The organism is Nonomuraea sediminis, assembly GCF_018531495.1.
GTDB classification, from domain to species: Bacteria; Actinomycetota; Actinomycetes; order Streptosporangiales; family Streptosporangiaceae; genus Nonomuraea; species Nonomuraea sediminis.
On the sequence record NZ_JAHDTI010000031.1, the window covers coordinates 1 to 45,102 of the forward strand.

The 45,102-nt window shown below is 69.3% G+C and carries 71 protein-coding genes; 13 read left to right on the top strand and 58 right to left on the bottom strand.

The features are described 5' to 3' along the window. Window positions 1-230: 230 nt before the first annotated feature. A complete protein-coding gene (locus tag KIK09_RS56410) occupies window positions 231-1,016 on the bottom strand; it encodes a GntR family transcriptional regulator (protein ID WP_214327823.1) in 786 nt (261 codons plus the stop codon). An 83-nt stretch (window positions 1,017-1,099) separates the two neighbouring features. On the opposite strand from KIK09_RS56410, the gene KIK09_RS56415 reads away from it, so the two are divergent. The 8 genes from KIK09_RS56415 to KIK09_RS56450 all read left to right on the top strand — a co-directional run bounded on the left by KIK09_RS56415 (window position 1,100) and on the right by KIK09_RS56450 (window position 5,694). After that, window positions 1,100-1,465: an ATP-binding protein gene (locus KIK09_RS56415; RefSeq protein WP_214327824.1), complete on the top strand. Its 366-nt coding sequence runs from the start codon at window positions 1,100-1,102 to the stop codon at window positions 1,463-1,465. Beyond that, window positions 1,462-1,725 carry a hypothetical protein gene (locus KIK09_RS56420; protein WP_214327825.1) on the top strand — a complete coding sequence of 88 codons (264 nt, stop codon included), beginning with the start codon at window positions 1,462-1,464 and terminating at the stop codon, window positions 1,723-1,725. Before KIK09_RS56415 ends, KIK09_RS56420 begins: the two co-directional genes overlap by 4 nt. A gap of 150 nt (window positions 1,726-1,875) precedes the next feature. Further along, entirely contained in the window at window positions 1,876-2,037 is a 162-nt protein-coding gene (locus tag KIK09_RS56425; RefSeq protein WP_214327826.1) for a hypothetical protein, read from the top strand. Continuing rightward, the gene (locus tag KIK09_RS56430; protein WP_214327827.1) at window positions 2,018-3,316 is read left to right on the top strand and encodes a glycosyltransferase family 2 protein; all 1,299 of its coding nucleotides are present in this window, start codon (window positions 2,018-2,020) and stop codon (window positions 3,314-3,316) included. The genes KIK09_RS56425 and KIK09_RS56430 overlap by 20 nt, the downstream gene beginning before the upstream one ends. 148 nt (window positions 3,317-3,464) lie before the next feature. Then, entirely contained in the window at window positions 3,465-4,334 is an 870-nt protein-coding gene (locus KIK09_RS56435) for a DUF2637 domain-containing protein (RefSeq protein WP_214327828.1), read from the top strand. A 128-nt stretch (window positions 4,335-4,462) separates the two neighbouring features. Continuing rightward, window positions 4,463-4,825 carry a type II toxin-antitoxin system RelE/ParE family toxin gene (locus KIK09_RS56440; protein ID WP_214327829.1) on the top strand — a complete coding sequence of 121 codons (363 nt, stop codon included), beginning with the start codon at window positions 4,463-4,465 and terminating at the stop codon, window positions 4,823-4,825. A 33-nt stretch (window positions 4,826-4,858) separates the two neighbouring features. After that, the gene (locus KIK09_RS56445; RefSeq protein WP_214327830.1) at window positions 4,859-5,260 is read left to right on the top strand and encodes a helix-turn-helix domain-containing protein; all 402 of its coding nucleotides are present in this window, start codon (window positions 4,859-4,861) and stop codon (window positions 5,258-5,260) included. After that, window positions 5,257-5,694 carry a DUF6941 family protein gene (locus KIK09_RS56450; RefSeq protein ID WP_214327831.1) on the top strand — a complete coding sequence of 146 codons (438 nt, stop codon included), beginning with the start codon at window positions 5,257-5,259 and terminating at the stop codon, window positions 5,692-5,694. The genes KIK09_RS56445 and KIK09_RS56450 overlap by 4 nt, the downstream gene beginning before the upstream one ends. 95 nt (window positions 5,695-5,789) lie before the next feature. Here KIK09_RS56450 and KIK09_RS56455 read toward each other — a convergent pair whose 3' ends face one another. The 10 genes from KIK09_RS56455 to KIK09_RS56500 all read right to left on the bottom strand — a co-directional run bounded on the left by KIK09_RS56455 (window position 5,790) and on the right by KIK09_RS56500 (window position 16,386). After that, window positions 5,790-6,065, bottom strand: coding sequence for a hypothetical protein (locus KIK09_RS56455; protein WP_214327832.1), 276 nt, complete (start codon window positions 6,063-6,065; stop codon window positions 5,790-5,792). A 119-nt stretch (window positions 6,066-6,184) separates the two neighbouring features. After that, the gene (locus KIK09_RS56460; protein WP_214327833.1) at window positions 6,185-6,964 is read right to left on the bottom strand and encodes a peptidoglycan recognition protein family protein; all 780 of its coding nucleotides are present in this window, start codon (window positions 6,962-6,964) and stop codon (window positions 6,185-6,187) included. A gap of 13 nt (window positions 6,965-6,977) precedes the next feature. Next, window positions 6,978-7,322: a hypothetical protein gene (locus tag KIK09_RS56465; protein WP_214327834.1), complete on the bottom strand. Its 345-nt coding sequence runs from the start codon at window positions 7,320-7,322 to the stop codon at window positions 6,978-6,980. 77 nt (window positions 7,323-7,399) lie between these two features. After that, a complete protein-coding gene (locus KIK09_RS56470; protein WP_214327835.1) occupies window positions 7,400-7,690 on the bottom strand; it encodes a hypothetical protein in 291 nt (96 codons plus the stop codon). Next, window positions 7,687-9,498, bottom strand: coding sequence for a hypothetical protein (locus tag KIK09_RS56475; RefSeq protein WP_214327836.1), 1,812 nt, complete (start codon window positions 9,496-9,498; stop codon window positions 7,687-7,689). The genes KIK09_RS56470 and KIK09_RS56475 overlap by 4 nt, the downstream gene beginning before the upstream one ends. A 12-nt stretch (window positions 9,499-9,510) precedes the next feature. After that, a complete protein-coding gene (locus KIK09_RS56480; protein ID WP_214327837.1) occupies window positions 9,511-11,364 on the bottom strand; it encodes a phage tail family protein in 1,854 nt (617 codons plus the stop codon). A 65-nt stretch (window positions 11,365-11,429) separates the two neighbouring features. After that, complete coding sequence (locus KIK09_RS56485; RefSeq protein WP_214327838.1) at window positions 11,430-11,873, bottom strand: hypothetical protein; 444 nt, start codon at window positions 11,871-11,873, stop codon at window positions 11,430-11,432. 1 nt (window position 11,874) lies between these two features. Next, window positions 11,875-12,408 carry a hypothetical protein gene (locus KIK09_RS56490; protein ID WP_214327839.1) on the bottom strand — a complete coding sequence of 178 codons (534 nt, stop codon included), beginning with the start codon at window positions 12,406-12,408 and terminating at the stop codon, window positions 11,875-11,877. Continuing rightward, window positions 12,408-12,668: a hypothetical protein gene (locus tag KIK09_RS56495; RefSeq protein ID WP_214327840.1), complete on the bottom strand. Its 261-nt coding sequence runs from the start codon at window positions 12,666-12,668 to the stop codon at window positions 12,408-12,410. Before KIK09_RS56495 ends, KIK09_RS56490 begins: the two co-directional genes overlap by 1 nt. A gap of 10 nt (window positions 12,669-12,678) precedes the next feature. Further along, a complete protein-coding gene (locus KIK09_RS56500; RefSeq protein WP_214327841.1) occupies window positions 12,679-16,386 on the bottom strand; it encodes an Mce/MlaD family protein in 3,708 nt (1,235 codons plus the stop codon). Between the two features lie 369 nt (window positions 16,387-16,755). Between KIK09_RS56500 and KIK09_RS56505 the strand changes: the two genes are divergently transcribed. Next, window positions 16,756-16,965, top strand: a complete 210-nt coding sequence (locus KIK09_RS56505) for a hypothetical protein (protein ID WP_214327842.1) — start codon at window positions 16,756-16,758, stop codon at window positions 16,963-16,965. A 2-nt stretch (window positions 16,966-16,967) separates the two neighbouring features. Here the strand turns inward: KIK09_RS56505 and KIK09_RS56510 are convergent, their stop codons facing one another. The 21 genes from KIK09_RS56510 to KIK09_RS56610 all read right to left on the bottom strand — a co-directional run bounded on the left by KIK09_RS56510 (window position 16,968) and on the right by KIK09_RS56610 (window position 31,793). Then, window positions 16,968-17,225 (bottom strand): hypothetical protein, encoded by a 258-nt coding sequence (locus KIK09_RS56510; RefSeq protein ID WP_214327843.1) that lies wholly within the window; start codon window positions 17,223-17,225, stop codon window positions 16,968-16,970. Window positions 17,226-17,317: 92 nt separating this feature from the next. Beyond that, entirely contained in the window at window positions 17,318-17,860 is a 543-nt protein-coding gene (locus tag KIK09_RS56515) for a hypothetical protein (RefSeq protein ID WP_214327844.1), read from the bottom strand. Continuing rightward, window positions 17,860-18,345 carry a phage tail tube protein gene (locus tag KIK09_RS56520; protein ID WP_214327845.1) on the bottom strand — a complete coding sequence of 162 codons (486 nt, stop codon included), beginning with the start codon at window positions 18,343-18,345 and terminating at the stop codon, window positions 17,860-17,862. Before KIK09_RS56520 ends, KIK09_RS56515 begins: the two co-directional genes overlap by 1 nt. A gap of 2 nt (window positions 18,346-18,347) precedes the next feature. Next, the gene (locus tag KIK09_RS56525) at window positions 18,348-18,530 is read right to left on the bottom strand and encodes a hypothetical protein (protein WP_214327846.1); all 183 of its coding nucleotides are present in this window, start codon (window positions 18,528-18,530) and stop codon (window positions 18,348-18,350) included. After that, window positions 18,530-18,859, bottom strand: a complete 330-nt coding sequence (locus KIK09_RS56530; protein WP_214327847.1) for a hypothetical protein — start codon at window positions 18,857-18,859, stop codon at window positions 18,530-18,532. The genes KIK09_RS56525 and KIK09_RS56530 overlap by 1 nt, the downstream gene beginning before the upstream one ends. Window positions 18,860-18,890: 31 nt before the next feature. Next, window positions 18,891-19,271 (bottom strand): hypothetical protein, encoded by a 381-nt coding sequence (locus tag KIK09_RS56535; RefSeq protein ID WP_214327848.1) that lies wholly within the window; start codon window positions 19,269-19,271, stop codon window positions 18,891-18,893. A 29-nt stretch (window positions 19,272-19,300) separates the two neighbouring features. Beyond that, the gene (locus KIK09_RS56540) at window positions 19,301-19,690 is read right to left on the bottom strand and encodes a hypothetical protein (RefSeq protein WP_214327849.1); all 390 of its coding nucleotides are present in this window, start codon (window positions 19,688-19,690) and stop codon (window positions 19,301-19,303) included. Beyond that, a complete protein-coding gene (locus KIK09_RS56545) occupies window positions 19,683-20,096 on the bottom strand; it encodes a DUF6093 family protein (RefSeq protein ID WP_214327850.1) in 414 nt (137 codons plus the stop codon). The genes KIK09_RS56540 and KIK09_RS56545 overlap by 8 nt, the downstream gene beginning before the upstream one ends. Beyond that, complete coding sequence (locus KIK09_RS56550) at window positions 20,093-20,476, bottom strand: Gp19/Gp15/Gp42 family protein (protein WP_214327851.1); 384 nt, start codon at window positions 20,474-20,476, stop codon at window positions 20,093-20,095. Before KIK09_RS56550 ends, KIK09_RS56545 begins: the two co-directional genes overlap by 4 nt. 3 nt (window positions 20,477-20,479) lie before the next feature. Then, window positions 20,480-20,710 carry a hypothetical protein gene (locus KIK09_RS56555; protein ID WP_214327852.1) on the bottom strand — a complete coding sequence of 77 codons (231 nt, stop codon included), beginning with the start codon at window positions 20,708-20,710 and terminating at the stop codon, window positions 20,480-20,482. A 13-nt stretch (window positions 20,711-20,723) separates the two neighbouring features. Beyond that, window positions 20,724-21,680, bottom strand: a complete 957-nt coding sequence (locus KIK09_RS56560) for an SU10 major capsid protein (protein WP_214327853.1) — start codon at window positions 21,678-21,680, stop codon at window positions 20,724-20,726. A 45-nt stretch (window positions 21,681-21,725) separates the two neighbouring features. Then, complete coding sequence (locus KIK09_RS56565) at window positions 21,726-22,340, bottom strand: hypothetical protein (RefSeq protein WP_214327854.1); 615 nt, start codon at window positions 22,338-22,340, stop codon at window positions 21,726-21,728. Window positions 22,341-22,439: 99 nt separating this feature from the next. Further along, on the bottom strand, window positions 22,440-22,640 hold the full coding sequence (locus tag KIK09_RS56570; protein WP_214327855.1) for a hypothetical protein: 201 nt from the start codon (window positions 22,638-22,640) through the stop codon (window positions 22,440-22,442). Then, the gene (locus tag KIK09_RS56575) at window positions 22,637-24,340 is read right to left on the bottom strand and encodes a VG15 protein (protein ID WP_214327856.1); all 1,704 of its coding nucleotides are present in this window, start codon (window positions 24,338-24,340) and stop codon (window positions 22,637-22,639) included. Before KIK09_RS56575 ends, KIK09_RS56570 begins: the two co-directional genes overlap by 4 nt. Then, window positions 24,318-25,781 (bottom strand): phage portal protein, encoded by a 1,464-nt coding sequence (locus KIK09_RS56580; RefSeq protein WP_214327857.1) that lies wholly within the window; start codon window positions 25,779-25,781, stop codon window positions 24,318-24,320. Before KIK09_RS56580 ends, KIK09_RS56575 begins: the two co-directional genes overlap by 23 nt. A 10-nt stretch (window positions 25,782-25,791) precedes the next feature. Next, window positions 25,792-27,534, bottom strand: coding sequence for a terminase large subunit (locus KIK09_RS56585; RefSeq protein ID WP_214327858.1), 1,743 nt, complete (start codon window positions 27,532-27,534; stop codon window positions 25,792-25,794). Next, window positions 27,512-28,009 (bottom strand): phage terminase small subunit P27 family, encoded by a 498-nt coding sequence (locus KIK09_RS56590; protein ID WP_214327859.1) that lies wholly within the window; start codon window positions 28,007-28,009, stop codon window positions 27,512-27,514. The genes KIK09_RS56585 and KIK09_RS56590 overlap by 23 nt, the downstream gene beginning before the upstream one ends. Window positions 28,010-28,487: 478 nt before the next feature. Then, window positions 28,488-28,913, bottom strand: a complete 426-nt coding sequence (locus tag KIK09_RS56595; protein ID WP_214327860.1) for a hypothetical protein — start codon at window positions 28,911-28,913, stop codon at window positions 28,488-28,490. A 391-nt stretch (window positions 28,914-29,304) separates the two neighbouring features. Further along, entirely contained in the window at window positions 29,305-30,969 is a 1,665-nt protein-coding gene (locus KIK09_RS56600; RefSeq protein ID WP_214327861.1) for a hypothetical protein, read from the bottom strand. Then, window positions 30,966-31,310, bottom strand: a complete 345-nt coding sequence (locus KIK09_RS56605) for a hypothetical protein (RefSeq protein ID WP_214327862.1) — start codon at window positions 31,308-31,310, stop codon at window positions 30,966-30,968. Before KIK09_RS56605 ends, KIK09_RS56600 begins: the two co-directional genes overlap by 4 nt. Window positions 31,311-31,571: 261 nt before the next feature. Beyond that, complete coding sequence (locus KIK09_RS56610) at window positions 31,572-31,793, bottom strand: hypothetical protein (RefSeq protein WP_214327863.1); 222 nt, start codon at window positions 31,791-31,793, stop codon at window positions 31,572-31,574. A 111-nt stretch (window positions 31,794-31,904) separates the two neighbouring features. Here KIK09_RS56610 and KIK09_RS56615 point away from each other — a divergent pair, with 111 nt between their 5' ends. After that, window positions 31,905-32,168, top strand: a complete 264-nt coding sequence (locus tag KIK09_RS56615; protein ID WP_214327864.1) for a hypothetical protein — start codon at window positions 31,905-31,907, stop codon at window positions 32,166-32,168. On the opposite strand, the gene KIK09_RS56620 is transcribed toward KIK09_RS56615, so the two are convergent. The 26 genes from KIK09_RS56620 to KIK09_RS56740 all read right to left on the bottom strand — a co-directional run bounded on the left by KIK09_RS56620 (window position 32,165) and on the right by KIK09_RS56740 (window position 42,192). Next, window positions 32,165-32,401 carry a hypothetical protein gene (locus tag KIK09_RS56620; RefSeq protein ID WP_214327865.1) on the bottom strand — a complete coding sequence of 79 codons (237 nt, stop codon included), beginning with the start codon at window positions 32,399-32,401 and terminating at the stop codon, window positions 32,165-32,167. The two genes, KIK09_RS56615 and KIK09_RS56620, sit on opposite strands and share 4 nt — an antisense overlap. Beyond that, the gene (locus KIK09_RS56625; RefSeq protein WP_214327866.1) at window positions 32,398-33,033 is read right to left on the bottom strand and encodes a hypothetical protein; all 636 of its coding nucleotides are present in this window, start codon (window positions 33,031-33,033) and stop codon (window positions 32,398-32,400) included. Before KIK09_RS56625 ends, KIK09_RS56620 begins: the two co-directional genes overlap by 4 nt. 30 nt (window positions 33,034-33,063) lie before the next feature. Beyond that, a complete protein-coding gene (locus KIK09_RS58885; protein ID WP_308164881.1) occupies window positions 33,064-33,279 on the bottom strand; it encodes a helix-turn-helix domain-containing protein in 216 nt (71 codons plus the stop codon). Next, window positions 33,276-33,545, bottom strand: coding sequence for a hypothetical protein (locus tag KIK09_RS58890; protein WP_250575452.1), 270 nt, complete (start codon window positions 33,543-33,545; stop codon window positions 33,276-33,278). The genes KIK09_RS58885 and KIK09_RS58890 overlap by 4 nt, the downstream gene beginning before the upstream one ends. 207 nt (window positions 33,546-33,752) lie before the next feature. Further along, window positions 33,753-34,088 (bottom strand): hypothetical protein, encoded by a 336-nt coding sequence (locus tag KIK09_RS56635; RefSeq protein WP_214327868.1) that lies wholly within the window; start codon window positions 34,086-34,088, stop codon window positions 33,753-33,755. 17 nt (window positions 34,089-34,105) lie between these two features. Then, complete coding sequence (locus KIK09_RS56640) at window positions 34,106-34,423, bottom strand: hypothetical protein (RefSeq protein WP_214327869.1); 318 nt, start codon at window positions 34,421-34,423, stop codon at window positions 34,106-34,108. 10 nt (window positions 34,424-34,433) lie between these two features. Continuing rightward, complete coding sequence (locus KIK09_RS56645; protein WP_214327870.1) at window positions 34,434-34,877, bottom strand: hypothetical protein; 444 nt, start codon at window positions 34,875-34,877, stop codon at window positions 34,434-34,436. After that, window positions 34,874-35,803, bottom strand: coding sequence for a hypothetical protein (locus KIK09_RS56650; RefSeq protein WP_214327871.1), 930 nt, complete (start codon window positions 35,801-35,803; stop codon window positions 34,874-34,876). The genes KIK09_RS56645 and KIK09_RS56650 overlap by 4 nt, the downstream gene beginning before the upstream one ends. Continuing rightward, complete coding sequence (locus KIK09_RS56655; RefSeq protein ID WP_214327872.1) at window positions 35,778-36,059, bottom strand: hypothetical protein; 282 nt, start codon at window positions 36,057-36,059, stop codon at window positions 35,778-35,780. The genes KIK09_RS56650 and KIK09_RS56655 overlap by 26 nt, the downstream gene beginning before the upstream one ends. After that, entirely contained in the window at window positions 36,056-36,220 is a 165-nt protein-coding gene (locus tag KIK09_RS56660) for a hypothetical protein (protein ID WP_214327873.1), read from the bottom strand. Before KIK09_RS56660 ends, KIK09_RS56655 begins: the two co-directional genes overlap by 4 nt. Window position 36,221: 1 nt before the next feature. Further along, window positions 36,222-36,701 carry a hypothetical protein gene (locus KIK09_RS56665; protein ID WP_214327874.1) on the bottom strand — a complete coding sequence of 160 codons (480 nt, stop codon included), beginning with the start codon at window positions 36,699-36,701 and terminating at the stop codon, window positions 36,222-36,224. A 281-nt stretch (window positions 36,702-36,982) separates the two neighbouring features. Next, window positions 36,983-37,366: a hypothetical protein gene (locus KIK09_RS56670; RefSeq protein WP_214327875.1), complete on the bottom strand. Its 384-nt coding sequence runs from the start codon at window positions 37,364-37,366 to the stop codon at window positions 36,983-36,985. Continuing rightward, entirely contained in the window at window positions 37,353-37,682 is a 330-nt protein-coding gene (locus KIK09_RS56675) for a hypothetical protein (RefSeq protein ID WP_214327876.1), read from the bottom strand. Before KIK09_RS56675 ends, KIK09_RS56670 begins: the two co-directional genes overlap by 14 nt. After that, window positions 37,679-38,086, bottom strand: coding sequence for a hypothetical protein (locus KIK09_RS56680; protein ID WP_214327877.1), 408 nt, complete (start codon window positions 38,084-38,086; stop codon window positions 37,679-37,681). The genes KIK09_RS56675 and KIK09_RS56680 overlap by 4 nt, the downstream gene beginning before the upstream one ends. Further along, on the bottom strand, window positions 38,083-38,454 hold the full coding sequence (locus tag KIK09_RS56685) for a hypothetical protein (RefSeq protein WP_214327878.1): 372 nt from the start codon (window positions 38,452-38,454) through the stop codon (window positions 38,083-38,085). Before KIK09_RS56685 ends, KIK09_RS56680 begins: the two co-directional genes overlap by 4 nt. Beyond that, entirely contained in the window at window positions 38,451-38,777 is a 327-nt protein-coding gene (locus KIK09_RS56690) for a hypothetical protein (RefSeq protein ID WP_214327879.1), read from the bottom strand. The genes KIK09_RS56685 and KIK09_RS56690 overlap by 4 nt, the downstream gene beginning before the upstream one ends. Then, window positions 38,774-39,376: a hypothetical protein gene (locus KIK09_RS56695; protein ID WP_214327880.1), complete on the bottom strand. Its 603-nt coding sequence runs from the start codon at window positions 39,374-39,376 to the stop codon at window positions 38,774-38,776. The genes KIK09_RS56690 and KIK09_RS56695 overlap by 4 nt, the downstream gene beginning before the upstream one ends. Further along, window positions 39,373-39,693, bottom strand: a complete 321-nt coding sequence (locus tag KIK09_RS56700; protein ID WP_214327881.1) for a phage integrase central domain-containing protein — start codon at window positions 39,691-39,693, stop codon at window positions 39,373-39,375. The genes KIK09_RS56695 and KIK09_RS56700 overlap by 4 nt, the downstream gene beginning before the upstream one ends. Further along, window positions 39,690-40,049, bottom strand: a complete 360-nt coding sequence (locus tag KIK09_RS56705) for a hypothetical protein (protein WP_214327882.1) — start codon at window positions 40,047-40,049, stop codon at window positions 39,690-39,692. Before KIK09_RS56705 ends, KIK09_RS56700 begins: the two co-directional genes overlap by 4 nt. Then, the gene (locus KIK09_RS56710) at window positions 40,046-40,255 is read right to left on the bottom strand and encodes a hypothetical protein (RefSeq protein ID WP_214327883.1); all 210 of its coding nucleotides are present in this window, start codon (window positions 40,253-40,255) and stop codon (window positions 40,046-40,048) included. The genes KIK09_RS56705 and KIK09_RS56710 overlap by 4 nt, the downstream gene beginning before the upstream one ends. Further along, on the bottom strand, window positions 40,252-40,878 hold the full coding sequence (locus tag KIK09_RS56715) for a hypothetical protein (protein ID WP_214327884.1): 627 nt from the start codon (window positions 40,876-40,878) through the stop codon (window positions 40,252-40,254). Before KIK09_RS56715 ends, KIK09_RS56710 begins: the two co-directional genes overlap by 4 nt. After that, window positions 40,875-41,018: a hypothetical protein gene (locus tag KIK09_RS56720; RefSeq protein ID WP_214327885.1), complete on the bottom strand. Its 144-nt coding sequence runs from the start codon at window positions 41,016-41,018 to the stop codon at window positions 40,875-40,877. The genes KIK09_RS56715 and KIK09_RS56720 overlap by 4 nt, the downstream gene beginning before the upstream one ends. Next, window positions 41,015-41,254 (bottom strand): hypothetical protein, encoded by a 240-nt coding sequence (locus tag KIK09_RS56725; protein WP_214327886.1) that lies wholly within the window; start codon window positions 41,252-41,254, stop codon window positions 41,015-41,017. Before KIK09_RS56725 ends, KIK09_RS56720 begins: the two co-directional genes overlap by 4 nt. A 7-nt stretch (window positions 41,255-41,261) precedes the next feature. Then, entirely contained in the window at window positions 41,262-41,579 is a 318-nt protein-coding gene (locus tag KIK09_RS56730; protein WP_214327887.1) for a hypothetical protein, read from the bottom strand. A gap of 17 nt (window positions 41,580-41,596) precedes the next feature. Beyond that, a complete protein-coding gene (locus tag KIK09_RS56735) occupies window positions 41,597-41,950 on the bottom strand; it encodes a hypothetical protein (protein WP_214327888.1) in 354 nt (117 codons plus the stop codon). Beyond that, on the bottom strand, window positions 41,947-42,192 hold the full coding sequence (locus KIK09_RS56740; protein WP_214327889.1) for a helix-turn-helix domain-containing protein: 246 nt from the start codon (window positions 42,190-42,192) through the stop codon (window positions 41,947-41,949). Before KIK09_RS56740 ends, KIK09_RS56735 begins: the two co-directional genes overlap by 4 nt. A 154-nt stretch (window positions 42,193-42,346) precedes the next feature. Between KIK09_RS56740 and KIK09_RS56745 the strand changes: the two genes are divergently transcribed. From KIK09_RS56745 to KIK09_RS56755, 3 genes are all read left to right on the top strand, one after another. Further along, window positions 42,347-42,814 carry a helix-turn-helix domain-containing protein gene (locus KIK09_RS56745; protein WP_214327890.1) on the top strand — a complete coding sequence of 156 codons (468 nt, stop codon included), beginning with the start codon at window positions 42,347-42,349 and terminating at the stop codon, window positions 42,812-42,814. A gap of 198 nt (window positions 42,815-43,012) precedes the next feature. After that, window positions 43,013-43,438, top strand: a complete 426-nt coding sequence (locus KIK09_RS56750) for a hypothetical protein (RefSeq protein ID WP_214327891.1) — start codon at window positions 43,013-43,015, stop codon at window positions 43,436-43,438. A 4-nt stretch (window positions 43,439-43,442) separates the two neighbouring features. Then, a complete protein-coding gene (locus KIK09_RS56755) occupies window positions 43,443-45,035 on the top strand; it encodes a site-specific integrase (RefSeq protein WP_214327892.1) in 1,593 nt (530 codons plus the stop codon). Window positions 45,036-45,102 lie beyond the last annotated feature (67 nt).

The window sequence follows — 45,102 nt, forward strand, 5'->3', positions numbered from 1 at the left end:
GGCCTCTGAGCTGGTGGGCGATACTGGGATCGAACCAGTGACCTCTTCGGTGTGAACCCGGTCAGATCACTTTGCCGACCTGGGCGATCAAGGATTGCCCAGGTCAGCCGCTCTCCCTCGCTCCGCCTCGCACCCGTTCGGTACGCCTCGATACCCCTCGATCAAGATCGTCTTTCCCAAACCTTTCCCAAGCACGCGCTTGGGTGAGCGCTTCGCGGTTACCGAAGCGGTCAGTCAGCCGGCGGCGGCTCGTCCCAGATCGACGTGCCATAGACGACCTGGTACTGATCAGTGGGGATCAGGATGTGTGCGGTCTCGACCGGCTGGGTGTCGGCGTAGTAGGTCCTGGTGATCGTCAGAAGGATGGCGCCGGCGGCGATGTCGAGCTGCCGGGCCTCGCCAGCTGTTGCAGGACGCGCCGAGACGGCTTCGGCCGCGTGTGTGACGTTGATGCCGATCTGCCGCATCCGCTCGACCACACCCTGGCCCGCGTGCGGGCCGTCCTCGGGCAGAACGATCGGCGTTCCGCGCGTGATGGCCAGCGGCTCCCAGGCTGTCGAGAGCATGACCGGCTCACCGTCGCCGCGGAAGACGTAGTCAGTGCGCACGACGTCCGGTTCATCACCAGACGGCTCGTCCAGGCCCAGGCGCTCGCGCACCTCCGCCGGGGCCTGGGCCGTACGGCTGTCGTAGTCCCACGAACCGATGCGGCCCTGCGTGGCCATCTCGCCGGCGAACGGGCTACCGCCGCGGGCGTTACGGTTCCAGCTCCGCACCAGCTGGCGCACCTGGGCGCGCTTGCGGACATAGGTACCAGACCCGGACTTGGCGACGGCCAGGCCGTCGGACACGAGCGTGCGGATGACGGCCTGGGCCGTGTTGGCCGAGACGCCGTAGTCCCGGGTCAGCTGCGGGATGGACGGCAGCTTGTCGCCCTCGCGCAGCTCGCCCTTGGCGATCCGTGCGGCGAGTTCGTCGGCGATCCGCAGGTATCGGGGCCGTTCCTCCTGATTCACGCGGATAGCTTGACAGGCTTATGAGTTAGCTTCAAGCTTGCTCATGCGAACGTTAAGCTTACTCATTAGCTGAGGCGGTCCCCATGTTTCAGCAGTCGCTGCCCGGCGTGGCACAGGCTGTGGCCGACGCCCGCGCGTGGATTCGCACGATTGTCACCACCAACCACCCCCACGTCCCTGCCGATCTCGCCGTGCAGGTGACCGGCGACCTGGTCAAGAACGCGGTGCGCCACACCCCGCAGGACGGACGCATCGAGATCAGCGTGATCCCCGCTCAGCGTGGGGGCTTGCGACTGGAGGTGCGTGACCCCGATCTTCCTGCCACCGGCGCCTACGAAGCGCCCGGCTGGGCCGAGGTCAGCCGCGTGGTGCGCGACTTCGGCGCGAGCTCGACCGCCGACGGGCACGTTGCGTGGGTGGAGATCCCCGAGAGCGCGGGCGCGCAGTGACCGCCCTCGACAAGCCTCCTGCCGATCCCATTCGCTGTCGGTTCTGCAAGCACACGATCGTCCGGAGGTCCAACCACGAGTACTGGACCACCCCGCTCGGGGAGCCGCCGGCGCCGGGGGTTGCGCTGCCGATCGAGTGCCCGGAGCAGCACCTATACGGCACCACGTTCGGCTTCCACGAGCCCGAGACCGACTCCTGGCTGGAGAAACTGCGGCGCGGCATCCCCGGCTACGGCCGGTCGCAGAAAAACACCCCATAGGCAGCTCGGCCGTCGCGCAGCTGGGCGCTCGCGGTGGCCGAGCGTGGCGGCCTCCTCGCCGGGAGGGCTGGCGAGGAGGCCGCAGTAAACCCGGCCGCAGGAGCTCCTGCGGCCGGGCGCGTGAACCCACTCAACAAGGAGACACCCCTCATGTACGAGGACTCGTTACCGTTCACCGGCGCCGCCCTGACGGTGGGCGGGATCACCATCGGCGTGCCGATCGTGGTCAGCATCGCGGTGGGCGCGATCCTGATCGGGATCGGGCTGTACCGCCTGGCGACGAGGGGCAGGCGTGCACAGACGCGGGACTAGGTCCGCGCAGGTGGTCCTCGCGGGCGCGACCGCGCTGCTGGTGGCGCTCGCGTGGATCATCACGTACCGGCTGTCGATCGGGCCGGTGCAAGTCGACTGGACATTCGGCCTGCACAGCCTGCCCACCGTGATGCTGATCGTGGTCCTGGCCGCGGCGACCTGGCCCCGCTCGTTCGAGCACCTGCCCGTCGCACACGGGCGCGTCGCGGTCATCGTCCCCTGCTACCAGGAGTCGGCCGAGGCCGTCCTCCGCACGATCGACTCACTTCTGGCGGGCACGGTCGTCCCTGACCGCATCTACATCGTCGACGACGGGTCGACGCAGCGCCTGGACGTCACTCGTATGCCGCCCAGGATCCGCTACGACCGGCGCATCAAGTTCTTCCGCCAGCAGAACGGCGGCAAGAGGGAGGCGCAGGCCCGCGCCCTGTACGAGCTGCGCTGGCATCGTGACCGCGGGCAGCCGCTGGCCGAGTACGTCGTGACCGTGGACAGCGACTGCGAGCTCGAGCCGCGGGCGCTCGCCGAGCTGCTGCGCGCCATGTCCGACCAACGGGTGATGGCGGCCACCGGGCTGCCGCTCACACGCAACCGGACCACCAGCTGGTTGACGCGGCTGATCGACCTGGAGATCTCCTCGATCTGCCTGACCTATCGCAGCGCCCGCTCCCGCATGGGCAGCCTCACCACGTGCTCGGGCGCGTTGGCCGTCTACCGGGCCGACGTGGTGCTCGACAACCTCGACGACTACCTCGACGGTGGCGCGGCCGCCGGCGACGATCGCCGCCTGACGCACTACGCGCTCCTGCGCGGCCAGGTCGTCAGCGTGCCCGAGGCGATCGTCTACACCGACATGCCCACCAGCCTGCGCGAGCTGTACCGGCAGCGCGTCCGCTGGTCCTCCTCGCACTGGAACTACTCCATGTGGGAAATCGCGCACCTGCCCACCGGGCCGATGCTCTGGTCGGCCTACACGCTGATCATCTCAATCGTCATCCCGATCGGCCTGCTCTGGGTGATCGTCATCGGCCCGATCCTCGGCCAGGGGTTCGGCTGGCAAGCCCTCGGCTACTGGCTGGTCCTGTCCTGGGTCTCCAGCATGGGCTACGCCGTACGCAGGCCGCGTCTGGCGGCTGCCACCCGGTGGACAACGTGGCTGCTCGGCGTTCCCGGGCTGATGCTCCTGCAGATCATCTGCATCCGGCCTGCGATGCTGGCCGCCCTGCGCGAGGTCCGGTCGACCTCCTGGCATACCCGCGAACTCGATTCCCTCGCCTGACGCGCCTCCCACACCGCGCGTCCGCCGCGCTGTACTCTCCCCGATTTCAGTCATCGGGCTGCCCGCACAACAAAGGGGCCCTTCCGGCTCAGCCAACGCCAGAAGGACCCCAGGCTGCCCGATCCCCCTTCCCCAGAGGATCGAACACATGTCCGACTCTACGAGCGCGGCCGCGGCCGCGCCAACCCGCCGCACTGTCGGCGCAGACCCGATCGAGCGCGGCGGCCTGGCCGTCGTCGTGGCCGCCGCGGTGGTGCTGTCCTTCAGCGCCCTGCAGGGCCTCGGCGAGCAGGCCGGCTTCGGCGCCTGGCGGCTGCCCCTGCTCGGCTGGGACCTCCGCCTCTCGCTGCTCCTGCCGCTGTGCATCGACGCCTATGGCGCGGTCGCGGCCCGGATCGCCACCAACCGCGCTTACTCGGCCGAGACGCGGCGGCACGCGTTCGTTCACAGCGCGATCGCGATCGGTGCCGGCGTGATCGGTAACGCCGCTTATCACTTGATCGAGGGCCATGTGCTGAACCTCGACGACGTCATCGTGGGCCTGGTCCTCGTCGTCAGCGTGGTGCCGCCGGTCGCCCTCGGCGCGCTCGTGCACCTGATGTCGGAGTGCGCCCGCGACCGCCAGGCGGCCGAAGAGGTCCGTGAACCCGATGACGTACCCGGGCAGGTACGTGAACCTGATGACGTACCCGTCGCCGCCGGCGACAAGGTGCACGCCGCCACCGATGCACCGGCCGAGCACGAGCCCGCATCCAGTGACCAGCCTGCTGCACCTGCCGATTACCAGCCACAACACGCCGCTCAGATCTCGCCCGCGCCCAAGTCGCACCCAGAACCCACTGGCGTCGAATTGCACGTACCCGCGCCCAGTCCGCTGCACCTGCGCGCGGTGCAGACGTTCGCGCCCGGCGGCCGTCTCGAGAAGGTGCCACCACTGCGCGAGATCAAGAGCGCACTCGGGGTCGGCCAGCCGAAGGCCTCCGAGGTACAGAGGTACCTGGAGCTGATCGCCAGCTGACCCAGCCGTACCCCACATACTCGCCGGGTTTGATCGCGGCGCCTCACCCATACAGGACCCGCATCAGCCGCCACAGCGGTAGATTCGGACCTCCTCGAATGGCCTGGATCCCCGGAGTGGAGCGTGGTGTGAAGGAGAAGCCTGACGCCACCTGGCAGTTCTATGTGACCGCGTCCGGGAATAACGTCGTCAGCGAAGAGATCAACGACGTCTTGGGAGACGGGCCTCCGAAGAAGGAGCTTGGCGCTCTACTGACTCGGATCCAGTTCAATAGGGCCCTCGCTCGAGACACGGGCCCGTTGGGGCGAGGTCTGTTCGAGGCGCGGTTGACCTACATCGGGAACGAGTATCGCCTCTACTTCGCATACGGACCGAGCGGGGAGCACGTCCTGTTGGGCCTGGCCTTTCACAAGAAAGGTAGTCAGGGAGCTCAAGATCGGGTCATAGATGTAGCCCGGGATCGCCTGGCCGACTGGTTGAGGAGAATATAAGGTGAACCCGATACGAGGAGGTCGAGGACTGTGATGGACCCTCACGTCGCAGAACTGCTGGGGATCGATCTCGACGATCCACAGGTTCAGCGCGAGAACGACGCGATCGAGCGCGATATGCGGCTCATCGAGACTCTCGTCACGGTTCGCAAGCAACGCCACCTCACTCAGGCAGAGGTGGCGGAGCGCATGGGCCGTAGCCAGCCCGCAGTCTCCGACTTCGAACGGCTAGGCGGCGACCCGCATCTCTCGACCATCCGCCGCTACGCGCTGGCCGTCGGCGTTGAGGTCATCCACACTGTCTCTGCTCCCGGAGGAGCCTCGAGCACGACCTCTACGCCCGCACGGATAGAGGTTGAAGGCTTCGGCCTGCCTGGCGAGCAACTGACCACGTACGGAACAGCCAACGTGGAGATGAAACGAGCACTGCCGTGATCGAAGGCTTCCTCCTGCTGGCCGATGCGGCGAGCACTGACCAGCCGTCCGGCAAGGTCAACTTGCTGGGCGCGGGATGGTCTCTGACCGGGCCCGTCGTACCGCCAGGAGCCATCGCCGGGTTCCTTCGCATCCCTTGGGATGAGGCCAAGGAACAGCTCAAGTTCACACTCCGCCTCGTGGACAACGACCGGGAAGACGTCCGGATCCCTGTCGACGAAGGAGAGATGCGTGCGATCAGCTTTAATGGCAACCTGGCGCTTCAGGAAGCCCAGCAGGACGGCTCATCCGATGAGGACGTCCCGATGAACCTCTGCTTTGCGATCTCCCTGCCGCCCTTGCCACTTACTCCCGGACATACCTATGAATGGATCTTGGAAGTAGGAGCTGCAGAGGTCGCCTCGGTGCGATTCGCGGTGCGGCCCGAGGCGTAGCCCATCCACACGGTTGTCTGCACGCAGGCAATACCTCACACAAAAGCAGCCCCCGCCCCTCCCGGAGGAGGAGCGGGGGCTGTGTGCTGCAGGGACTACCGCTGGACGTAGCCCTGTACAACGAGAGGCCGACCGTGGTCGTCGTGGGGGTCGGCCACCGGCGTGACCTTGCGCTGGGAGGTGAACCAGGCCCACGCGAAGTAGGCGCTGTCGAGGAGCTGCTCGACGCCGTTCTCGGTGAGTTCCCACTCTTTGGGGATCCAGCCGAGCGCGACGGCAAGGCGGGTGACGCCCATGAGGACCAGGGCGACCGCGCCGCGTACGAGCAGGGGGTAGCGGATGGTGAATGGGGTCTTGGGAACGGGATGCATGTGCCCCTCCTTCAGGGACGCGCCCCTCAAACCGGGGCGAAAAACAAGAACCGGGTCAGCGTCTTTGCAAGTCCGGGCCCGGCTGGTGCGCAGCAGGTATAGGCTCACCAGCGGGTCGATCATGTGATCGGCGCGGTCCAGGCCGAGCGCCAGGTGCGCTCGTCGACCACGCCCGTCTCCGGGAGGCCCTTCTCCTTCTGGTAGGCCCGGCAGACGTCTTCGTCGGCGCCGCTGTACCAGCCGTCGACGACCAGGTCCCAGCCGCGTTTCCGCATCTGCCGCTGCCAGGCGCGCACGTCGTCGCCCTTGGTGGTGGGGGGCCAGGACAGCGGCCGCTTCCAGGCGGGCGCGTCGACGTCGTCGCTGCCGCCGCCATCGCCGCCGAGCTCGTCGCGCACCAGCTGCAGCAGCACGTCCCACGGGAACGCGTTGCCGGGGTCGGTGTGGTCCGACCGGCGGTAGACGGCGCTGATGTCCGCATGACTCGTGATGCCGCGGCCGCCGGCGCGCAGCTCGGCCCGCGTCAGCTTCCGGACGGGGATCTTGTAGGCGCGCGACCAGGCGGCGACCTGGTGGGCGGCCCGGCCGAGCATCGCCTTGCCGTACGCGTCCAGCCACTCCTCCCGGGTCTGGCGGGCATAACCGGCCATCTCCAGCTGCAATCCGTCGGCGTTGCCACCGGGCGCAGCCCAAGCGGTGTCCTGATCACGCACGCACCTGACGATCGAGTTGCTGTCGACGCAGGCGTGCGCCGAGGCCTCGCGGCCGGTGGTGGCGAACATGCGGGCGCAGGCCTCAGCGGTGTCCGGCTTCTCCGGCATCTCCATGTCGTGGATGACGATCAATCGGATCGGCGCGATCCGGCCGTGGTGGTACCAGCGGGCCTGCACCAGCCTCATGGGTTTCCTCTCCTCAGGTACGGAGCAGCGTGATCAGCGCGATGGCCACGCCGGCCACGGTGACGATGACGCTGACGATCGCGATGATGTGGCGGGTGCGCTCGGCCAACTGGCTGCGCGTCACCTGGTCGCGCTCGACCGCGTCGAGCCGGGCCTCGACCGCCGCGGCACGCTGCTCGTTGGCCCCCCGGTCGGCGTCGAGCCGCTTGGCGAGTTCGTCGACCCGCCAGTCGGCGTGGTCAGCGCGCTGCAGGAGCAGAGCGATCTGCCCCTTGATCTCGGCCAGCCCGACTGCGGTGATCTCGCTGAGCTTGGCGAGGGCCAGGGCGAGATCGGTGGGCGGCAGCTGATCGGTCATCTACTCCCCCGTCTGGCCGACTCCGGCCACGGTGAACTTTCAGTCAGGTGTCCCTCGCGCCGTACGTCTCCTCACGGTCAGGGGCCGTTCATCTGGCCGCTGATCTTGAGCTCGTCCGTGATCGTGTTGATCTTGGCCGCCAAGTCGCGGAAGTTGTCGTTCAAGGTCGACTGAGAGAAGCTGCCGCCGACGTCGATGATCGCGTTGTCCGTGCTGCCCACCGTCATGGTCAACCGACTGACCGACGATGCTTTAGGGAACGTGATCTGCAGGCGCTTCTTGACGCGGGCCTCGGTCTCCAGCTTCTGGAGCCTGCGCTCGAAATCCCGGAGGATCCGCTCCAGGTTGGCCCCGTACTGGTCGGTCATGGCACCTCCACAGATTCGAGGGTGAGCACGGCTTCTTCACGGCCGCGGCCGCGGCCGGTCGGCCGGATTTCGATGCCGATGATGCGGCCGGTGATGTCGAGGCCGGCGCCGCCGTCGATGCGCTCGTGCCACACATCGGTGACCATCAAGCGGCACGTATCCCCGAGGCTGTTCAGCGACAGCGTGGTCTTCTTCGCCAGGAAGACCGTGACCGACCTGATCCACAAGCCGCCGCCGGCCATCTCGGCGTAGTACTCGGCGAGGGTGTCCAGCTCGGCCTGGACGAGGGACTGGGTGGGGTGGTCGACGACGTGGTCGATGCGTGGCCAGCCGGCGGCGCGGTGTGGGGTGGTGACCGGCGCCGAGTAGATCGGCAGCCGATCTGTGGTGGCCTCGCCTTGCGGTGTGCCGCCGCGTACCTCCCAGTCGGTGCCGCCGCGTAGCGCGTCGACGTCGACGCCGTATTCGGCGATGTCGCCGCCATGCGGGCTGCTGGAGAAGACGTGCACGATACCCGTGTCGATCTTCGGTGAGCCCCACACCCACGTTGACCGGATTCCGGTTTCGTCGACGGTGTCGGCGACGTAGTACTCGGCCTGCCCTCTCAGGGCTTCCTGCGCGCGCCGCCCGTAGGTGGTGTTGTCCTCCTTGGTGACGGCCAAGGTGTTGGAGATGCCGGCAACTCCGCTCTGGAACTGCACGCCGATGTTGGCGCCGTCGAGGGCCTGGCCGTGCTGCAGCAGCGCGCGCACGTTGGCGATCAGGTCGGAGGTGTAGGTGAGCGCCACACGGATCCGCAGCGAGAACCAGAACGAGTCCAGCTTGGAGGCGCGCAGCTCGATGCTGATCTTGCCATCGCGGCCGCGTGCGACGCGGTGGCCGGTCAGCCAGTACCGGCCGGCCAGCTTGCCGTCGCGCCAGACTCGGATCTGGACGCGGCCTGACCCGGTACTCAGGTCGCTCTTGGCCTTGGGGATGACCCGGCGGACCGCGCGAGCCACTCTCTGGTTCGGAATCGGGATGGATCCGGTGAGCGGGCCGGGCTCGTTGAGCCTCGCACCGTAGGTCCAGTCGCGCAGGTACAGATCGTCGATGTAGGCGCCGGTGAGCATGTCGTGCGCGGTCACCCGATACAGAGCGCGGCCCTTAACTGCGTAGGCGGGCACCGGCGGCGGTGGCGGCACGTAGTCGCCGGGCGGAACCACGATGGTCCAGGCCTGCCAGACGTCGACGAGCGGCGCGGTCGGGGTCACCCTCCTGCTCGGCAGGGTCGCGCTGGACAGGGTGGTCTGGGCGCCGAGGTAGGCGCCGATGTTGCCGAACACATGGTCCTCGGCGGGGTAGCCGAGCGGTCCCCAGTCGGTGCCAAAGAAGCCCTCGGCGTCGCCCACGACATAGCGGGCCTCGATTGCCGCGACCGTGCCAGCAGCCGCCGGGCACAGGGCGCCCTCGGTAGGCGAAGTGAAAATCCCGCTGGCAGTGGCGAGCACGACGCCTGCGAGGGTTGCGCCGCGCCCGTGTAGGAGGGCTACGACGCCCTGGCCGTCGAGCTCGACGGCGTAGCTGCCCGGGATCGAGGTGCCGACTTGCTGGGCGAACACGCGCGTGAACAGGCTGTTCTGGTCCTCGCGCTCAGCCAGGACCGACCATGACCCGCCGCCGCTGACCTCGATGTCGAGCGAGACGCGGGAGGTGACGATCGCGATGATGACGTCGCCGGGCGCCAGGTTGGGCGGGGCGTCGAACAGGTCGAACGGCCCGTTCACCGCGGTGACGATCGCGTTGCGCGGCTGCGCGGTTCCCGGCATGCCACCTCCCTGTCAGCTGACGGCGTGGCGCCAGAACACGTCCATCCCGGCCGTGCCGCCGCTGGCGCAGGTGAACTCCAGCTGGTTGGCGCCGGGCCCGAACACGAAGTCCCGGATCGAGGTGGAGCCCTCGATGAGGTCGTTGACGTGGTCGGTGTCACCGATCGAGGCGGTGCCCTCCTTGACGTCGATCACCAGCGTCTGCCCGGTGGCCAGCGGGGTGGAGAAGGCGATCACCAGGTCCAGCGTCACGTTGTCGATCTGCGGGCCAGTGCATGGGCCCGCGATGCGGATCTCGCCCGGAGTGGCGTCGTTGCCGTTGTTCAGGATCTCCGTGGGCGAGTTCTTGGCGATGGTCAGCGAGGACCGGACCGGGTTGTAGCGGCGCGGGTCGGAGGCGATCCACTGCAGGCCGCCCCGGAGGAAACCGAGGTGGACGGCGGTGCGGTCGATCGAGCCTGGTTTCCGGTCGCCGAGGAACGCCCGCACTAGCCAGGGCTGGGTGTCTCCGAAGTCCCAGACCACCAGCCAGCCCTCGTCCTCGGTCTGGTGCGGGCCGGTCGCCATCACCAGGTCGTGCACGATCTGGCCGACCATCTCCGGGCGGGCCTGCATCAGCGTGCTCCAGTTGATGACGCGCTCGGCGTAGTACGGCTGGCCGGGATACGAGCCGCTGCTGTCGGGTCTATCCACGTTGCCGCTGACGAACGGCGCACTGTCGATCCAGCCCTGCAGTTCCTGCCAGGAGTACGGCGTGCCATTTCCCAGCAAGAAGCCGTTCCACTCGATCTGCCCAGGCTGGAAGATCGCGTCACCAGGCAGCACCGGGACCGTCACCGACGGCGCGATCACGTCGGCCAGCACGCTGATCGTCGTGAGTCCGGCGTGCGCGTCCGCCGTGAGGGTTGGCGCGTACATCTGCACGATGGCGTCGATGCTGCTGAGGGCGGCGTGCGAGGTGGCCACCAGTTGCGGCGCGGGCATGCTGGTCGTCTCGGTGACGGTCCCGGGCGTGACGACCGTGGTGGTCTGCGTCGTCACAGAAGGATCCGGTACTCCGGTCGTGACCGGCACCGTGGTGGGGTGCGCGGTCGACCCGGCCGACACGCTCGGCGCCGGCACCGCGGTCGATTCAGTGACGGTGGCCGGGGTCGGCGAGGCCGACACCTGAACGGTGGGCGTGGGGACGGCGGTGACCTCGGCCACCGTGGTTGTGGTGATCGGCGCGTCCAGGCTGGCGGGTTTGATCTCCAGCGCCACCCAATCCCAGTCGGCTGCCGAGGTCCCCGGAGCGTCCGCGTTGAAGGTGACCGCCGTGCCTGCGGTCGGCGTGTTGGCGGACTTGCGGACTGCGATGCCGCTCACGGTGGTGACGCCGGTGCTCGTGGACCAGCCGAAGCCGGTGTCGCTCGACGTGGGCACGCCGAGTCCGGCGCCCTCCAGCGCGGCCATGAAGCCGCGGCTGTTGTCGACCGTGCTGGTGTAGCCGGTGACGTTCAGGGTGTTGTTGGTGCTGCTACCGCTTCCGCTCGCCCCGATGGGCGAGCTGGCGTGCTGGCCGGTGACCGCGTCGACCTTGACGGATACGGCACGGCCGAACGAACCGGTGAGGTTGTCGACGGTGACCGTCATCGATCCGGAGCCAGTGACCGGCGCAGTCCAGATCTCGACCTGGCCGAGCTCGACGCGCTTCGTCCAGGTCAGGCCGCCGCCGGACACGGCAGGCTCCGTGTCCGAGTAGGCCATCACCATGGCCACGAGCAGCCCACCGGCGGGCCGCGTGAAGCTGCCGGTGGTAACAGAGCTGACCGTTGTGCCGCCGCTGGTGGCGATGGCCGGGGATCCGGCGTCGATCGCGATCGCCACGTCTCACCTCCTGGGCATGGAAAAGCCGCCCCGAGGGCGGCGAGACGACGACGATGAACGGGCTGCTACGGGGTGAGGTCGAAGGTCACCAAGCCGTTGCTGTGCGGCGTGACGAGCAGCGTTCCGTCGCTCGTGTTGTAGGCGGTGACCAGGTCGATGCCGAACATGAGCGGGTCGTTCGTCGGCGTGGTCACGGACGGCGCATGGAAGTCGATCCACCGGACTCCGGACAGGGTCGAGCTCGCCCACTGGAACGCGTTGCTGCTGTACTTCGAGACGCCGGCGCCCGGCCGGGAGAAGGCCGTACCGGTGACGACCACTCCGGCGGCCGTGTAGCCCGTCCCCACGATTTCGTTCGTGCTCGAGTACGCGGTGTTGGCGTTGAAGTCGGCGGCCGAGGCCCTCGTCGCGTTGTAGAGCGCCGCCTTGTGCGTCTCCGCATCCCAATTCAGGGCAAGCACGGCCTCGAGCATGTCTTCGAAGCTCGGCAGGTACACACCAGATGCCATGTCAGATGACCGCCTTCCCGGTCTGCGGCTTGACCGTCAAGGAGGGCGCGGTGACGTCCGCGCTGCCAGGCGGCAGATCCGGCGGCACTGGGTCGCCGACCACGAAGGCGCCGAGCGCCTCCAGCTCGCGGCGCACCACGACGGCCGTGGCGTTGGCTTCCTCCAGCTCCTTGCGTGCGAGCTTCAGCGCGGCCTCGACCTGGGCGCGCGCCTCCCGGTCCTCGACGGCACCGTTGTCGCCGTGCTTGACGAGCATCGGCTTAGCCAAGATCCCCTCGAGCTTGGGGATCGTGACGGTCTGGAGCTTGACGATCTCGGCCTCCCGGCGCAGCCACTCCCGCGTCTCGTTCAGCCGGTTCGCGGTCTCCACCTTTACCTGCTTGGCAGCCCGGATGGCCTCAGGATCCCCGCTGGCCCTGGCCCCTTCGTATGCCTGCTTTGCCTGCAAATGGGCGTCCTCGATTGGTTCGAGGTCCTCGACCAGGGCGAGCTCGGCCCGCAGCGCGGCCGACCTCCGCATGACTCGTCCCGCCATTACCTGTACTCCTTGCTGATCGTGACCCCGGTCCACGGGTTGACGTTGAGGTGGGGCAGGATGACGCGGGCGTCCTGCCCCGACCAGCGCATTCGCAGCTGGTTGCCGTGCTGGTCCTTGATGACCTTGATCCAGTGGCCGGTCACCACGTCCCGGTACTCGCGCACCACCGGTTTCACCTGGTGCGACCAGCCGCGCGGCCGAGCCTGCACTGACCGGAGCTTCCGCAGGTCGGCCTCGCTGTACCCCTGCACACCCACGCGCGCCTCCCTAAACGGGCCCCTGGGCCATGACGTTGAACCCCACGGACTTGCCGATCTTGTCGATGTCGGGCTCCTCCCGGACGACCGACCCGGACATGTCGACGTTGACGGTCACCCCGCTGCTGGCTGGCGGCTGGTAGCTGCTGCCTCCAGCCGGTGTGGCCGTCGACTGCGTCGCAGGGGCTCGCGCCGCCACGGCCACCACCTTCGGGGCCGACATCCGAGCCGAGTTGTATGACCCGGTCGCCGGCTGCGACACCGCCACATAGCTGCCGCTGCTGCCGCCGAGCGGCGCCACCCGATCCCCCGACACCACCAGAGGCTTGACCACGTCCTTCGACGGAGCCGGGACGTTCCGCTCCCCCTGGGAGCCGCGGCCGGTCCCTCGAGGAGAGGGGACGCTGCGTTCTCCCTGCGAGCTGCGCCCCAAGTTGTGCGGGGCGGGCACGTTCTGACCGGCGGCCCCGCGCCCCGACCCCCGCGGGGCTGGGACGCTCCGTTCCCCCTGGGAGCCACGTCCAGTCCCGTGCGGGCTCGGCACGTTCCGCTCCCCTTGGGAGCTGCGGCCCGTCCCCTTCGACTTCGACGAGCTCGACGAGCTCTTGCTGGCGGAGGACTTGGCGGAGCTGATCGCCGAGGCGAGCGACTCCACCGCCGCCGTCAGGCTGTCGATGGCCCCGGACAGCCCGTCCACCGAGGAACCGACCGTGTCCGACAGGCCCGCCACGGAGTCGTCGAGCGCCTGGGTGCCGTCGCCCCACGCGGTGACCACCTGCTGGCCGACATTGCCGACATCGACCACCGCCGACGTGAGGGTGCCTGCCGAGCCGAGCGTGGCGGACAGCACGTTCGACGCCGACCGGATATCGCCGGTGATCACGATCCGGGACTGGTTGACCGCGTCGGTCAGGGCGGCCGTCTTCTGCTCGGCCCGCTTGCTGTAGACCTCGAGATTGAAGTCTGCCGCGACCTGAGACAGCAGGTTGATGGCGCGGGAGCGGTACTGGCTGGCGTACGGGATGTAGGCCTCTTTGCCTGCCTCGCCGAAGATGGTGGCCGAGGCAGGGATGAGCGTCGGCTGGTCACGGACCATCGGTGGCGGCGGCACGTTCGACGAGCCGCCGCGGATGCCCCCTGTGGCCATCAGCTCGTACCCGGCGGTCGTCTGGATGCCGCCGGCGGCCTTCACCTTGTTGGCGATCGCCTTCTTGCCAGAGACGGTGTTGTAGATCGAGTTGACGAAGACGTTGACCGTCTTGCCGTTCAGCTCGTTGATCTTGCGCTGGTACTCGCGGATCAGATCGAGAGCTTCCTTGCCGCCCGGCGTCTTGACGTCGGTCTTGACGTTGCCGGGGATGAGCCCGAGCGCCGTGGCGAGGTTGCTCGCCTGCGTCTTGGAGAATCCCATCTTCTCGGCCAGGCCGATGAACGCGCTTCGCTGGGCGCCGACCTTCGCCGTGACCTCTGCCAGCGGGGTACCTTGCTCGATGAGCGCCTGGCGGTACTGGTTTGCCGACTGGGCCAGACCGATCAACGCCTCGCGGTTGGCGCGGCCCTTCTCGGTGTTAGTCGAGGTGGCCTGCCCGTTCTCCTTGATCGACTTGGCGGCGTCGTCGAGCGACCTCTTGTAGTTGATCTCCGCCGACATGGCGTTCGTCGTCAGCCCGACCAACTGCCCGATCGCGCCGCGCAGGGTGTCGACGTTGCCGGCGGCCGTCGCGGCCGACGTGCCCATCTCCTTGATCGAGCCTGTAGTCGGCGCGGTGGCGGCCTGAGCGGCCTGCACGGCGGACGAGTAGCCGGGCAGCAGCGCCCGCAGCTGGTCGACCTTCCCTCCGGACAGGCCGGCCTGCTTCGCGAGCTCGTTGAACAGGCTGGCTGCCTGCTGGCCGTTCCCCGACGACACCATCTGGGTCAGGGTCTTGTCGAAGTTCTCCAGCCGCTGCCGGCCCGTGTCGATCGAGTAGAAGCTCTGCACGCTGGACGTGATGCTGTTGCTCAGCTGGGCGAACGGGTTGTCGCTGTTCAGACGGCGCACTGTGTCGCCCAGGGTTTCGAACTGGCCGACCACTGGCGCGAACCATGCCGCGCTGGAGGCAACGTCGCCCTTCAGGGTGTTGATGTTGCTGCCGAACCTGGTGAGCATTTCCGGCGCCGAGGCGCCACGCTGTGCCAGGTCGTTCATCTGCTTGGCCAGTTGGCCGATGTCCACGTTCAGCCCGGCCAGCTCGTCGCCGAAGGAGTTGACCGCGATCGCAGCTCCGGCCATCAGCGCGGCCACGCCACCGCTCGAGGACAGCGTGCCGGCCAGGCCGCCCAGCTTGCCCTTGGCGGTGTCGGCCGCGCCGCCCAACCCGCCGAGCTTGCCGGTGAGGTCGGTCCAGAAGGAGGCGACCTTCAGCCCGGCCTGGGCGCCCTTGACGGCGAGGATGGCCAGCGCGATCAGCCGGATGTGTTCCGGATCCATGCCCGCGACGAGCTTTGCCAGCAGGCTCAGCCCAGACATGCTGCCGACGCCGAGCGGGATGACCGCTTCGCCGATGTTGCCCAGCGCCTTGGCCAGGTTCTTCACCAGCTCCCACGCCTCGGGAGCGTTCTCCTTGACGTAGGCGAGGAACTGCTGAAACTCGGGCGAGTTCTTCAGGTTCTGCCCCCAGCGGGCGAAGGCCTCGCTGGCGTGCTCGATGGGGTTGACGACGTTCGGCGTGAACGGCAGGAAGGCGTCGATGACCCCGGCAACGCCCGTTCCGACCTTGAGCAGGCTGTTGCCGAACCCAGTCACGGCCTGCGGTGCCGCCACGCCCAAGTTCTGCAGGAACTGCGTCCAGAACGGCCCGTTCAACGCCCTCTCGGCGTTCTTCTCCAGGCCGACGAACGCGCTCGCCGTACCGGTCACCAGCGGCGAGATCTTCGGCAGCGCCTGCCCCATCAGCCCGAGCCCGCCGCCCAACGCCTGCGTGACTGACGGATTCACCGACCGCTGCCAGTCCAGGTAGACATTCGAGAAGGACTGCCACTGCTCGGCGAGGCGGTATTCCTCCGGGCTCAGTTTGGAGAAGTCCGCCGAGTCGACGGCCTTCTTCACCCGCTCGAAGGTGGGCACTGCGGCGGCCTTGAACGCCAGCGCACCCGCCGCGGCCGACGCGAAGGCGCCCTCCAACGCGCCGCCGGCGGCCACCAGCCCGGCCGCCGCGGGCGCGGCCACGCTGAGCGCTTGCGTGGCGGCCACGACCTTGCCGATGTTGATCAGCGCCGACTTGGTGTCGGCATCGATCTTGATCTTGACGTCACGGCCGTCCAGTCGTCGCGCCTCGGCGCCGACGGCGGCCAGGTCCTCCAGGGCCTGGCGGATGCCAGCGCGCACCTCGAAGCTGGCGCCGTCTTCCAGTGCCCGCAGCTCGCCCTGTAGGCGCTTCATCTCGGCCAGCGCCGTCGTGGCGTCGATGTCGACGCCGATCTTCTTGGCCGCCAGCGCCTCCATCTCGCGGCGGACCTGCGCCATCTTCACTTCGGCGGCCGAGGAGTTCGCATTGATCTCGATCGTGGGTAGCCGCTTGGTGGCCTCCTCGAGCTTCTTGCGGAAGCCCTGCGCGAACCCGGCCGTCTCGACGAACTTGCGGTTCAGCTTGGTCAGGGTCGACTCGGCCTCGCGGCCGCCGGCCTTGAACTGGTCGACGGCCAGCTTCAGCCGGGTGGTGACGGTGCGATCGGCCACAGCACATCACCTCCCGGGTGCAAACGGCTCGACTCGAAGACGGATCCACGGCATTCCGTGTCACGCTGCCAACCGCAGCCCAAGCCGCCGCGTCCTACGCGTGCATCTCCTACATCTCAGGAGTCACACATGACCCACTACGGGCCGCCTCAGGGCCAGCCAGATCCCCAGCAGCAGCAGCCGTTACCCGGGTATCCGCCGCAGCCTCCGGGCCAGCCCTACCCGCCCCAATCCGGCCCGCAGTGGCAAGGGCAGCCGTACCCGCCCCAGCCTCACCCGCAGTGGCAGGGCCAGCCGTACGGGTATCAGCCGCCTGCTGCCCCTCCGGCGTGGGCGACCAGGCACAACTGGGTAGGCATCACTGGCCTGGTGATTGGGATCGTCGCCTTCGTGGCCGCCGCGTTCTGGCCTACTCCCGCTCCCGGGTTCTGGCTGGCGCTCCTCGCCATCATCTTCTCGGGGGTGGGACTGACCAAGGCGCGGATCGGCACGGCATCCAACCGGAGCCTTGCTGGCGTCGGGATGGCGCTGGGGCTGCTGGCGCTCATGGCCGCGATCTACGCCGCGTTCGCGCACTAGCGTCACCGGACCTTGGCTACTCGTAGCACCCAGTCGGACGGGTCCTCGAGCGTCCGGGCCTTCGCCGTACGCGGCGCGCACCCATGGCATCTGAGCGGCTCCAACGCGACATACGCGCCCTCATTGTCGGGGTCGGTTGTCTCCTCGAGGGGCAGCCCGCACCCGGGGCAGACGCCTTCCTGCTCTTCCTGGGCGGCGCACGCCCAGTCCCGGTCGTCCTCCAGCCACTCGGGCTCGTGGACCGTGATCGCCCGCACCATCCTGCCCGCGTCGTTGTACTCGAAGGTCGTAATGCTGCGAGGCTCACGACCAAGGAGTTTCGACCGGGGTACCTGGTAGGCGCGGGCGAGCTTCAGCTCCCGCTGGTGCTGGACAGAATCACGGAGGCGGCCGCGGAGAAAGGGACCTCGCCGCTACCCCCGTTCAGCTCCAGGATCGCGTTCCACAGCAGCGACCACTGACCCTGCGTGATCCGGTCCACGACCCGGCCGGCCTTCTCCTCGGTGAGTGAGGGCTTGACGGCACAGGCAGCCAACGCCGCCACGGGGAAGCTGTCGCGGTTGAAGTCCGCCGGGGCGTCCTGCTTACGCGCCGGATGCTCCTTGACCAGGTCCGACCAGGCCTTGCGCGGCAGAGCCCGCAGCAGGAACACGCGGACGTGCTGCTGCATCTCGACCTGCAGGGCCTGGATCTCCTTGGCGATCCGCTGCGCCTCGGTTTCCTTCGAGGCCAGCGAATCGTCGGCGGGCTGGCTGCGTGCGACGTCGAGCTGCCGTTCCAGGTCCTCGAAACGTGCCTGCAGGTCACCGCGGCCGCAGATGGGAACCTCAGTCTCGGGCAGCTTCAGCCCGTCGAGGAACTCGTCGACGTCCTCCACGTACTGCTGCTCGGCCATCAGGCGACCACCGCGTCGATGTCGGCGTCGGTGTGGTTGAACAGCTTGGACTTGAATTTCTGGACCTCGTTGCGGGCGGTCTGCTGCTTCTGCCGGATGCCGGTCTCCACCGGGTAGACCTCGGCCTCGTCGCCCGCCACCCAGGGAAGTGCGTTGTCCTTGTTGCGGCGCACCGCGCAGTAGACGTCCTGCCCGGGGGCGAGCGTGTTGTATCCGACGTCCGGGGTCGGTGGCTTCTTCCGCTTCCCCATGATTTCGATCTTGTAGCTGGGAGTGCCGGCGCGTTCGGTGTCGCTCTTGCTGGCCAGGCTGGTGTTGTCCACCGATGCCTGATCGGGCTCGATGCCGAGCCCGTCCTTCATGATGTAGTCCTGGATGTCGATGCCCGCGTTGAGCTCGGAGGCGGGCGGGTTGGAGACGGACGAGAGGGTCGCGCAGATCGTGACCTTGATCATTCCGTCGCCGAGGAGGTCAGTCCCAGCCATACCTACTGTTCCTTTCCGGTGGTCGGGCTCTTGGCGGCCCGCTTGCTGGTATCAGGCTGCTCGACGGCCGGGGGCGCGTCGTCGATGCGCTCGAACGCGCCTGCGTGGTGAGGGAAGGCCTCCTCGGCCATCTCGGTGACCTCGCCGGTCTTCTTGTTGCGGACGTTGATCATGGGGACGGGCATCAGCCGATCACCGCCCAGGTGAGGGTCGCGCCCGGGGTGGCCGACCAGGACAGGGAGATGAGGTTGCTGTCCTGCGGGTCCCGGAAGGTCGGCAGGAGCAGCAGCTCGTACATGCCGACCGGGATCGTCCACACCTTGTTCGGCTTGGCCACCGCGTACTCGGTGGTTCCGGGCGGGGTCACGGTCAGAGTGACCGGGCCCGCGGTGGTGTTGGAGACGATCATCCGGGTTTCGCGGGTGACGCCGGAGACCTTGTCGGCGGCGGCCGCCTGATACATCGTCAGCGCGCTGCCGGCGACGGTCGCGACCTGGGGTGCGCGAGTGGCCACGAGGGCTCTCCTCTCAAACAGGGGTGATGGGTCAGGCAGGGTCGCAGCGGGCCAGGTACTGGGCCGTCACGAACCACACGGGGACGCTGGTGTCGTCACGGCCGACGGGCTGTGAGCCGTCCTGCAGGATCGGCCGCACCCTGCGGTCGGGAAGGCTGGCGTCCATGGTGCGCAGCAGCGTGGCGGCCTTCCCGGCGACGAGCAGAGCCTGCTCAGGGCTGGCGGCGACCGTGGTGGCCTGAAAAAGCACATCGGTCGCCACGTCGTCGTTCAGTGCCCGGTCGGCGTCGGATTCGTCGCCGAGCGGGAAGTACAGCGCGACGTACGGCGGGGTCGCATCGGCGGGGGCGCCACCGATCCCAACACCGACGTTGGCGGGCAGGCCGTCGTCGAGCAGCTCCCGAACGCGCATCGCGAGCGGGTATACCTCGAGCGGGACGTTCACAGCAGCGACCGCATGAACTCGTCGACGGCCTTGTTGAAGTCGGGCGCGATGGCCACGGTGGCGCGGGCGCCGTCCAAGTGCGGCGGCTGGTGGGCGGACCCGTATTCGAAGCCGCGTCCCATGCTGCCCTGCTTGAGTGCGCGATTCGGGCCGACCTCCCATTCGGCGGCATCCGTCCTGGGGATCTGCTCGGCGGTGATCGACCTGTGGTAGTGCTTGCCGTGGCGGCCGGCCGAGCGTTTGGCGTTGTCGCGCCACTGGTCGCGCAGCTTCAGGGCGTGCTCCTTGACCAGGGGGTAGGCGCCCTCGGCGGCGCGCTGCACGCCGTCTTCGATGTACGCGGCCAGGGCCAGGAGCTCGCTGGCGTCCAGCATGTCGTCAGCCACCGCTACCTCCCGACCGGTCCTCGACGATCAGCCGCCGTGTCACCGCGGTGGCCGAGTAGACAACGTCGACCACCTCGAGCGGCCTGCCGATCAGCCAGCTGTCCGCAGACGCAGTCACGATGGCCCGGTAGCCGGGGGTGGCCTCGATAGGGGTGGCGGCCGAGTACGGCAGCTTCACCGTGTACCGGTGCAGCACCACCTCGGCCTCACCCCACTGGGTGTCGTGGCCGCCGGTCAGCGGCTTGGCCTTACACGGCCCCTCGTACACCGTCTCCCACACGTCGACCTCGGCCGTGGTGTCCGGGTCGAGCACGGTGCCAGTGCGGTGCTCGACCCGGCACGTCTCATCCATGACGGCATCCACGATCAGCTCCCGGGGGCTGGCGAGCGCGTCCTGGATGCTCATGACGTCTCCGGGTAGAGCGGGGCGATGCTGAACGCGCGTCCGGCGGCCGCGGGGCCAGCGACCGCCGCGACCAGGTCGTCGTACTCGGAGTCGGTCAGCTCGAGCTCACCCGAGGCCTGAGCCTCATCCCGCTGGAAGTCGTAGTCGTCCCCGTAGGCCTCCCGGAACTTGCCCTCCGGGTTGCGCACCACCCTGGCCACCATCGCGTAGCAGACGCTGACCGCGATGGCGGGGACCGGACTGGCGGTGAGCAGCTGCGGCACTCGGCCGCTCATGATGGCGCTCGCGTCCTCCAGCAGCGCGCTCACCCGAGGCTCCTGCTCCAACGCCAGCGTCCGCTCAAACCGGGTGCGGAACTGCTCGAGCGTCGCGAACGCCATCAGCTACTGCTCCTTGGCCGCGGTACGGCTCTTGCGCGCCGGCGCGGCAGCTGGAGCCTGGGGTTCCGGTTCGTTGTCCTCCTCGGGCACCTCGACGATGTCGGGGTCGTTGCGCAGCCGCTCGGCCGCCTCTTCGTCGCTGGTGGTGAAGTAGCCGTCGACGAAGCGCGCCCACTCCTTCTCGCCGTCATGCATGACCAGCTGCGGGTAGCGCTCGCACTGGAATCTCGCCATCGTGGTGTTCTCCTTAGAGCAGGTCCTTGAGCAGGCCGTGTGCCTGCTCGGCGCCGTACTTGAGGCCCACCTCTCCGTACAGCTGGTACTTCTCGCTCGCGGCGGTCTTGGCGACCGGCTCGACGAACAGGCGCCCCTTGCCCGGGATCGGCAGCCAGACCGGCGCGCACTGGTCGAGGTCGACGAGCGCGATCTGGTCGGCGGGCATCCACCGGTCGAGCATCACGCCGTAGGTGCCGAAGTCGGTGACGATCGTGTCCACGGCGACGCCGGCGATGTTGCGCGACATGGGGGCCTGGTTATAGGAGCCCGACTCGGCGTACACCTTGGTCAGGGCCAGCTTCTGCTTGGAGCCGACGACGAACACCATCCGGTCCTGGGCGCCCAGGCCGCCCGCATCGAACACGGTCTGGCACAGGGAGTCGACCAGCGCCTTGGTCAGAGCCCGGCCGGTGCCGCCGTTGGCCAGCACGTTGGTGGCGATCGCATTCAGCAGGCCGCGAGTCTTGCGCGCGGTCGCGTTGGTGCCGGGCTTGGCGTAGACGCCGGACAGGAACGACTTCTCGATGTCGACGGCCATGGCCTTGAGCTCCTGCTCGACCTGCCAGTTCAGCTCGTCGACCACCGGGTTCCGTTCGGCGTTGTTGGAGCCGGACTTGAGCTGGGTGGCCGCCATCTTGGTGTAGGACACCTCGATCGCGGAGTGGTGGATCTCCACCACGTTCGTGACGTTCGCCCGCACCCGGCCGACGCCGCCCGGGGTGGAGTTGCCCTCCACGACCGTGTTGCCGGCGCTGGTGGCGCGCAGGTCGTAGTACTCCCACTCGAACTCAGTGGACTCGGCGTCCATGCCACCGGTCAGTCCGCCGATCGCGGACAGAAACGGCGTCTCGCTCGGGGAGATGCCGTAGAGCTGGCCGGTGTAGTTCGGCAGGTTGAACGTGGTGCCCTGCCCTGAAATGCCCGCCATGGGACATGCCTCCTCATCGTGATGGGGCGGGCAGGGCCCGCCGCGCTACTTGCTGCCGAACAGCTGCTGGTTCTTCAGCGCGATCGCCGTACGAACGTCGCCCGCCTTCTCCGCCTCGGCGATCCGAGACGCGAGGTCCGGGGTTCCGCCAGGCTTCGCGCCCTGCGTCGGGTCCGGCTTGGGGCCGTTGCGCTTGCCCAGGTGGGGCTTGCGCTTGAGCAGGTCCGCAAGATCGGCCTTGATCTTGTCGGTGTCGACGTCACCGGCGTCGCCCACGTACGCCGTGGTGTCGAGGAACGCCGCGGCGTCGGACGGGTCGGCGAACTGGTCGGCGGCCGCGGCTCGGATCTCGGCTTTGACGGCTCGGTCGATGAGCGCCGTGGCGCGCTGCTCGGCGGTCTCCGCCCTCGAGGTGGCCTTGTCCAGGTCGGACTTGTTGGCGTCCTCGAAGTTCTTGACCTTCTTCTCCAGGTCGCGGGCCCGCTTCTCGGCCTCTTGGCGGGCCTTGCGCTCCTTGTCAAGCGCCGCCTTGCCGGCCCCGCCGAGCTGGTCGGCTCCGGTGGATGTGTCCGTCGCGGACGTCTCCTGGCCGCCCTGGCCCTTGTCGACGTCCCCACCTTCAGCGGTGGTGGTGTCGTTGGTGGTGGTGTCGTCAGCCATCGCGGCTGCCTTCCGTGCGCGCCGTGGCGTCGCGCCGCGGCGGGTGTGACCGTGGCGATCGCCGCGGTGGTCAAGAGGGCCCGTCAGGGGCGACTGGTGTCAGGCGCCGCGGCCGCTGTGGTCGGCGTCCGTTGTCGGCGGCCGGATCGCGAGGTAGGCGCGGACCCACACGAGGGTCAGGGCCCGCCCGATGTCGTCGGTACGGCCGGCGTATGGGCAGCTGGTCATCGGCCAGGCCCGGCGCGCGGCGAAGCGCGCGTGGGTGACGGCCGCGCGGGTCTGCGCCTCGGTGAGCGTCATATGCCCGCGCCTCCGATCTCGCGTGTCGTGCGTGCCGCCCGCCGATCGCTGTCCCGTCCGAGGACCTGGGCGCGGAACTCGACCAGGGTCATTCTCGGATGATCGTTCCACCAGCGTCGCAGTTCCTCGGACGCGTACGCGGTGGCCCTGCTGGTCGGTCCCGAGAACAGCGAGATCGGATCGATGCCCGCGGCCTGGCCAGCCTTGTTGAGCATGTACCCGTTCGTGGCGTTCTCGGCCTGCAGCCACTGGGTGTATGTCCAGTCTCGATACAGCCGCGCAACGGTCTGATCGAGGGACTCACCGTCGCGCCTGTCGGCCTCGAGGGCAGCCCGCCGCTCCTCGCGGCGTAGCTGCTCGGGGTCGACCTGGTACACCTCGGCGTAGGCGTCGATGTACTCCCAGCCCTGAGCTACGAGCTCGTCGACGCGACGGTCTTCGTCGCTGATCTCCAGGTCATCCCAGGCACCCCAGCTCTCGCCGGCCACGGCCGCCGGGACATCCTCAATCACGGGCGGCGCCTCGACGGCCTGGTCGCGGCGCGCCATCTCCGCGGCCGCGCGTTCGATCTCCGCCTCGTCGCCGTGCTCGAGCGCCTGGTTGAACCTCTCGGCCAGGCTCTCGTCGCTGAGCGCCTGCAGCTGCTCGTGGGTGAGCTGCTCGAGCGGCCGCGAGGGCGTCTCCTGCTCGGCGCCGGGCTCGCCCTCCTGCCGGACCCGCTCATCGATGGGGCGGCTAGGAACGGTCTGGCTGCGCTGCGCCGGGTCGTCGAGCAGGTAGCCGAACTGCCGTAGGAGTCGGATAGCTTCTTCCCGGTCTCCGCCGGCGTCGGCGAGCAACTGCTCCGGCATCGGGCGGATCGCCGTCCGGCGTCGTGACGTGGACTGCATGCGCCGTCCGGCCACGCCGCGGCGGGTCGTCCCTTCGGAAGTGACCAGCCTGCCGCTCGCTGTCGACATGCCTCGGCGTGCGTTGACGATCTGGCCAGGGTCGGCGCCGAGCCGGATCGCCTCGGCGCCGGCCTCGGTGAAGGCCCGCTGCTGCTGCTCGGTGGTCATACTGTCGAACAGCTCGCGCGGCGAGGCCGGCGACTCATCGCCTTCCCGTTGCGGGACCATCGTGCAGTCGCAGCGCTCGTGCCGCTGGAACCCGGTCGACCACGAGTACGTGCGCCCGGCGAGGATGATGCACCGCCCGCACGCCGGCAACGACACGTGCCGCACGTAGGTGACCCATGTACGGCTGCCGGTGATGCCCACCTGGTCGGCGACGCGGGAGGCGTCGGAGATCTGCGTGTCCACGATCCGGGTCAGCGAGGCCAGCCCGGACTGCAGCGCGCTTTCGTCGTCGGCGCCGCGGGCCAGCCAGCCCGCGGTCTGCAGGGCGGGCTGCATCAGCAGGCTGGCCAGCGCCCTCCCATCGGAGGCGATGCCAGCGAGCGCGGCCGGGTTCACTGCCGCGGTGGGCTGCGGCACGCCTTGCTCGGCCGCCAGCTGGCGCAGGTACGGCGTGGTCAGCCTGGCGACCGTTAGCTGGCCGATGCTCAGCAGCCGTACGACCTGGTCCAGCAGCTCGGTCCACTGTCCGATCACCGTACTGGCCTCGAGGCCGCTCCACATCGCCTGCGCGCGCTCGGCGACATCGGCTGCGAGCTCCTGCTGCGCGCGGTAGTGGTCATCAACCAGCTGCTGCAGCGCCACCGGTCACTCCCGCCAGCTGCCCGTCGGCGGCCGCCGGCTGGTTCCCGCCGTTGTGGGCCTGTGCGTCGGGCCCGGGCTTCGGCCCGACCACGGCCGCGAGGTCGCCGGCCATCGCGCGCTCCAGCGCGCGGGCGGCGGAGGCCTTCCGCTTGCGCATCCGGTCGCGCTGGGTGGAGGTGTAGCCGAGGTCCTCCCACGCCTGCTCGTCGTCGATGATGCGCGCCTGGACCTTCTTCACCACGGCGTCGGCCTTCGCGGCTTCGGTAGGTGTGCTGGCGTCGCGCCAGATGGTCTCCAGCGATCTCGACTTCGGGTTCCACTCGCCGTCACGGATCCGCTCGGCCAGGCGCATGACGCGTTCCCACGAGCCGCCGAACGGCCGCTGGTGGCGTTCGGCTCGCTTCACCAGCCGCGCCTCGGAGCTGCGGATCCCATCGGCCGACGCCGGGTTCTCGGTGCTGTACCCGAGGTAGTGCGGCGGCAGCCCGGAGATGGACGCCACCAGGCGGGCCAGCGCGTTCAAGGTGTTGTGGAAGTTCGACAGGTCGCTCTCGGGGAACTGGCCGGCCTGGATCTCGCCAGGGCTGAGCTCGTTCGCCCACAAGCGCCCCATCAGCTGCGACCAGGTGCTCGCTGGCTTGCCGTCAGAGCCGATGAAGTCTTCCTTCTTCGCGCCGAAAACCCACCGGCGCGGGATCGCGTGATACTCGGCCGCGATCATCATGTCCGTTGCCACCTTGCACGCGGCATCGGACAGAGGGATCACGTCGGCCAGCTCGGACACGCCGAGCGGCTCCAGGAGGCGCGGCCGGTTGACGATCGGAACGACCGCGACCATGCCGAGGTTGTGGTCATCGCGGTCGATGACGTTCCATTCGCCGTCGAAGTGGTACTGAATCGTCGAGTTGGGGATCAGCAGGGTTGCGTACTGCTCGCGCACCTGTCCTTCCAGGGCGGCCTCGGTGTCGTACCACCAGCGCAGCGCGGCCCTCACTCGGCGGGTGGCCGGGTCGATGTCGGCGTGCATCTGCAGCGGCGACTCCACCGTGATCAGTGGGAACTCTTTGTCGTCCTTGTTGGTGCCGACCGTGACGAACGAGCGGCGCATCGCCATCGCGTCGACGTGACCTATCTGGCTCTGCTCGTCGAGGTCGTTGGCCTGCCACATCTCCCACAGGCCGCCGTCGGCCTCCTCGTCGGAGCTGCGGCGGAACCCCTCGACGTCGAGCCTCTCTTCCACAGCGTCCACGATCAGCCGCGGCCAGTTGATGACCACCTTCTGGATCCGGTCGCCCAGCTCGAGCAGCAGCTCGGGATGCATGTAGGCGAGCGGCTGCGTGCCCTCGTAGTAGTCGTTCAGCGCCTGCAGCACGGGGAGTTCGCCCTCGTGCCGCCGCTTCAGCCTGGCCAGCCACTCCAGGGGCTCGAGGTTCAGCGCCATATCCAACCCCCTATCCGGCGACGATCATGCGGCCGCTCTTCTTCTTCGGCCGCCGGAGGTAGCCGTCGAGCCCGAACGCCATGGCCGCGATGCCGTCGATGCGGGCCTGCGACTTCAAGCGCTCGGGCTTGATCAGCTTGTGGTTGTCCTGGCCGTCGTCCTTGACCTCGACGACCTGGGCGTTCCAGCGGGCGACCGGGTGGCCGCCGTGCCGTACGCGCCCTGCCCCGATCTGGTCACCGCTCTTACCGAGTAGGCGCTGCAGCTCCTTGATCGAGGGGCTCTGCCCGACGAACGTCTGCGCGATCGGCACCACGTCGACGCCGCGCAGCGCCGAGTCGAGGTTCTGCACCAGCTGGCCGGCGAACATCCGGTCGTAGCCCAACCGCTGCATGTCGACGTGCCGGCAGTCGGCGAGCACGTCGGCCTCCACCGCGGCGTAGTCGATGACGTCGCCCTCGGTCGCCTTCACGAAGCCCTCACGGATCCACCGTGAGAGCGGGACCTGCAGCTGCCGCTCGAGGTCCTCGACCCGGTCACTGGGCACCCAGAACCGCCAGAACATGTCCAGCTCGATGCCGGGCTGCTCGGACTCGACTCCGACCCACCAGGCGCTCAGGTCGCTCACGGCCGACAGGTCCAGCCCGCCCCACGCCCGCCGGCCGCGGGCGGCCGTCCAGTCGCACATGCCAGCGGTGGCATCCCACACCGTCAGGTTGATCAGCCGGGACCGGTCGCGCATGCGCCGGTTGAGGTGCAACCGGCAGAAGGTGGCGAAGTACGACGGCGTGACGCGCGCCTTGTTCGCCTCTTTGCGCAGGTAGCGCAACGTCGGTGACGTCCCGAGCCCTGGGTTGGCCTTGCGCCAGGTCGACTCGGCGAACGGGTCGTCGTTCTCACCGGCAGCCCAGATGACGGCATAGAACGTCGGATCGTCGACAACGCCGGAAGCGACCTTCTCGGCGTAGCTGTGCTTCTCGTCGTAGATGCTGCCTTCGGTGGCCTCGTCCGCGGTCGTGATGAAGATGATCAGCGGCTGGTCACGGGCGCCAGTCCCGGTCTCGATCGCGTCGACCAGGTCACGCTTCTTGTGGACGTGCAGCTCGTCGACCACGCCGCCGCTCACGTTGAGCCCGTGAGCGGTTTCAGCGATCTTGCTGAGGGCCCGCAGAACGCCGCCCGTGCGCGGCACCCGGATGACCTCGGCCAGCGCCTCCACCCGGGCCCGGGCCGCCTTCGCGGTCAGCAGCATCCGCTTGGCGTCCTCGAACACGCGGCCCGCCTGCTCGAGGCTGCCGGCGGCCGCGTACACCTCGGGGCCGGCCTCGCCATCAGCCAGCAGCAGCACGTTGGCGATGCCGCTGCTGATCGTCGACTTGCCGTTCTTTCGCGGGACCTCGACCAGCGCGGCCCGGATCACCCGGACGACGCGCTCGCACTCCTCGTCCCACATGACCCACCCGAAGATGGGAGCGATGATCCACACAACCTGCCACGGGTCCAGGCCCTGCCCGAGCACGAACCGCTGCCCGGCCCACCGGCCCTTGGTGTGGCTGAACGCGGACAGCGCCTTGAGCGCCTTCCGGGCCCGCGCGACGTCGTAGTACGCGCCAGGCTCGCGATCAGCCTGGAAGGCCACGACGAGCGGCCGCCGATCGGCCGCCTCCTGGATCTGCTCCGGGGTGAGGCCGAGCTCGATCAGCGCCTCGTACGGGACGGGCAGGTCGAGGTCAGTCGAAGGGGTCGTCGTCATCTCCATCGTCCCCCGGCGGTGTGATCCCCGCCCGGGCCGAGGGACTCAGTCCGAGCTCCCTGACGTACACCTTCAGCTGCGCCCGGTACTGGCTCGCGATCGTGGTCGCGCCGTTCTTCTGCCAGCCCCGCTCGCCGTACATGAGCATCCCGTCGCGGCTGATGGTGCGCTCGCACTGGTCCAGGCGGGCGACGCACCGGCAGTAGTCCAGCAGCACCGTGGCGTCGACGTCGCCCAGGCCGGCGGTCTTCGTGAGCACCGGCACGATGCGCCGCCACTCGCGTCGGGCGATGTTCCGGGCCCGGATGTTCTCTCCGCGGACCACTCGATTCCGGCTCGCGGGGAAGACCTCGCTCCAGTCCGGCTCGGCCAGGTCCCCGGGAGGAACCGCGACGCCCTGCTTGATCGGGCGCTTACCCGGGTTGCCCTCCCGCACGACCTGCAGCGCCGGCCTCTTGCGGTGCGGATCCGCCATCGCCCACCTCACCCTCGGGCTGCGGCCCATAGTCGGCCACGTACTGCGGATGCCCGGTCAGGACATGGCAATCGCACAGGAATCCACCCTCGTACCGCGCGTAGGAGCAGCGGGGATCGTGTTCCGCCGCCGGCGTGCCGCGGGCGATCGCCCACGCGGTCGGGAAGTCCACGTCGTGCTCCTTCCGCTGGTCGGCACTACCGCGCCGCCCGCGCAAAGTCGTTTAGCTGCGGCGCCAGCCGAAAGCCTCCCCCGCGGTCTCCGAATAGTTGATCAAGGGGTGGCCCCCCACCCCTCTGACCTGCGAAAACACCGATAGGGCTGTGACCTGGGGAAACGTCATTCGCCAAGCTCGCGCCCATCGAGCGAGTGGTGCACGATCAGCCATCCCATCGACCCATCCTCATGCGGCACCGGCTCGACGCGTGGACCACAGACACAGTCCGGCTCGCTCGTGCTCGTGTCATGTGCGATGCCATCACGTACGGGGTGGACGTGCACTGTAGTCACGGTGTCCGCCTTGCTCCTGCACGAGGCTGTGGCCTGGGGCGAGAACAGGTAGGTCGGCGAGTGTCTGTTCCCACGTCTCGAAGCGCAGGCCTCGGTCGTCGATGTAGATGATCGCGGGCAGCTTGCGCTGGGTGACGAGCACGTGTCCTCGGTAGTTCCAGAACTCGTGGATCTGGCCCTCGGTCTCGGGTAAGGCGGAGATGCCGTACTCGCTGAGCCACTCTGACACGGGGAGCGGGGAGCGGGACGTGTGGATGTACACCGAGTAGGAGCGCATGAGAGTGCGCAGGCCAGCGATCGCACCGGGCACGGGCTCGTCGTAGATGGTGCCGTCCGCCCAGCCACGGGAGTAGGCGTGGATGACGCCGTCGAAGTCGACCGCTACGGTCGCCATCTGTTCCTCCTGGGTGTCATCGGGCGTTCCATCCTCCGGGTTGGCGACGGGCGGTTTCCTGGCCATGGCAGCTGTCGCAGAGGCCTCGGCCTCGGCGAGGGTCGTTGGGATTGAGTCCTCGGGCTTCGAGCTGTCTGCGCGACTGGGGGTAGTGGTCGGCCACAGTGCTGGGCGCGGTGCGGCACAGCACGCAGATCGGGTCTCGCGCGAGGACTTGCTGACGGAAGGTGGTGCGGTGCTGGGTGCCGTATCCGCGCTGGGTTGCGCTGCCTCGGTATTGCTCCGCTTGGGCGCGGTGTTCGGCGCACGGGCCGCCGCTGGTGAGCTGGTCGCAGCCTGGGCGTGGGCACGGCAGCCGCTGTCGATTTGGCATGAGTACTCAGTCCAGCTGCTAGCTAATTGCGCCCCAGAAGCAGTTCGGAGTCGTGACGTTCGAGCCGGGCGTGATGGAGCTCGGCATCGACGTCAAGGAGGTGCCGTTCGTGGCCCAGCGCAGGCCGGCCGCGGACAGGTTGAGATTGGCCAACGCATTGATCATGGTGATGCTGCTCATCCTGGCCAGCGTGGGCGGGGTGCCCGCGTTGACGATGATGGCCAGCCAGTACAGCCCGGCTGTCAAGCCGAAAGCTCCGAGCGTGGCCTGAAGCGGCCCCGAACTCGTGGTGGCGGAACCGATGTCGGCGGCGCTGCCCTGCAGCGTGCCGCTGCTGTTGTAGAGGCCCATCCAGTTCTGCGAGGCGGTAGGCGAGACGGCCGCTCCGGTGATGGCGATGATCCCCTTGCGGGTGCCGGACGCGATCGTGCGGCGCACCATCATGCCGATGAGATACAGCGTGCCCGCGGTGGGCGCGACCGTGGCGGTGGGAATGACGTCGTCTGCCCAGGCGACTAGGCCGTGATCCTCAGGCAGCCACCACCCAGATCCGAACGAGAGTGTCCGGTCGATGCTGAGGTCTCCGCCGCCGGTGAGCCCGGTTCCGGCCAGGACCTGGCGTGAGGTCTGTACGGCGCCGACGATGCGGGAGTCGTTGCCCTGCGCCGCGGTGCCGCTGGTCGAGCCGTAGGAAACGGCGAGGGTCCTGTCTGTGGTCAGGTCGCCGCCGCCTGTCAAGCCGGCGCCCGCGATCACCTGGCGGCTCGTCGGCGGGACAGCCAGGTTCGTGCGCGCGGTTGCCGCGCTCGCGACATCGCTCAGGTTCGACGCGGCCTGGAGGGCGCCGGTGATCCGCGAGTCGTTGCCTGCGGCCACGGTCGAGCTCGCCGTGCCCACGGGCAGGCGGGCATACGCCACGGTGCCGGACGTGATGTCGGCGCCGGCGTGCGCGTGGCCGAGCGGCGAGTAGGCGGCGTTGCCCTCGCTGCCGGTCAGGTACTGCGGGTGCGGGTCGCTGGCAACCTCATGGGCGGTGACAGCGGCGGCCGCCGTACCGGCTGGGTCGTAGACGCCGGTGTGCGCGTGGCCCGTTGCGGCCGCGCCGATGGCCGCTGGGGTGACGGGATCTGACCCGCCTGAGGCGTGGCTGGAGGCGTGCGTGAGAGGGGTTCGCGCGTCCGACAGGCGGGCGTCGTTGCCGGCGGCCACTGTGGAGCTTGTGGTGCCGACCGGGAGCCGCGGATAGGCGATGGTGCCTGAGACGATGTCTGCTGCGGCGTGGGCGTGGCTGAGCGGCGAGTAGGCCGCGTTGCCCTCGCTGCCGGTCAGGTACTGCGGGTGGGGGTCGCTGGCAGCCTCATGGGCGGTGACAGCGGCGGCCGCCGTACCGGCTGGGTCGTAGACGCCGGTGTGCGCGTGGCCCGTTGCGGACGCGCCGATCGCTGCAGGCGTCGGCAGGGCGGGGGTGCCGTGGGTGTGGTCGCCGCGGCTGTAGGCGATCGCCGCTCCGGCCGAGGGGGCCTGGCCGTGGCTGGTCTCGGCCACGACGGTGGCCGACGGGGTGCCTCCGCCTTCCTGGACCACGACGTTGAGCTGCGTGTACCCGACCGTGACCACGTCGGGGTCGCGTTCGGCGACGGCGACCAGGTCGCGGATCTCGACGATGTCCGGGCCGCTGCTCACTGCGTCACCTCCGGCGAGAGCCTGGCCAAGCCCTCCAGGAGGCGGGTGACCTGGCTGGAGCCGTCGGTGAGCTCCAGGTCGTAGCGGCCGAGCGTCCACGTCCACGAGCTGGTGGTCGCCGCGGTGGCCAGCAGTCGGATCGTGCCGGCCGCGCCGCCGAGCGCGATGGACCCGTTGGCGCTGTCGAGGGTGGCGTAGAGCGTCCCGCCTGCGCGGTCGCGGATCTGCATCTTCGCGGTCCAGCCGGTGATGTCGTACGGGACGCCGGCGGCGTTCTTCCAGGTGATCAACCGGTCGAGGGTCGCGCCCTGGTCGATCTTCAGATGATAGGTGCCCGCCATGCAGATCACCCCCTCGTCGAGGTTGCCGCGCAGCGGCGTTGCCGGCGTCTGGTGGCATGGAGAGGGCGGCAGAGTCAGCCCCTCTACCGCCCCTGGATTCCCCTCCGGATGCCCGGTGCTCGTACCCGGGGCCAGACCTAGACGACCCCGGTGACATGGGTCTGGGCATAGGTCTGCTACCGCAGAATTAGGCCAGATAAATCGCCTGGCGTCAACCAGGGTTACCGTGGTCCGGGCCCGTTGCCGGGCCCGGGGGTGGTGCTATCTGCGGGGGTCGTTGCATCCGTTGTTCTGCACTGCGAACTCGAGGCCGTCCTCGGTGATCTCCTTGGCGTCCCAGAGGTCGAGGAGGAGGTCGTTCTTGCCCTCCTGCCGGGCCAGGTCTTGCAGGTGCTGGACGAGGTCGTCGACGGTGTCGATGTCGCCGCGCTGAGCGGCCTTAATGATCTGGTCGGTGAGCTTGATGCGCTGGTTGTCGGTCACGGCGGCCTCCCTCGTTGTTGTGTAGCTACACGATAATAAGGAGTCTTGTAGCTACGCAATACCTGTGCGAAACTTTTTGTGTAGCTACAGGATTTCTAGGGAGAACCCAAGGTGAGCGAACCCCAAGACGGCCAGTCGGCCGGCACCACCACGCCCAGGCAGGTCCGCATCGCCAAGGGCCACTGGGAGGCCTACAAGCGCGTCTGCGACGCACGCGGCATCAAGCGCGCCGAGGACCTCAACGCCTACATCCGGCAGACCATCGCCGAGCACGGTGACGAGCAGGCACAGCGCCTGGCCGCCGCGGCGGACGACGAGCTGGTCGAGCGGCGGGCGCGCATGAGCCCCGGCCGGCCGCCGAAGCACGAGAGCTAGCCGGCCTGGGCTGGGCGCGTCCCGAGGATGCCGTGCAGGAGGCCGCGCCGTACGGCGATCACCGCGGCGTGCGCGCGCAGCACGGCGGCCTGGTCGTACTCGGGGACCGGGCGGCCGCGGCCCCGTCGTCGGCCGACGACGGGCACCTGGAAGAGCAGGACGAGCGCGCGCACCTCGTCCTCGGCGAGTGTCGGGTCGAGCTGCTCGGCAGCCTCGACGATGGTCCAGTTCATGCCCAGTCCCTGCGCTTCGTGATGCGGCCGTCGGCCCAGCTGATCATGCCGTCCCCCGTGACGTCGGATCGGTCCAGATGTCCGCGCGGCCGGCGGCCGTCGCGGTCCTCACACTCCCCATTGATGCACCAGATCTTGCCGTCGCCGGGCAGGACACGCAGGCTCCAAGTACCGCAATAGGGGCAGAGGGGCGGGAGCTCGCCGGGTGGTGTGGGCACCCTGCGCGGTCGTTCCTCGAGGCCGACGTCGCCGACCTGGCGGGCCTGCCGTACCCAGCGGGCGACGATGTGCGCGGCCTGGCGGGCGTGCTCGTCGGGTACGGCATGCACGAGGTCGGTGATGGCGTGCAGCGCGGCGACGGTGTTGGCGTCGCTGCCGCCGCGGCGGCGGCCCGGGCGGCCGGTGACCTCCAGGCGGAGCGAGGCCTCGAGGCGCCGCGCCTCCTCGCTGATGGTGTACAGCGTGGGCCCGGCCTCGGCGTGCCAGGGCGCCGGCGACCCGATGGCCTTGCGGTGCGAGGTCGTGCCTGCGGTCGGATCGCCCATCGGCTCGGGGAGCAGGTCGTACAGCTTCTCCAGGAGCGGCATGAGCTCGTCGACCAGGACCGCTACCTCAAGTGCTGCGGCCGTCACGGCCCTCCTCGATCAACTTGCTACTCAATCTCAGCGGCCGTCGACGGCTTCGATCGTGTTGCCTGCCAGGTAGGCCTCCACACTGGAGGCCGGGACACGGAAACCTCGGCCGATGCGGACGGCGCCGACGAATTCGCCGCCATGCACCATCCGGTAGACGGTCATTCTGGACGTGCGGAAGCGGCGGGCGATCTCGGCCACGGTGAGGAAGGCCTCCTCGGTGGCCGCGGCGGGTGCGGTGGTCACGTGTGCTCCTGGTGCGGGATCGGGATGGTGGTCTGGCCTGGGATATCGCCGGGTGGCCGTACGGGGATGGTCATGGTGACGTGGAGGCGGCGCTGCTCGCGCGCCCGGCGCCGGTAGCAGCGGCCGCCGAGGAGCCGCCCGAACCGCTGGTGCAGGCTGGTACTGGCCCAGACGCGGCGTCCGCAGTCGGCGCATCGCGGGAGCCAGCGCCGCGGCGGGAGTGCGGGCGGGTCCCAGATGCCGAGCTGCACGGCGCCCGCGGTCATGGGTCTGCCCGGAGGGTGGCAGCGGTGTCGGGGACGTAGTCGGCAGGGCGGCCGGTGTGGCGGATGCAGACGCGTTCCCAGCCGGTGGTGTTGAACCAGCGCCAGCCGATCGAGGGGTGCGTGCCGAAGACGCACAAGCGGGTGGGGCGGGGCTTAGGCGGCAGTGGGCGTTCCGGCTTCCCTCGCCGGGGTACGGACATGGTGGGTTCAGCCACGGCTCATCACCTGGTCGAGGTCGGCGATGAGCTGCCCGTACAGGTCGGCGCGGGCGGAGGCCAGGCCGGCGGAGGGCCCGTCGGCGGTCTCCCGGGTGTAGATCTCGGCCCGCTGTCGGTCGGCCCAGGTCTGGCGGAGCGCGGTAAGGCGGTCGAGGAGCTCGGCGCGGCCCTCGGCCTTGAGGTCCTCGGTCATCCGGCGTTGAGCGGCTTGGACGAGCTCGGCGAAGTAGTGCCGGTCCGTCTCGGTCGTGAGGTTGCCTTGCACGCGCATGGGGCCGACGCCGGGGACGTCGACGATCTGGCAGGGCGTGTGGTCGGTGGTCATGGTTGGTCTCTCGAAGGTCAGCGCCATACGCGGCGCGGTGGTGCGTGGCGGGTACGGCGGCGGCCGCCGATGCCCGGCAGCGGTGGCTGATGGTTGGTGCAGGTGGCGACGTGGGGCCGGTAGGTGGATTCCCAGGGGTCTGGGGGGCGGGCGTCGGCGCCGTCGAGGCTGCGCGAGCGCCAGCGGCCGGGCCCGTCCCGGTAGACGGCCTGGTTACCCCGCTCGTCCGGCGTGGGGTCGATGGCCATGGGGCGGCCGTGCTCGGTCGTGGTCCAGAGCACGGCGGCGCCGCAGCCTGCGGGGCAGGGGTCGAGGTCGTGTTGGGTCGGGATCACCGGGGCCTCCCTATCCCGTTGGCGGGTTGTTCAACGGTGTTGAATTTCCTCCATCATGATCGCGCTCCAGCGAGTCCGGCGGTACGGCATTTGCGCCGATCAGCCGCAGTCGGGGCGCCTCGGCCAAGGCCTCGCTCACCCGCAGGAGCACGGCCGGGTCCGGCCGGTCCTTGGAGTGCGCGGCCTGCAGCAGCTTGCGTGCGTCGTCCTGGCGCAGCACCACGTACCCAGCGGCGCCGAGCACCCGGTGCAGATCCGCGGCCGCGGCCAGGGCGTAGTCGACCTGACCGGGCTCGATGTGCCGGTCAGGGGCGACGACATCGGCCAGGGCCAGGGCGACCTCGTCGGCGTCGTCAGCGTCGTCGACGGGGACCGGGCCGAGGCGCTCGGCCCGGCAGTCCGGGCACAGCCTCGGGTCGGCGCTGCTGTGTGGGCAGGGCGGCCGGGCGGTCATGACGCGCGCCGCTCGGCGTAGAGGGCGTGGGCTCGGACGACGAGCTGGCTGCGGGGGGTGTGCTCGCCGAGCTCGCGCCGCGCCGCGGCGATCCAGGGCTGGCCGAACTCGGGCAACCGCGAGAGCTCGGCGGCCGCCGCGGCGTAGGCCTCGGCCGGGTCGAGCGCGCGCAGCGTCGACAGCGTGAGGATCTTGGGCGGCGGATCGATCTCGGCCGAAGGCTCACGGCGCTGGCCCGGTACCCCTTCCACCTCAGCGCCGTACGGCGGGAAGTTGTGTGCTGGTAGGTGATTGGTAGGTGCATGTGTAGGTGGCACGGTGCTGCACCGGGTGTTTCCAGGGGCAGCACCGGGTGTTTCCGGGGGCAGCACCGGGTGTTCTTCGCCGGGCGGCGCCGCATTGGGGGCTACCGGGGACTCCTGCGGCGGGTTATCCACAGGCTCATCAGCCGGTGCAGCACCGGGTGATCCGTCCTCGGAGGTGGCCGCTCGCTTGGTCCGCGGTGTACGGACGGGCGGCGGCTCGACGCCTTCGGGCACGATGAGCTCATGCTCGTCGGGGTCGAGCATGGCCACGCGCTCGGCGAGGTCCTCGGGGATGTCCAGCTGGTACTCGTCGGACTTGCCGCCGGCGCGGCCGGCCTTGGAGCCTTCGAAGACGCGCCGGAACAGGCCCAGCTCGCGCAGCCGGGTCAGGCAGCGCCGTACGGTCTCGGGGTCCAGGCGGCACACTCGGGCCAGGCGATTGAGGCCGGGCCGGATGCGGCTGCCGTCGGGGTTGCCGTACGTGCACGCCATCATGGCGACGTGCTGGACGATGTTGCTGCCGATCCGCTTCTTGCCCGTCCCGAAGCCGAGCTCGGCGCGGCGCAGGATGCGCACCCATTCCCAGAAGATCAGTTCACCCGCTTGTGTCGCCGCTGTCATCGTCGTTACCTCCTTGCTTGGTGTCGTGGGTGGTCGGGGACGGTGCGGTATGTCGGTGCAGCCAGGCCTGCGCCGACCGGTAGGTGGGCTCGCTGGCCACGCCCTGCGAGATCTGCCACAGGCGCCTGATGGTGAGGTCGAGCTGGACGGCCAGCTGCCAGCGCAGCAGCCCGGCGGCCTTGCGCCGGGCCTCGAGCTCGGCGTGGAGCTCGAGGACCTGGCGGCGCGTCGGCCGCGGGGGCGTGGGCGTGCTCATGTGGTCAGCGCGGTGAAGAAGGCCAGCCCGACCAGCACGCCGGACACACCGGCGGCAGCCACGGCCGTGACCGGCCGGCCCCGCTCCCACAGCAGGGACCCGGTGCCGGCGGCCGCGCCGGCGAGCAGCATCAGGAAGATGACCGTGATGGCGGCCGCCATGTCACTCTGCCTGCGGGCTGGCGGGACGCTCGGTGGACAGCAGTTCCTGATGGAAGTGGGCGAGCTGGCCCAGACCGCCTTCCTGGGTGGCGATCGCCACGCACACGGCGTAGGCGGGATAGGCGCGCGCGAGAGCGCGGCGCTGCTCGGGGTCGGCCTGGTCCATCAGGCTGATGAGGGTGACCAGCCAGTCGTTGGGCTCGTCGGCCGGGTTGTTGTAGTCGTACTCCAGGACGTAGCGGACGTGGCCGGCCACCTGGGCGCTCACGAGCGAGAGGCGCGCCTCCTGGTCCTGCAGGCGGGTGACGAGGTCGTGGGCGGCCGCGTTTGGGAGCACGAGAATGCCCGCCATGAAGGTGCCGGCGAAGACCTCGACGAGTTCGGTGGCGTGAACGATGCCGGTCGTCGACGGCACGATCCTGGCGTGCAGCGCGGGCGCGGCCGCGGAAGGGGCGTCGGCGGCGGGGGTATATGTGGTCATGATCACTGGTTTCTGGTGCGGGGTGACGTTCCCGAGGGGGGCGTGATCACCGGGTTGTGGGATGAATTGGGATGGATGCGCTCGCCGTACGGCGGGCGCGGCAGGGAGGGCCTGCCGCGTCTGGGTCCCCGTCGGCCGGGGAAGTGGCCGACGGGGGCGGAGCGGTTAGGTCCACGAGCTCCAGCTGAGCGACTGGGCGGCGTCGTGCCAGCTGGCTTTCCAGCGGGCCGCCAGGCGCTGCCAGAGGCTCTCGTGGCCGTGTCGGGGGCGGTGGTGGCCTGCTAGGCGCGGGCCACCGGTGAGTGAGGGTCCGGCACCGCCTCCTCGGCGGTCTCCGGCGCGAGCGGGGCGGCGCTGAGCCCCACGACGGGCGCGACCGGCTGGTGCCGCGTGATGTAGGGGCGGACGATCGACACCTCGTCGGGCGGCGGCTGCTGGCTCGGGTGGGAGCGCTCGGCCTCCCGGCGAGCGATGTCCTCCAGCCGGGTCAGCTGGTGCGAGGCGGCGTTGATCAGGGCGAGCAGCGCACCGCGGTCGTCGAACCAGACGCTCGTGCCGCCGCCGAGAACCAGCTCGGCGCGCGCCCGATACCCGGGCACCTGCTGCACGCGGCCGGCCTCGGGCCAGCCGAGCGCGGTGGTGATCGTCTCTTCAAGGACGCTCATGTTCGATCTCTTTCGTGGGGATGGTGGCGATCAGGGTGATGCGGCAGCCGTGCACAAGCCCGGCGGCCACCAGTCGGCCGGGCGTGGACGGGAGGAGATCGAGCGCGAGTGCGCGCTGCCACTCGGCGAAGTGCAGCTCGATGCTGTAGGCGTCGACGTCGACCACGTAGCCGGTCAGGCCGCATCCGCGTGGGGCCAGGGACCAGCGCAGCGTGTCCAGCCCTCGGTGCGTTGCCAGGACCTTGTACAGCGCATTGACGGCGGCCCGCTGCAGGTGCGTGGTGTCGGGCTCGGCCGGGCGGCTGGGCCGCGTCACAGGTCACCCGCCTGGCCGTCGGGAACCTGCAGCACGATCCGGTAGCCGGGGCAACGCGGCGGATGCTCCAGCGTGCCGTCGGCGGTCCGGTAGGTGACCGACCACATCAGCGGCCCGGGCAGCGCCTCGATCACGCGGACTGGCGTGCCAGCCGCCCAGCGCGGGTGCCGTACGACCATGTCCGGCTTCAGGAGCCGCACCGGGATGGCCGCGCGGGCGAAGGCTTCGACCGCGGGCCGGTAGTAGACGCGGGCCAACCCCTCCTGCCGGAACTCGAGCAGCCCGAGTTCAGCCCAGCGGACGATGTTCCGGTAGTCGACGTCCCACAGGCGCGCCAGGTAGGAGCTGCCCATCCGGGTCGGCAGCCCGCGGGCGGGCAGCTGCAGCGGGAACTCCACCATCACGTTCCCTCCTCGGGGAGCGGAAGGTAGGCGACGCTGGCCGAGCGGTCGTATGGCGCGGCCTTGTACCAGACCGAGAACCGGTCGCGGCCGCGCTCGTCGACCAGGTACGAGCCGCGTGCGTCTTCGGCGGCCCGCCACCTCCACCCGTTCGGCAGGGTCGCGTACCGGAACAGTGGGTCGTCGGCGACCTGGTCGCCGAGCTCGAATCCGAGACCGGCGAGCAGCTGCTCGTCGCAGCCCACTAGCCGGGTCGGGATGACGTCGGAGGCGAGCAGCTGCAGCTGCCCGGCCCGCTCGATCTCCTCGATGCCGACGGCGAGCACGAGCAGCTGGTGTTCGGGGCGGCGGTAGTCGATCGGCGCGCTCACCGGGCCTCACCACTCGGCGGCTCCTCGAGGAAGACCGATACACGAGCGGTGGTGCTGCCTTGAGCGCACCCCGAGCTGCCGTACATGCCGCCGACGGGCGGGTCAGGCTTCCACGTTGGAGGTGGGAGGCTGAGCGCGGCCGCCCACCGGCGGACCGCATCGACCTCCTGCTCGTCCGTGAGCCCGCGGCCCGGATGTGCCAGCAGCGCGGGCTCCTCCGGATGGTCGCTCAGCTCCCAATCCATCACGGGCAGCTCGCGGGTCAGCAACAGGTCCGCCAGGATCGCCGCGGCGATCGCCTGCCGATGGCGGATCGAGATCATCCGGCCTCACCGCCCGGGGCGGGCTCGCCGTCGACCGCGACGTGCTCGAGCACCCAGCGCACCGCGGCGCCGCGGCTGGCCACCTGGTCGGTGGTGTGCGCCGGGCTCAGGCCGTACCTCCCGGTCCGGTAGCCGGCGCCCGCCCACCAGCGGCCCTTCAGCTGCCGGCCGTCCTTGCGGCCCTGGCCGATGATGCCGAGCACGTCGCCGGGCTCGGCCGGCGGCGCGCTGCTGGCAGTGACCACGAAGTAATCCGGGCCCTCGTCGGCCCAACTGAAGGAGACGAGCGGCGGCCCGGCGTGCAGCCACACGCCGCCGGTCTTGATCGGCGGCGTGCCGTACCCGATGCGCTCGACGGGCCCACCCTCGTAGGTACATCCCGAGCGGCGGTCGCCGCCGTCGTCGCGATCCGGCGCCAGGTCGACTGTCCACTGGTGGAAGATGCCGCAGCCCTTGGGCCGCGGGCACACCAGGCGGATCGTCAGATTCGACCGGCCGCCGAGGTCCTCGCGTGTGCGCTCCAGGACCTGCCAGCCCGCCGCGGTGCACTCCTTGGCGTGCTGGACGGTGCGGAAGTCGAGGTAGTCGGGCGCGATCACCGGCCACCCCCGGCGGTCGGCTTGCCGCGGTCGACGCCCGCGGCATGCAGGATGAGGATCAGCAAGTGGGACGCCGCGCGGGCGGTGTGCTGCGACCGGCCGGAGCGGAGGATGGACTCCTCCCAGGGCAGGATCTCGGCCGCCCTGATCGAGCCGAGGGGTCGCTCACCGAAGGCGGGCAGCAGGTAGCGCTGCAGGATCTCGCGCTGCATGGTCTCCGTGACCGGCTCCCAGTCGCGGGCCTCGAACCATGCGACCGCCCAGTCCGTGAACGGGGTCGCCGGGTCGGGGCGCGACGGCTTGCGGTTGCTGGTCATCGCGCCTCACGCTCCGTGATCCGGTGGAGCTCGGCGCGGCAAAGTGCGCACCATCTGCCGTGGCTGGTGGTCATGCCGCACCGATCGCAGGCCGTCACCGGGCCGGTGTTGGCCTGGATGGTGTCGGCCTCCAGCGAGGCGATGCAGCCTGCGCACAGGCCGTCGGGCAGCGGCTGGCCGGGCATGAGCTCGATGGGCGCCGGCGGCACGACTGCGAGTTCGGCACAGCCTGTAGGCGCGAGCGTGCCCGGCAGCGGCGGCGCCTTCAGGAAGGCGGGCACTGGGAACAGGTGCCGGACGCTCGGGTCGGCCGTCGCGTATGGGCTCGGCGGGTTCGGCGCCACGCGGGTCGTCATCGCACACGCTCCGGCAGACCGTGCTCGGCCAGCGCCTGGTCGACGCGGACGCCCGCCGAGCGCGGGCCCGGCGTGACGGCGTCGACGTACAGGAACGCGCGGTCGCCGATCTCCAGCCAGGTGGTCACGTCGGCGCGCACGTCGGGGTCGAGGTCGCGCGTCCAGTCGAAGGACTGGTCGGGCAGCGTGCTGAAGATCTCGGTCATCCCGCACCCCCGCCGTGGACGACCTTGCCGTCGCGGACGAGCGTGAGCGCGTGCGGCCCGGCCTCCATCCACGCCTCCATCAGCGGGTCGTCGACCATGCCGGGCGCGAAGCAGCCGGGGGCGGCCATGCCGGCCGAGTGGTGCAGCGGCCGCAGCACCAGGCCGCCCTCCTCGGCGGAGTCCTCAACCACGTACGTCTCGCCGCCGAGGGCCTCGTACTGGACGTGCACGATGTCGCCGGCGCGGGCGGGGTACCAGGGCGCCTCAGTCAGCTCGCCGTACCCGGCCGTCAACGCGTGCAGCTCGCCCATCAGGTCTCGGCGACGCTTCGCCTCCTCGGCCTGCGCGAGCGGGCTCGCCGCGGCGGGCGGCGTGCCGTATAGCGCCTTGCCGATGGGGTAGTGCCGCGACTCTCGGCGGATGTGCTCGGCGACGGGGGTGCCGGCCGCGGCAGGGCTGGTACGCGCCAGCTGCGTGTCGAGCTGATCGAGCGCGCGATACAGCTGACTCAACTTGTCCTTGGCGTAGGACCAGTTCCCGTCCTCGATTGCGCCGAGCATGCGGCCCGTGAAGTCGATCGCGGCGACGGTCGCCTCGGCGATGTACGTCTCGCGGGGGTTCACCGGTGGGCCTCGCTCATCCGGGCCCAGGCGGCCTCGATCTCCATCGCGCAGGGGACGCTGTCGCAGCTGGCGGGCGTGCAGGCGCCCGGCTGCTCGGCGCTCGACGCCTGGTCGAGCAGGTAGATAGGGTGGTTGATCAACGGAGTTGGTTCCTTCGCTGTGGGTCTCCCGGCTTTGCTGGGAGACCTTCGTTTTTGTCGGTGGCGGCCTGTACGGTGTCGGGCTCGTCGAGCGGAACCGTCAGGTAGGCGCGCACGCTGCCGAGGCCGCGGTTGCTGGTCCTGATGCTCCGTACGGTGGTGCCGGGATAGGTCCTCTTGAGAGAGGTGATCCCGATGCGGACCTCCGCCGGGCTGCCGATCAGGCGGACTTCCATGCCGGGCCTAGAACGGCCGGTCGGGCACGCCGAGGCTGGGCAGCGGCTCGTGCTCGATGTCGGTCGGGTCGAGCATCTCGGGCACCCACGCGGGCGGCTCGCCGGCCACGCCGAGCCCGTCGGCCAGGCAGGCCCACAGGGCCCAGGCCTCGTCGTAGGGCAGGATCAGCACGGCCGGGCTCGGCTGCGCGACGGTGATGGTGACCGGCTCGCCGGCGGCCGCCAGGCCCACGACGACGGCGACGCCGTCCGGCGTGGACAAGCGGTAGTAGCGCACACGCGAATCGATGGGGCGCTGGGGAGCGTCCTGCGTGGGCATGGTCATCGGGAACTCCTGGGGGCTTATCCGAATGCGTCGGCGCGGTATCTGCGGCCGGGCTTGGCGACGAGCGTCACGACGGTGCTCTTCTGCTCGGCGTGGCCAGAGCGGGCTGTGCCTCGGTGAGAGTCATGTGGCCGTGATGAGCCGCCCTCGCCGCGGCTCGAGGAGGGTGACTTCTCGGCGTTCGTGGCCAGATACGCGACCGCATCGCGGATCTGTTCGTCGGTCCAGAAGACGAGGCGCCCGTTCCTGGTGTGCTGGACCGACCGCTCGCGGGCCAGCCTGGAGAACGTGCGGCCGGAGATGCCAGCCCGCTTCCCCGCCTGGGCGCTGGTGTACAGCCGGTATTCAGGCACGTCGGGCGCGGCGGTCATTTCGCGATCAGCTCCCTGGCCATCAGGTCTTCGGGGTCGCACCCCAACGCCTTGGCCAGGCGTACGAGCACCGCAGGCGAGGCGGACTTCTGTCCGAGTTCGACCTGTGTCATGTGCGTCGTGCTGATCTGGGCTTTTTCGGCCAATGCCACCTTGCTTAACCCGGCTGCTATGCGGCGCCCGCGAAGAGCGTTCGGATCCTGGTTCAGCGCCCGCTCACCGGGCGCGCGAGGTGTGCTCATATGCCAGAGGATGCCAGAGGAAGCCAGAGAATATCAAGTTACATCTTTGGCGTAAGTAGCATTGCTCTGGCTCAACTTGCATTCTGATGGGCGTGACCAGGAGTCTTTTCCTGTATTCCTCTGGATTCCGCTGCACCGGAAGGGACGAGAGGCCATGGCTGCAGAGACACCGGGACCGACACCTGAAGGCGTGCTCATCAGGCGCACTCGCGAGAGCTTGAGGCCTCGACTTCCGGTAGCGGAAGCCGCTAAACGGGCAGGCATCACTGCCGATACGTGGGGGCACGTCGAACGCGGCTACCGCACACCACAGAAGGGTCAGCAGGTTCCGGTTGTTGCCACACCATCAACGCTGGCCCACATGGCGCATGCTGTAGGCCTGAAGCCGGACGATCTTGCACGACTTGGAGCCCTCGGGCGGACCAACGCCCTCGAGGCTGCGGAGATCCTTCGCGAGATGTACGGCCCCGAACGCGAGGTCATGAGCGTCCCGGTCGATCGCGGCACCATGTTGCTCACCGTCCCGCCAGCCCTTTCGGACGAGGATCGCGAGCAGGTTCGCCGACAGGCAGAAGACCTCGCCACATATCTAGATCGCCTTCGTCAAGAGAGGGACACGTGAGTCGAACCTGTCCGCAAGGAAACATTCACGTCACTTAAGACGTATTTACTCCCAATTTGCCCAGATAGCACAGATCACACCACTGTGACATAAGGGGTCGGAGATGTAACACTCCGGATTTCAGGCGTTTTCAGTCACGTCCGTAATCGACGTATGGCGCCTGCCCAGCACCAGCACAGGCCCCCGGAGGGCTCTCTCATGCTCGTCACGTACCACGCCGTCAACCGCTCCCAACTTCCCTTAGGTCAGCCAGCCGCGGTGAGACTCAGCGACGACCACACCGAAGTGGTGGTCGACCAGGAACAGATCAATCACCGCCTCCTCGTCCCCCTCGCCGGCGTGAGCAACGCCATCGTCGCCAACCTGAAGCCCAGGAACGATCCATCCCCCACCCTCTGGGGAAGAGTTCATATCGTGCGGCACGACCAGGCCGCGCCCGACCACATCGTGCCGACGATCACGCCGGGTGGCATATTCGTCCCGATCCCCGAGTACCTGATCACGGCCGATCTCGCGACCACCGTGGAACTGCTTGGCACTGAGACCATGCGGTTCTACGAGCCCCCAACAACGGTCATTGGACTAGAACTCCCTGATCAGCCACACCTCTGGACTGGAGCGTGATGCGATGCCCTGGCCCGAATTCCGCAGCGGCCATTGGACCGTCAAGTACCGCAAGCCCGACGGCAAGATCAAGCGCCTGACGTTCGACGAGAAGGGCGAGCACTTCGCCGATGAGGAGGCTGCGTACAACGCTGGCCTCTACCAGGAGGAGCTGATCCGCCGCGGCAAGTGGGTCGACCCCGACGCCCCCAAGATCACCTTCGCCGAGTGGGCGCCGACCTGGTACTCCGGGCAGGACCTGGAGCCGTCGACCATGGCGAAGATCCGATCCGTGATCGAGGGGCACCTGCTCCCCCGGTGGGGCACCCGCGAGCTGGTGTCCATTGCGGCCGAGGAGATGGCTCCCTGGGAGCGTGACATCGTGCGCGCCGGGTACGCGCCCCGCACCGCGCGCGACGCCCGCTCGCAGCTGATCACGATCCTCAACGATGCCGTTCCGCTGCACCTGGCTTTCAACCCGGCGCTACGCCGGAGAGGCAAGGGCCGCAAGGGTCTGAAACGGGTCGCGCGGCACCAGGCGAAGGCGCGCATCTGGGCGAGCCCGCTCCAGGTGATCCTGGTCGCCGAGCGCGCCGCGATCCTGGCGGGCAACCCGGATGTGTTCCTCATGCTCGTGACGAAGGCCTTCACGGGGCTGCGGTGGAGCGAGGTCCTGGCGCTCACGCCCGACAGCCTCCTGCGTCGGGAGCGCCAGCTGGACATCCAGTGGAAGCTCTACGAGCTGTCCGGGTTCTACTGGGGGATCCCGAAGGACGGGAGCATTCGCCAGCTCGACATCCCGGCCTGGCTCTGGGCCCTCCTCGAGGAGCAGGCCGAGCGCGCGCGGCCGTGCAGCTGCAGTAAGCGGTCCGAGGACCTGCCCCATGTCGACGGGATCGAGCATGTCGAGTGGTGCGTCAGCAGTGGCAAGCGCCGCCTTCTGTTCCTGACCCCCGAGGGCGCGCACTACCAGCGCGGCAACTTCGGCACGCGCATCATGCGGCCGGCGGCGGACGGCATGTACCCGGGCAAGAGCGGGGCACGGGCCCGGCCGCCGCGGCCGGTAACCGTTCAGGTCGGCGGCGGCACATGGGGAGAGGAGGACATCCCGTTCCCGGGGCAGCCGCTGCAGCCGCCCTGGCCGTACGCCGCGGTGCCGCGGGAGATGGACTGGGAGGAGTGGCCAGAGCCGCCCGAGGAGTTCGTGATTCCCCGCCAGCGCGGGCAGTGGTTCTACGACGCCGACGATCTCCGTACGCGCCAGATCGCGTCGTGGGCGCCCGTCATGTTCGGACTCACCCCGCACGGGCTCCGGTACAGCCTCCAGACGTGGATGGATGACGGCGGGATCAAGAAGGCGCTCAAGGTCGACCGGATGGGGCACGAGGACCTTTCCATGTCCGGCTTGTACGGGCAGATCACCGACCAGATGGTGACCGACCTGCTGACTCTCCTGACCGGCTTATGGGACAGCGGGGTCGCTGAGCGGTTCAAGATCCACCCGCGATCCCCGGTGCCGATCTTGGATGCGGCGATGGCCCCGTGGCGCGAGGGTAACGTCGAGATGATCTCTGTTTCCCAAATCGTTCCCAAACATGCGAGAGGCCGCCTCGCCTAACCGGCGAAACGGCCTCTGAGCTGGTGGGCGATACTGGGATCGAACCAGTGACCTCTTCGGTGTGAAC

What these genes read in the sequence shown, in the direction of transcription:
- KIK09_RS56415 (WP_214327824.1), top strand. Translation starts at nt 1,100, where the DNA reads ATGTTTCAGCAGTCGCTGCCCGGCGTGGCACAGGCTGTGGCCGACGCC.
- KIK09_RS56425 (WP_214327826.1), top strand. Translation starts at nt 1,876, where the DNA reads ATGTACGAGGACTCGTTACCGTTCACCGGCGCCGCCCTGACGGTGGGC.
- KIK09_RS56435 (WP_214327828.1), top strand. Translation starts at nt 3,465, where the DNA reads ATGTCCGACTCTACGAGCGCGGCCGCGGCCGCGCCAACCCGCCGCACT.
- KIK09_RS56445 (WP_214327830.1), top strand. Translation starts at nt 4,859, where the DNA reads ATGGACCCTCACGTCGCAGAACTGCTGGGGATCGATCTCGACGATCCA.
- KIK09_RS56455 (WP_214327832.1), bottom strand. Translation starts at nt 6,065, where the DNA reads ATGCATCCCGTTCCCAAGACCCCATTCACCATCCGCTACCCCCTGCTC.
- KIK09_RS56460 (WP_214327833.1), bottom strand. Translation starts at nt 6,964, where the DNA reads ATGAGGCTGGTGCAGGCCCGCTGGTACCACCACGGCCGGATCGCGCCG.
- KIK09_RS56465 (WP_214327834.1), bottom strand. Translation starts at nt 7,322, where the DNA reads ATGACCGATCAGCTGCCGCCCACCGATCTCGCCCTGGCCCTCGCCAAG.
- KIK09_RS56470 (WP_214327835.1), bottom strand. Translation starts at nt 7,690, where the DNA reads ATGACCGACCAGTACGGGGCCAACCTGGAGCGGATCCTCCGGGATTTC.
- KIK09_RS56475 (WP_214327836.1), bottom strand. Translation starts at nt 9,498, where the DNA reads ATGCCGGGAACCGCGCAGCCGCGCAACGCGATCGTCACCGCGGTGAAC.
- KIK09_RS56485 (WP_214327838.1), bottom strand. Translation starts at nt 11,873, where the DNA reads ATGGCATCTGGTGTGTACCTGCCGAGCTTCGAAGACATGCTCGAGGCC.
- KIK09_RS56490 (WP_214327839.1), bottom strand. Translation starts at nt 12,408, where the DNA reads ATGGCGGGACGAGTCATGCGGAGGTCGGCCGCGCTGCGGGCCGAGCTC.
- KIK09_RS56510 (WP_214327843.1), bottom strand. Translation starts at nt 17,225, where the DNA reads ATGGTGCGGGCGATCACGGTCCACGAGCCCGAGTGGCTGGAGGACGAC.
- KIK09_RS56515 (WP_214327844.1), bottom strand. Translation starts at nt 17,860, where the DNA reads ATGGCCGAGCAGCAGTACGTGGAGGACGTCGACGAGTTCCTCGACGGG.
- KIK09_RS56520 (WP_214327845.1), bottom strand. Translation starts at nt 18,345, where the DNA reads ATGGCTGGGACTGACCTCCTCGGCGACGGAATGATCAAGGTCACGATC.
- KIK09_RS56525 (WP_214327846.1), bottom strand. Translation starts at nt 18,530, where the DNA reads ATGCCCGTCCCCATGATCAACGTCCGCAACAAGAAGACCGGCGAGGTC.
- KIK09_RS56535 (WP_214327848.1), bottom strand. Translation starts at nt 19,271, where the DNA reads ATGCGCGTTCGGGAGCTGCTCGACGACGGCCTGCCCGCCAACGTCGGT.
- KIK09_RS56545 (WP_214327850.1), bottom strand. Translation starts at nt 20,096, where the DNA reads ATGAGCATCCAGGACGCGCTCGCCAGCCCCCGGGAGCTGATCGTGGAT.
- KIK09_RS56550 (WP_214327851.1), bottom strand. Translation starts at nt 20,476, where the DNA reads ATGGCGTTCGCGACGCTCGAGCAGTTCCGCACCCGGTTTGAGCGGACG.
- KIK09_RS56555 (WP_214327852.1), bottom strand. Translation starts at nt 20,710, where the DNA reads ATGGCGAGATTCCAGTGCGAGCGCTACCCGCAGCTGGTCATGCATGAC.
- KIK09_RS56560 (WP_214327853.1), bottom strand. Translation starts at nt 21,680, where the DNA reads ATGGCGGGCATTTCAGGGCAGGGCACCACGTTCAACCTGCCGAACTAC.
- KIK09_RS56565 (WP_214327854.1), bottom strand. Translation starts at nt 22,340, where the DNA reads ATGGCTGACGACACCACCACCAACGACACCACCACCGCTGAAGGTGGG.
- KIK09_RS56570 (WP_214327855.1), bottom strand. Translation starts at nt 22,640, where the DNA reads ATGACGCTCACCGAGGCGCAGACCCGCGCGGCCGTCACCCACGCGCGC.
- KIK09_RS56580 (WP_214327857.1), bottom strand. Translation starts at nt 25,781, where the DNA reads ATGGCGCTGAACCTCGAGCCCCTGGAGTGGCTGGCCAGGCTGAAGCGG.
- KIK09_RS56585 (WP_214327858.1), bottom strand. Translation starts at nt 27,534, where the DNA reads ATGACGACGACCCCTTCGACTGACCTCGACCTGCCCGTCCCGTACGAG.
- KIK09_RS56590 (WP_214327859.1), bottom strand. Translation starts at nt 28,009, where the DNA reads ATGGCGGATCCGCACCGCAAGAGGCCGGCGCTGCAGGTCGTGCGGGAG.
- KIK09_RS56595 (WP_214327860.1), bottom strand. Translation starts at nt 28,913, where the DNA reads ATGGCGACCGTAGCGGTCGACTTCGACGGCGTCATCCACGCCTACTCC.
- KIK09_RS56605 (WP_214327862.1), bottom strand. Translation starts at nt 31,310, where the DNA reads ATGGCGGGCACCTATCATCTGAAGATCGACCAGGGCGCGACCCTCGAC.
- KIK09_RS56620 (WP_214327865.1), bottom strand. Translation starts at nt 32,401, where the DNA reads ATGAACTGGACCATCGTCGAGGCTGCCGAGCAGCTCGACCCGACACTC.
- KIK09_RS58890 (WP_250575452.1), bottom strand. Translation starts at nt 33,545, where the DNA reads ATGACCGCGGGCGCCGTGCAGCTCGGCATCTGGGACCCGCCCGCACTC.
- KIK09_RS56635 (WP_214327868.1), bottom strand. Translation starts at nt 34,088, where the DNA reads ATGACCACCGACCACACGCCCTGCCAGATCGTCGACGTCCCCGGCGTC.
- KIK09_RS56645 (WP_214327870.1), bottom strand. Translation starts at nt 34,877, where the DNA reads ATGACCGCCCGGCCGCCCTGCCCACACAGCAGCGCCGACCCGAGGCTG.
- KIK09_RS56650 (WP_214327871.1), bottom strand. Translation starts at nt 35,803, where the DNA reads ATGACAGCGGCGACACAAGCGGGTGAACTGATCTTCTGGGAATGGGTG.
- KIK09_RS56655 (WP_214327872.1), bottom strand. Translation starts at nt 36,059, where the DNA reads ATGAGCACGCCCACGCCCCCGCGGCCGACGCGCCGCCAGGTCCTCGAG.
- KIK09_RS56660 (WP_214327873.1), bottom strand. Translation starts at nt 36,220, where the DNA reads ATGGCGGCCGCCATCACGGTCATCTTCCTGATGCTGCTCGCCGGCGCG.
- KIK09_RS56665 (WP_214327874.1), bottom strand. Translation starts at nt 36,701, where the DNA reads ATGACCACATATACCCCCGCCGCCGACGCCCCTTCCGCGGCCGCGCCC.
- KIK09_RS56670 (WP_214327875.1), bottom strand. Translation starts at nt 37,366, where the DNA reads ATGAGCGTCCTTGAAGAGACGATCACCACCGCGCTCGGCTGGCCCGAG.
- KIK09_RS56690 (WP_214327879.1), bottom strand. Translation starts at nt 38,777, where the DNA reads ATGATCTCGATCCGCCATCGGCAGGCGATCGCCGCGGCGATCCTGGCG.
- KIK09_RS56700 (WP_214327881.1), bottom strand. Translation starts at nt 39,693, where the DNA reads ATGACCAGCAACCGCAAGCCGTCGCGCCCCGACCCGGCGACCCCGTTC.
- KIK09_RS56705 (WP_214327882.1), bottom strand. Translation starts at nt 40,049, where the DNA reads ATGACGACCCGCGTGGCGCCGAACCCGCCGAGCCCATACGCGACGGCC.
- KIK09_RS56710 (WP_214327883.1), bottom strand. Translation starts at nt 40,255, where the DNA reads ATGACCGAGATCTTCAGCACGCTGCCCGACCAGTCCTTCGACTGGACG.
- KIK09_RS56725 (WP_214327886.1), bottom strand. Translation starts at nt 41,254, where the DNA reads ATGGAAGTCCGCCTGATCGGCAGCCCGGCGGAGGTCCGCATCGGGATC.
- KIK09_RS56730 (WP_214327887.1), bottom strand. Translation starts at nt 41,579, where the DNA reads ATGACCATGCCCACGCAGGACGCTCCCCAGCGCCCCATCGATTCGCGT.
- KIK09_RS56735 (WP_214327888.1), bottom strand. Translation starts at nt 41,950, where the DNA reads ATGACCGCCGCGCCCGACGTGCCTGAATACCGGCTGTACACCAGCGCC.
- KIK09_RS56740 (WP_214327889.1), bottom strand. Translation starts at nt 42,192, where the DNA reads ATGAGCACACCTCGCGCGCCCGGTGAGCGGGCGCTGAACCAGGATCCG.
- KIK09_RS56745 (WP_214327890.1), top strand. Translation starts at nt 42,347, where the DNA reads ATGGCTGCAGAGACACCGGGACCGACACCTGAAGGCGTGCTCATCAGG.
- KIK09_RS56750 (WP_214327891.1), top strand. Translation starts at nt 43,013, where the DNA reads ATGCTCGTCACGTACCACGCCGTCAACCGCTCCCAACTTCCCTTAGGT.
- KIK09_RS56755 (WP_214327892.1), top strand. Translation starts at nt 43,443, where the DNA reads ATGCCCTGGCCCGAATTCCGCAGCGGCCATTGGACCGTCAAGTACCGC.